This window comes from Candidatus Methylacidiphilales bacterium (assembly GCA_033875315.1).
Taxonomy (GTDB): domain Bacteria; phylum Verrucomicrobiota; class Verrucomicrobiia; order Methylacidiphilales; family CAZTYG01; genus JANRJG01.
Genome location: JANRJG010000004.1, coordinates 1 through 56,649 on the forward strand (window position 1 = coordinate 1; position 56,649 = coordinate 56,649).

Sequence of the window (56,649 nt, forward strand, 5' to 3'; positions counted from 1 at the left end):
TTACGCCGGGCTTGTGCAAGAACCTACGAAGAACTCATGCGGGCGGTCGCAGACTGCTTGTCACTGTTCACTCCACAAGAATGTATCAACTACTTCACTCATGCACATTATGTGTCTATATGATCCGGAAATGCTCTAGCCGATGTCGAGGGGAATGGGTGGTGATAGCGAATAGCGAATAGCGGATGGCGAAAAGCTCCCCGTGAGGGCGTTGCCCAACGGGGCCTTCGGGAAACTTGAATGGGGATGGAGAGAACGAGAGGGAATGGGGGGCAGTGGACGGATGACGGATGACGGATGACGTCCGCCTTCGTCCGGCTGCCGGACTTGGGCCTACGCTCTGAAGCTTCGTCCCCACAAGCTAGCGCGACCTTCGCTGCGCTACGGGTGGACGGTGGCCGGTGGACGGTGGACGGTGGACGGTGGACGGTGACTGCCGACTGCCGACTGACAGCCAATAGCCAATAGCCAATAGCTAATAGCCGATAGCTGATAGCCACGGGGAAGGGATTGCCCGTCTACAAAGGGGCGTTTTACTTCCAGTACATTTCCCGGAGGGGGTGTTCGTCGAGGAGGTTGCCCTCGATGCCGCCCAGTTTGCCGGCGTCGTAGAACATGATGCCGGTGAAGTAGTAGACGGGGGCAATCGGGCTTTCTTGGCGGACGAGGATTTCCTCGGCCTGGCCGAGCAGGGCGAAGCGGCGGACGGGGTCGGCTTCGTAGTTGGATTTTTCTATCAAACGGTCATACGCGGCATGGCTCCAGCCGGTGCGGTTGTTGCCGCGGCCGGTGACGAAGCAGTCCAGGAAAGTCAGGGGATCGGGGTAGTCGCCGACCCAACTGGAACGGGCGATGTCGTAGTCCAATTCGTCGAGCGACTTGAAGTAGGTGGCCCATTCCTGGCGTCGCAGGCCGACGTCCACGCCGAGAATCTCTTTCCACATGGCCTGGATTTCGACGGCGACCTGTTCGTTGAGGTCGGTGTGGTTGTAGAGCAATTCGGTGCGGGGGAAGCCACGGCCGCCCGGGTATCCGGCATCGGCGAGTTCTTGGCGGGCCTTTTCGGGCGAATACGTGAGCCCGGCGACGGCGGCATAGCCGGTCAAGCCGGGGGGGACGAAGGATGTGGCGGGGAGTTCGCCGGCCTTGGTGATGCGCTGGACGATGCGATCGCGGTCGATGGCGGCACTGAAGGCCCGGCGGACGCGGGGGTCGTGGAAGGGTTTGCGGGTGGTGTTGAAGCGGTAGAAGTAATTGGCCAGGAAGGTGAAGGCGTGGAAATCAGGCCGGGGGCGGAGTTTTTCGATGAGGACGGCGGGGATGAGGCTTTTGTCGATGATGAGGTCGGCCTGGCCGGTGAGGTAGAGGTTGAGGGCGGTGTTGGCCTTGGTGACGGAGAGGGCATCGATGCGGCGCAACCGGACCTGGTCTTTGCGCCAGTAGCGTTCGTTGCGGAGGAGTTCGATGCGGTCGTTGAATTTCCAGTTTTTCAGGAGGTAGGGGCCGTTGGAAACGATGTGGGCCGGGCGGGACCAGGACTCTCCGAATCGCTCCACGCTGGGGAGGTGGACGGGTTGGTAGGTGACGAAGGCGGCGACCTGGGGAAAGAACGGGGTGGGGGCGCGGAGTTCGACCCGGAGGGTGCGGTCATCGAGGACCTGGATGCCGACCTGGGACCAGTCCTTGAGTTCTCCTTTTTGGTAGGCTTCGGCACCCCGGATGAAGAAGAGGATTTCGGCGTAAGGGCAGGCGGTGGCGGGTTCGAGGATGCGGCGCCAGGACCCGGCGAAGTCGGCCGCGGTGACGGGGTCGCCATTGCTCCACTGGGCCTGGCGGAGGTGGAAGGTGTAGACCCTGTGGGAGCCGTCGTGTTCCCAGCGTTCGGCCATGCCGGGGATGATTTCGCCGGCGGCGTTTCGGGTGGTCAGGCCTTCGAAGAGGGAGGAGGAGATGCGGCCGTCGGGCTGGCCGGTGAGGACGGCGGGGTCGATGGACTGGGGTTCGGGGCCGTTGATGAAAATGAGGTCGACGTCTTTGGGCCGGCCGGTGCAGGCGTTGAGGACCAAGAGGAGTGTAAGAGAGAGGACACCCGCCTTCGCCAGGGCTTCGGCGTGGCCTTTGCTTCGCTTCGGTAGCCCGCCTTCGCTGGGGGCTACGGTGCGGCCTTCGCTGCGCTTCGGGATGACGGAGGAAAGACGGTGGGTGATGGGACTGGGAGGCATGGAAAAAAGCTGCCTACCGTCTGCGGTCCACTGTCTACTTGGCTGGCGTAGTCGCCGGAGTCGGCGCGGCAGGGGCTTCCGGAGCAGGGGCCGGAGCAGCCGGAGGGGTGGGCGCTTTTTCGACCGCAGCGGCGGGTTCGGGTTTGAGGAGATCGGAGACCTTGAACTCACTGCGGGAACGGTAGGAGTGTAGGAAGGCCAGGGCAAGTGTGCAGGAGAGGAAGATGGCGCCGAGCCAGACGGTGGCTTTGACGAGGACGTCGGAGGTTTGGGCCCCGAAGAGGGAATCGGTCATGCCGCCACCGAAAGCGGCGCCCAGACCCTCGGAACGGGGTCGCTGCATCAGGACGGCCAGGATGAGCAGGATGCTGCAAATGATGAAAACTGTGGTGACGAAATAGATCAGAATCGTGATCATGAGCGGAAGAGATTGCCGCAAGGGCAAAAGGCTGGAAAGAAGAAAATCCGGTCCGGGCGGGGGGCGTTTACAGGCCCCGGGCGAGGGTTTTGACCCGGAGGAGGAGGTTGGTGGCGGTGATGTAGAGGGTGTCGCGTTCGGGACCACCGAAGGCGCAATTGGCGGCGGTTTTGCCGGTGAGGATGGTGCCGAGGTGTTTGCCTTGGGGGCTGAGGATGAGGACCCCGCCGGGGCCGGTGGCCCAGAGGTTTCCCGCCCGGTCGATTTTCAATCCATCGCATCCGCCTTTGCGTTCGGGCGATTTGAGGCTTTGGGCGGCAAAGAATTCCCGGCCATCCACGGCCCTTCCTTCGGCATCCAGATGATATGCCATGATGCGGGAGTTGGCCGGATCGGATACGGCCACGTAGAGGGTTTTTTCATCGGGGCTGAGGGCGATGCCGTTGGGGAATCGCAGGTCGCGGATGAGCAGGCGCAGGGAGCCGGAGGTACTGAGGGCATAGACCCCGTGGAAATCGAGTTCCGGCGGGGTGGCTTTGCCGAGGCCGTAGGGGGGGTCGGTGAAAAAGAGGGTGCCATCGCGGGCCAGGGTCAGGTCGTTGGGGCTGTTGAAGCGTTTGCCCTCGAAGTGGGTGGCGAGCGCGGTGAAGGTGCCGTCGGGTTCCAAGCGGGCCACTTGGCGTTCTCCATGTTGGCAAAGCAGCAGCCGACCGGAAGCCTCCAAGGCCAGTCCATTGGATCCCTGGCTGCCGCCGTGGAAATCGCCGCTGGGTTTGAGGGCGATGGAGGCTTCGGGGTCGCCTTCCTTCCACTGGTAGACGGTGTTGGCGGGAACATCCGAGAACCAGACGGAGCCTTGCTTCCAAAGCGGTCCTTCGGCCCATTTGAAACCGGAGGCCAGATTTTCCACCCCGGCATCCGGGGCCAGGAGGGAGTCCAAGGCGGGGTCGAGTCGCTCGATGCCAAATCCGGGCGCAGGCGTGGGACCGGGAGCCTGGGCATACGAACCAGCCAGGGAACAGGCAAAAGCCGCCAGGCATAAGGATAATGCGCGGGGGAGAAGCGGGAAGGCGAGGTCCATGGGTTGCATGCGGAAACCGTGATTCAACGCTCGTCGGCACCGATACCGACGGCTCCGCCCTGAATACGGGCATCACCGAAGAAGTCTTCCTCACCGGAACCAATGATGAATCCCGGCTGGCCGAGATCCCTGACGGCGGACGCGGACCCGAGTTTGTATTGGTCGGCGTCGTTTTCGATGTCACTGGCGCTGGGGTCGGCCGGTGCGTCCACCGGGACAGGGGTGGCAAACCCCGGGTCGCCGAAGGTGGAGTTGGCGTCGGCAAGCAGTCCGGTGGCATCCGCCTGCCAGGCGGCCAGCGTGGTGTAGTTCCGGCGCAGGTTCCTTGTCACCAGCGTGAAAACGGCCGAACTATCGCCACCGTCATGATAGTATCGGTTGTAATTGAAGGCCACGCCCGCGCCGAGGTTCATCTTTTTGTAATTGGGCCTGGGCAGGTAGGGGTCGTGAACGATCATCTGCTTGAGGGTGGGATCGGCCCAGAGGATGTTGTGGGTGAAGGAACAATTGCTGACATACCATTGCAGGCTGATTTGTCCGGTGCCGGTTTGCAGCGTGTCGTTACGGTAAAAGGTGTTGTGGGTGATGGTGCAATTGCGGGTGGACCCGCGCTTGGAGTCGTATCCGCCGATGGCCAGTCCGGCCGACATGTTGTGGTGGATGAGGTTGTCGCGCATCGTGATCTGGTCGGTGGATCCCTTGGCGGCTTCGCTGGCCAGCTCGATACCGAAGTTGCAGTGAAAGACGTGGTTGCGCTCGATGATGATGTTGGTCCCGCCGTCCACATAGATCCCGGCGGCGCTGCGGTCCCCGCCGCCGGTGTCGGGATGGCCTCCGTAGGCGGGGTTTTTGTCGGTGTCGATGTTGTAGACGGTGTTTTCGCGGACAACACCCTTGCGGGCACGGTCGAGGGTTTTGCTTTTGGAGGTTTTCTCGTAGCCGATCAGGTCGATGCCGATGTTGTTGCAATCGTGGATGGTGTTGTTTTCGATGGTGAAGTTTTCGACGTTTCCGTTGAGCACGAGGGCCTCGCTGGAGCCGAGAAGGCAATCGGCGATTTCATTTCCGGCAATGGTGATATCGGAGAGGGGGATGGCTTTTGCATTGCCGTAAAAGGCGATGGCATGGGCATCGACGCCGGAGAGGGCGTTCCGGGTCTGGCGGATGTGGTGGATGAAGTTGTCGCGCAAAGTAATGCCCTTGCCACTGCCCTCGACGAGGATGCCGACGGGGACGGCGCCGGGGGCAGCGGAGGATAGATTGGCGATTTCCAGGCCCTCGATGCGGATGTAGGACGAGTTGTAAATGTAGACCAACGCACGGCCGGTGTTTGCCGGTACCGTCAGGGTGCTGCCATCCAGGAGGACGGATTCACCGGATTCCGGCTTGAGGGTGATGGGTTGGCCCTCCGAGCCCGAGCGGAAGTCGAAAGTGACGAATTCCGCGTAGGTGCCGCCACGAAGGGAGATCGTGTCGCCCGCGAGGGCGGAATTGACCGCGCGTTGGATGGTGCGCCAAGGTTCGGCCTTGGATCCGGAAGCGGTGTCATTCCCCGTGGTGGCCACCCAGTATTCGGCGGCCGGCGCGGGGGAGAGGCCGGCCAGGATGATCCCGGCGAAAAGGAGGCAACCAAGGATGGGGGTCGGCTTCATGACCCCATGATGGCCCCTGCCGGATGAAAGGCAAATTACCCTTTTTTAATCTTCGGTGAACGGGGCGGTGATGATGGTGACAAACGATTCGGCATCCAGGCTGGCACCGCCGACGAGGGCGCCGTCGATGTCTTCCTGGGTCAGGAGTTCCTGGGCATTGTCGGCCTTGACGCTGCCGCCGTACTGGATGCGGACCTTGGAGGCGACTTTGTCTCCGGCCATGTCCTGGAGAACCTTGCGGATGTGGGCGTGGACTTCCTGGGCCTGGGCGGGGGAGGCGGTCTTTCCGGTGCCGATGGCCCAGACGGGTTCGTAGGCGATGACGGCGTCGTCCCATTGTTCCTCGGTGATGTTGGCGCAGGAGCCGCGGACCTGGGTTTCGACCACGGTGCTGGTCTGGCCGGCCTCGCGCTGCTCGAGGGTTTCGCCGACGCAGATGATGGGGCGGAGGTGGTTTTGCAGGGCGGCGAGGGCCTTGGTGTTGATGAGGGCGTCGGTTTCACCGAAGAACTGGCGGCGTTCCGAGTGGCCGAGGATGACGTAACGGACAAAGAGGTCGCGCAGCATGGCGGCGGAGATTTCCCCGGTGTAGGCGCCGGAGGCCTTTTCGTGCATGTTCTGGGCGCCGAGGGCGATGGCGGTGTGGTTGCCGACGATCTCGTGGGTGACGGCGATGGCGGTGAAGGGCGGGCAGAGGACGACGTCGGCTTTGGCGAACTTGCCGAGTTTCTCGATGATGTCCGAGACCAACTGGCGGGCCTCGGTGGCGGTTTTGTTCATTTTCCAGTTGCCGGCGATGATTTTTTTACGGGCGAAGGCCATGGTTATTCCAAGGGGTGAGGGTGAATGGGGGAATTAAAATGTGAAATGTGAAATGGGGAATAGGGAATGCGGAATGGATGGGTCAGGCGTCGATGAGGTTGGCGACGCCGGGGAGGATTTTGCCCTCGAGGAGTTCGAGGGAGGCGCCGCCGCCGGTGGAGCAGTGGGTGACCTTGGAGGCGACGCCGAATTTTTTGGCCGCGGTGGCGGTATCGCCGCCGCCGACGACCGTGGTGGCGCCGCTGGCGGTGGCTTCGGCGATGGCGGCGGCCATGGCCTTGGTGCCACCGGCGAACTTGTCGAATTCAAAGACCCCGGCCGGGCCGTTCCAGATGATGGTTTTGGCGCGGGCAATGGCGGCGCAGAAGAGGGCGCCTGTTTTGGGCCCGCAGTCCAGGCCCTGCCAGCCATCGGGGATACCGGTGGTGTCGTCGGCGGGGCGGGTGTTGGCGTTGGGGTCGAATTTGTCGGCGCAGAGGAAGTCGACGGGCAGGTGGATCTGGACGTCCTTGGCTTTGGCCTTGTCGACGAGTTCCTGGACGATCTTGGCGCCCTCGGGGTCGAAGAGACTTTCGCCGATGGGCATTTGGTTGAGGACCTTCTTGAAAGTGAAGGCCATGCCGCCGCCGATGATGATTTCGTCGGCCTTGTCGATGAGGCTGCTGATGAGGGGGATTTTGTCGGCCACCTTGGCGCCGCCAAGGATGGCGAGGAGCGGGCGGCGGGGGTGGTCGATGACGGCGGCGAAGGCGTTGAGTTCCTTTTCCATGAGGAAGCCGGAGACGCGGTCGGCGAGGCAGACGCCGACGACCGAGGAGTGGGCGCGGTGGGCGGTGCCGAAGGCGTCATTGACGTAAACATCGCCGAGTTTGGTCAGGCTTTCGCGGAAGGCCCGGACTTTCTCCGGGTCGGCCTTGGTCGAGGTCCCGTCCTCATTCTTGACCTTGCCTTCTTCCTCGATGTGGAAGCGGAGGTTTTCCAGGAGGATGACCGTGCCGGGGGCGGGGGCGGCGCAGGCTTTTTCGACCTCGGGGCCGACGCAGTCGTGGAGGAAGGTGACGGGGCGGCCGAGGAGTTCCTGGAATTTGGAGGCGACCGGCTTGAGGGAGAATTTTTCGACGACCTTGCCATCGGGGCGGCCGAGGTGGCTCATGAGGACGAGGGAAGACGCGCCCTGTTCGAGGATGTATTGGATGGTGGGGAGGGCGGCCTGGATGCGGGCGGTGTTGGTGATTTCGCCGGTTTTCTTGTCCTGCGGGACGTTGAAGTCGACGCGCATGATGACGCGTTTGCCTTTGAGGTGGATGTCTCGAACGGTTTTTTTCATATAAATTTGAAATTGGGAATGGTGAATTAAGATTTTCCTGCGGTGGTTTTGGTGATGGCGGCTGGAATCTCCAGGGGAATCATCCGTTCCACCCACAGAAAAAGATGCAGGAAACAGTTCTGAACGCCCCTTGGTTGGTTATTCCCGCGCAATGGGGATGACTGAGCGGGCGAACCGGCAGGATTTCTCCAGGACGGCATCGGCTTTTTCAGTCATTCCCCATTCCGCATTTGGAATATCGAATTACTTCTTCGAAGCCATGTAGCGGACGAGGTCCACCACGCGGTTGGAGTAACCCCACTCGTTGTCGTACCAGGAAACAATCTTGAAGAAGCGTTTTTCGCCCTTGAGGTTGTTCTGGAGGGTGGCGAGGGAGTCGTAGATGGAGGAACGGCTGTCGTGGATGAAGTCGCTGGAGACCAGTTCTTCATCGGTGAAACCGAGGATTCCCTGCAGGTAGGAGGCCGATGCTTTTTTGAGGGCGGCGTCGATTTCCTCGATGGAGGTGTCTTTGACGGAGCGGAAGGTCAGGTCGACGACGGAAACATCGGCCACGGGAACGCGGAACGACATGCCGGTGAGTTTGCCCTTGGTGGAGGGGAGAACTTCGCCGACGGCCTTGGCGGCCCCGGTGGTGGAGGGGATGACGTTGATGGCCGCCGCGCGTCCGCCGCGCCAGTCCTTTTTGGAGGGACCATCGACGGTCTTCTGGGTGGCGGTGTAGGCGTGGATGGTGGTCATGAGGCCGGTTTCGATGCCGAAGCCCTCCTTGAGGAGAACGTGGACGAGCGGGGCGAGGCAGTTGGTGGTGCAGGAGGCGTTGGAGACGATGTGGTGCTTGGAAGCGTCGTACTCCTCGTGGTTGACCCCGATGACGAGGGTTTTGACATCGCCCTTGCCGGGTGCGCTGATGATGACTTTTTTGGCGCCAGCGGCAATGTGGCCCTGGGCTTTTTCAGAGTCGGTGAAGAGGCCGGTGGATTCGATGACGTAATCCACGCCGAGTTTGCCCCAGGGGAGTTCCGAGGGGTTGCGGGTGGCGGCGACGCATTTGATCTTGTGGCCGTTGACCACGAGGACGTCGGCTTCTTCGAGTCCGGGGGCGCTTTTCTCGGTGGTGACGGTGTGCTTGAATTTGCCGTGCACGGAGTCGTACTTCATCTGGTAGGCGAAGTAATCGGCGTCGGTGGCGACATCGACCACGGCGACGACGTCAATTTCTTTTCCGAGAAGGCCCTGGTCGCAAAGAGCCTGGAAAACCATGCGTCCGATGCGTCCGAAACCGTTGATACCGACTTTGATCATAAGAACTCCTGATAATGAATTGTTGGCGGGGTTGGGTTGGCTTGCCAAGGCCATGAAAAAACTAGGAAGGGCAGGGGGAAGCGTCAAACGGAAAACGGGCGGAGACGTGTGGAAAGCGGGAAAAGACGCGGATAGTAGTTCATTTACGGGTGCCATTAACCCGAATGGGCGCAACGTGCAAGGTGCGTGGAGGGGAATTCCCGGTTTGAAGGAGAAGAGGGCAGAGAGAACGGGGCTGGGAATCGCCGTCTGCGGGCTGCGGGGGCCGTTCAGTCGAGGGGAACTTGCTCGCCCGGCTTGGGGATGACGACGCGCATGGCGGGATGGCGGCGGTGCAATTCCGCCTCGAACCAAGCCAGTGCGGGGGCATCACCGTGGACCAGGAAGCAGAGGCGGGGTTGGAGGCGCCCGATGTATTCCAGGATGTCCTCGCGGTAGGCATGGGAAGTGAAGTCGAAGTGCCGGACGGGGCAGCGGACGGCCACATCATCCATGTCGATGTTGAGCCGGACGGATTCCCCCGGCGGGGTGCGGCGCAGGATGCCGGCGGGCGAATCGGGATCGCTGTAGCCGACGAAGAAGACGGCATGTTCGGGGCGGGTGAGGAATTTTTCCGCCACACGGTTGGAGGTGGTGTGTTCGGTCATCATGCCCGAGGGCAGGAGGTAGAGGTGACGGGGCTGGGGCTTGAAGCGGCCCGATTCCTTGAGGTCGAAGACCTCGGGGGAAATGTCGTCGAGGATCTGGAGGCGCGGCAACTGGCGCTGGGCGATATCGGCCAAACGGTCGTGGATCTGGGTGAAGACCTTGCCCAGGCCTCCGATCCAGAGTTTTTCGTAGGGCAGGAGGCCGCGGCGGTTGGCGTGGTGGAGCAAGGCGAGGAGTTCCTGGGTCTTGCCCATGGCGAAGATGGGCATGAGCACCGAACCGCCGCGATCGAAGACTTCGCGGATGGCTTGGAGGAGGTTGTCGGTCGATTGCTCGCGGGAAAAGCCATCGGGTTTGGGTTGGGCGCCGCGGGTGGTTTCTATGATGAGGGTATCGATCCCGGAGGCGGGCAACTGGGCACGGCCCATGAGGGTCTGGTCGTGTAGACAAATGTCGCCGGTGTAGAGGATGCGGCGCCGGCCGAGGGTCAGGTCGATGGCGGTGGAGCCGAGGATGTGGCCGGCATGGTGCATCTGGAAGGTGTGGGGATCCGGGTCGTCCGCATCGATGGGGAAGCCCTGGATGGACCAGCGGCGGTTGAGTTGGCAGGCCTGCCAGCGGGTGGAGCAGTCGTCGATGTCGCGGTGGGTGAAAAGGGGGTATTCGACGATGCGTTTCTCCTCCCGCTGGCGCTTCATGACGTTGACGGAATTGTGGAGCAGGGGGCCGGCCAGATGGTAGGTCGGCTCGCTCATGAAGACCGAGGTTTCCGGGTAGTGGTCCTGGAGGAGCGGAAGGGCGCCGACGTGGTCGTGGTGGGCGTGGGAAAGAAACAGGGCGTCGACGTTGCGACGTTTCAGAAGGTCGAGGTTGGGCAGGGCGAGGGAGCCTTCGGCCTTGGGGTGCATGCCGGCATCAAAAACCACGCCCCGGCCATCCGCCTCGAGGTAGTAGCTATTGGCCCCGATCTCGTTGCCGCGGGTGAGGTTGAGGAAAAAAGACACGGCGGGTCAATTACCGCCGAACAAATTGCCGGGGAATTGGGTTCCTTTGGCCTCGATGAGGGAGGCAAAGTAGAGGTCGCGGGCCCGCCGGGAGTTTTCCTGGGCCAGTTCCGCGGTGACGCGGGGCAGGGCTTCGGCGCGCTTGGCCGCATCGGGTTCGCCGCGGGAAGCGAGGTGGAAAATGACCACTTTGCCCTCCAACGGGGTGGGGTCGGAGATTTGTCCGGGTTGGAGCTGGATCGAGCGGTAGCGGGCGGCGTTCAGCAGGGCCGTCTGGGCTGATTTCGGATCCGGGCTGGCGACGACGAAGGCGGGAAGTTTGGCCGGGGATTGACCGGCGGCCGCGGCGGCCTGGGCGAAGGTCTTGCCAGCGGCCAATTCCTGTTTGAGCTTGGCGGTCAGGGACTCGATGGCCGCCTGGGCACGGAGGTTGGTCTCATTCTCCAGGAAGGCCTTGCGGACGTCGTCTTTGACCGAGTCGAAGGGCCGGAGTGTTGGGGGCTGCACTTCCTTCAGGCGCAGGACGGCAAAGCCTTCGTTGATCTGGACATAATCGCTCACCGGTTTGGCCGGGGTGAGGGTGAAGGCCAACTGGGCCAGCGAGGTGCCGGAAGGCCCGGGGATGACAAAGCCCTCTTTGGCGAAGTAAGGCGAGGTTTGGACCTCGAGTCCGGCTCCCTTTGCCTGGGCGGCGAAGTCGGGAAGCGGGGCGTTGCTTTCCATGGCGTTGTAGAAAGGTTCGGTGAATTGATAGGCTTTTTCGCCGAGGGCGCGGCGGGTTTTGGCGGTTTCATCCGCGGATTGGTCCTTGGGGGCGGGCGGGAGCTTGAAGAGCACGTATTCGACCTTGCGCTGTTCCGGGAGGGCGAAGCGGTCGGAGTGTTTCTCGTAAAAGGCGCGCAGGATGCCGTCGTTGGTCTCGATTTTGCCGGCCAAAGACTCGGGTGAGAGCTGGAGGTACTCCATGTTGACCGGGGCGAAGTAGTTCTTGAAGGCGGCGTCTGCTTCGGAGGGGGGGACGACCACGGTGTCCTGGAGGGACTGCATCCAGGTTTCGATCAGCACCTGTTCCCGCATGATCTCAAAAAATCGTTCCAAGCCGACTCCTTGGGGGTTGAGGACGAAATCCTGGAATTTTTTGAAATTTTCCGGCGAGAAGGTCTTCTTTTCCGGGTCTTGAAAAAGGGGTGAGTTGCGGATGTTGAGTTGGACTTCCTCGGGCTTGATGGCCAGTCCGGCCTGGTGGATCTCTTCGAGCAACAACAGGCGGAGCCAGGCCTGTTGGGAGATTTCGCGGCCAGCTTCATCGCCCGAGCCGGGGATGCGGCCAGTGGAAAGGGTGTAGGCGATGCGGGAGGCGCGGATGGCATTCTGGTATTCGGTCAGGTTGACCGGGCGGCCCTTGATTTTGGCGGCGAAAGTGGCGCCGCCCCTGCGGCCGTTGCCGGACCAATTGCCGAAGAAAACGAAGGAGACGGCGATGATGACCAGGACGAAAACGAGGATGAATTTGAGTTTTTGACTGAGGAAGGTGAGCATGGGAAGGATTTTCTCTTGTTATTTCAGAGGTGCGGGGCACAAATGGTTCATGATCAAAGTCCAGCGCCGATGGACCTGGCCCGTGACGTTGGCGGCCTTCCTGATTGCCAGCCACGCCGCCCAGGCGCAAGATAAAATCGTATTGAAGGATGGTTCGCCATCCAACGGGGAAATCACAGCCTACGATCCAGCCAGTGGGGCAGTCACCTTCAAGAACGACAAGGGGACGGTCCCGTACCCGGCGGCCACGCTCTCCAAGGTTGAACTGGGGGAGCGTCCAGAATTCGCCAAAGGAGTCGCTGCGGTGTCGGAGGAGCGCTACGCCGAGGGGGTGGACCTGCTCAAGCCCCTGGTGGACAAGTTTCTCGGGATTGATTCGCCCTGGGTTCCCCAAGCGGCAGCCTACCTGGCGGATGCCCTGGCCAAGACGGGCAAGACCTTCGACAGCGAGCAGTTGGCCGACAAGATCGTGAAGTCCTATCCCAACAGCATCTTCCGTTACCAGGGGATGATCAGCAAGGCCGCCTCCCTTTCGGCGAAGAAGAATTACGATGAGGCACTGACCTTGTTGGCCGAAGTGGAGAAAGCCGTGCCACAGACGGCGGCACCCGATGCCCGGACGATGCAGATCCTGGGGGATTTGTTTTACAACCGGGCGATCATCTACAAAGCCAAGGGTGACAAGGCCAAGGCCTACGAGTCCTTTTTGACGGTTTCGTCCCTCTATCACAAACCGGCCAAGCGCGCCAAGCTGGCCTTGGCGGAAGCTGAAGCCCTGCGCAAAGAGAACAAAGATCTCTTTGTCAATTGACGCATCATGTTCCGATCCGTCAGGCGGTCGGCGGCTGCCGCCGCCTCGTTCATCCTGTTCCTGGCCCCTGTGACGGAGTCGCAGGCGGCGGAAAAGGGTCGCACCCTGGGAGAAGTCTTCCAGGCCGGCGGACCGGTGATGTGGTTGTTGTTGTTGCAGTCGATGCTCCTGGTGGCCGTGGTGGTCGAGGCCTGGCGGCGTTTCCGGGTGGGAGAGTTGGTTCCCGCTGAGACCCATCGCGAGTTGCACCGCTGGGTCGGGGAAGGGGATCTGGCGCGGGCCCATGGGGAAAGCCGCAGCCGGAAGGATCTTTTTGCCTCGGCCATGGATGCCGCCCTGGGCCGTTTTTCCAAGGGGCAGGAGGCGGCGCGGGATGCGGCATCCGATGTGCTGCATGTTCATGCAACCCGGATGCGCGGGTGGTTGAATTACCTGTCCGCCATCGGGGTGACCGCGCCGATGCTGGGTCTGTTGGGCACGGTCATGGGGATGATCAAGGCTTTTGAAAATCTGGGCCACTCCGGCGTGGCGGACATGACCGGACTTTCCGCCGCCATCTCCGAGGTGTTGGTCACCACGGCGGGGGGATTGGTGGTCGGCATTCCCGCCTTTGTGGCCTACTACATCCTCAAGAATCACCTGGCAGATTCACTGGCCACGGCGGAAAAGGAAGTTTTCGACCTGGTGGACGCACTGCCATACGGGGCGCCGGTGGCCCCGGAACACGCGGAACCCGCCGCGCCCGCGGCATGAGGTCGCGCCGGGCGGTGGTTGACGAGCCGGGCGACGCCCCGGAATTCCAAGTATCCGCCATGGTCGACATCCTCATGACCATGCTGGTTTTTTTTGTCGCGACCGCCACGTTTGAGTATGCCCGCCAACCGGCCGACCTGGCCCTGCCCCGGGCCCGCCGGGAGGGTCCGGGGGATTCCCGGGTGGCGGGATTGGTCTTGCAACTGGAACGGGAAGGCGGGCGGATTCTGGCCGACCAGGTGCCGGTGGCCCGTGCCCGCGACCTGGTTCCTTTGATCCGGGAACGGATGCGCACCGCCAACCGGCTACGCGGACAGGGGGCGGAATTCCGTGTCCTGATCCGTGCCGACCGGACGACGCCTTACTGGCGGGTGGAGGAAATCATGCGGGCGGCGGGCGAAGCCGGGGTGGTCGATGTGTTGTTTGCCATGGAACGGCCCGGCAAGAAGGAGAAGGGGGGCGGGTCATGAGCAGGAGTAGGATTGGGCACAGGCGGATTTTGGCGGATGACGATGCGGCGCCCACGCCCCAGATCGCCCCGATGATCAACGTCATCATCGTGATGGTGGCTTTCTTTGCCGGGGGTTCCGCTCTGGGGACCTTCGAGCAGCACCTGGGCCTCAAGCTCCCGACGTTTCTCTTCGAGCGCGCCTCCACTGTGGACCGTCCACTGGTGGTTGATTTGCTGGTCAACGGCAGGTGCCGCCTGGGCGGCAGGGAATTGACGTCGGCGGAACTGGGGGAGCGCCTTGCCTCCCTGAAGCCCGCCCTGGTGCTGATCCGGCCGGAACCAGCCACGCCCCATGAGACGGTCATGGGCGCCCTGGAGTCGTGCTCCGAGGCGGGGGTGGGGCGGGTCCAGTTCGCGCCTTTGCGCTGAACACTAGTTAGGAATTTTCTCCGCCATCCCCCAGCGTCCTGCGCCGTGGTCTTGTCGGGGTGCTGCCGATCGGGATCAGGCCCGGCTGAGGTATTTTCCGGTGCGGGTGTCGATCTTGACCATCTCGCCTTCCTTGATGAAGAGCGGCACCTGGATGCTCAGCCCGGTTTCGACCAGGGCCGGCTTCTGGACGTTGTTGGCGGAATCCCCGCGGACGCCCTCGGCCGATTCGGTGACCTTGAGCAGGACCGTGGGGGGAAGCTCGATTTCCGCCACCCGGCCCTCGACAAAGACGACGTCCACGCGGCAATTCTCGGTCAGGTAATTCTTGGCATCGCCGACGATTTCATTCGTGAGGGTGATGTTCTCGTAGGTTTCCGGATTCATGAAGACCCAGTCGGCCTGGTCCTTGTAGGAGAAGTCCCATTTTTCGCGCCGGACGTCGACGATTTCGACCTTGTCGGTGGAGCCGAGGCGTTCGTCGGAGGACCGCCCGGTGTTGATCGAGCGGAGGGAGGCCTGGACGAAGGCACGGAGGTTGCCGGGAGTGCGGTGTTGGGTGTCGAGCACGATGCAGATGTCGCCCTTGTGGCGGATCGCCATGCCCTTTTTGAGGTCGTTTGCGTTGCAGCTGGCCATGTGGTTCTTTCTTTCTGGGGGTTGGAAGATTACAAAAGCTTCACTTTGGTGAGGTCCTGGACATCGATCAGACCGACGGGATGGTTGCGCCGGTCGACGACGGGAAGGTCGTTGATCTTGTGACGGGAGAGGATATTGAGCACGTCGACTGCGAGCTTGTCAACCTGAACGCGGATGGGTTTGGCGGTCATGACCTTGCCGACGGCGAGGCGTCCGACATCCTCGCTTTTTTGGTAGCCGCGGGTGAAGTCGCCCTGGGTGTAGATGCCGGCGAGTGTGCCCCGTGAATTGATGATGATGGCGGCGCCACATCGCTTGCGGGTGATTTCCGCCAGGGCGTCGCGCACCGGGGTGTTTTCCCGGCAAACGGCCACCTGCTCAATCGGACGCATGACATCGCGGATACCGAGGAGCAGATTTCGTCCGAGCGAGCCTCCGGGGTGGAAGCGGGCGAATTCCTCTTTCTTGAAACCACGGGCCTCGAGCAGAACCATGGCCAGGGCATCGCCCAATACGAGCATGGCGGTGGTGCTGGTGGTCGGGGCCAGGTTGAGCGGGCAGGCTTCCCTGCTGACAGGGACATGGAGATGGATGTCGGCATTGCGGGCCAGGGAGGAACGCGCATTGCCCGTGATGCCCACCAAGGAGGAGGCTGCGCGTTTGAGACTGGGCAGGATCCGGAGCAATTCTTCGGTTTCGCCACTGAAGCTCAAAGCCAGGATGACATCGGCCTTGCCGACTACACCGAGGTCGCCGTGGGTGGCGTTGAGGGCGTTGAGCACCACGGCGGGACACCCGGTGCTGGTCAGGGTGGCCGCGATTTTGTCGCCGATGTGGCCCGACTTGCCGACCCCCACCACGATGACTTTTCCCCCGCGACGGCAGGTCTCCATGAGGCAGGTGACGGCAAGATCAAAGGAGGGGTCGAGCTTGGCGCGAAGGGCGCGGAGTCCGGCGATTTCCAGATCGATGACTTTCCGGGCCCGGGTTCGCATACGCATGGGGGACCATGAAATCGAAGGATGCCCCCCTATGCAATGGCGATTTTTACTGAAAGTGCGAAATGAGCCTTTTTTCTCTTGCCACGGGAGCTTTTGTCACGATTCACCAGCCCCCTGCTGGCAAATGTTGGATTATCGTTGACACCACAACATGTGGTAGTATGGTCATTCCCTGCTTATACATATAGTATGGTTTAAGTCAGATTCTAAACAATTTCCGATAAAATAATTAACCCTTGGAAATCAACGACTAAAGGAGATTCCGCCATGATTCAACCCACCACCGCCGTCGACGTAAGTGCCCCATCGCAAAATCGTTTGGCCCGATTGGGTCTCAAAGGAGTCGGCGAGGGCATGAAGTTCGAACGTTGCTTCAGCCGGGCCGGGTTGCATCCCTTTGACGAGATCGAATGGGAACTCCGCACGGCCGAGATCACGGACGACTCCGGCAAGGTGATCTTCAAGCAGGAGAATGTGGAAGTGCCGAAGTCCTGGAGCATCCTGGCGACCAAGATCGCGGTTTCGAAGTATTTTTACGGAGACATCTCGCAGGGAACGGATCCGGCCCACGGTGGGCGGGAAAATTCCATCCGCCAATTGGTGCACCGCGTTTGCCGCACCATCGCGGACTGGGGATTGGCGGACGGTTATTTTGCCTCGGACGCGGATGCGGAGGTCTTTTACGAGGAGTTGCTCTGGCTGTGCGTCAACCAACACGCCGCCTTCAACTCACCGGTTTGGTTCAACGTCGGCCTCTTCCACCAATACGGCATCGGCAAAAACAGCAGCCGCGGCAATTTCTATTTCAACCGCGAAACCGGCCAAGCGGAGCGTGCTCCCACCCAATACGAATACCCCCAGTGCAGTGCCTGTTTCATCCAGAGCGTGGACGACAACATGGAATCGATCATGGAACTGGCCCGCAGCGAGGCCATGTTGTTCAAGTTCGGCTCCGGCACCGGCAGCGACCTGTCCACCCTGCGTTCCACGCGTGAGAAAATGAGCGGGGGTGGGCGCCCCAGCGGTCCTCTGTCCTTCCTCAAGGTCTATGACCAGATCGCCAACGTGGTCAAATCCGGCGGCAAAACTCGCCGCGCCGCCAAGATGAACACCCTCAAGGACTGGCACCCCGACATCGAGGAATTCATCGATTGCAAGCAGAAGGAAGAAAAGAAGGCCTGGGCCCTCATCGAACAGGGTTACAACGGCAGCTTCAACGGCGAGGCCTACGGTTCGGTCATGTACCAGAACGAAAACCTCTCCGTGCGGGCCAGCGATGCCTTCATGGAAGCGGCCATCCACGACGGCGAGTGGTGGACCAAGGCGGTGCGCGACGGCGCGCCGGTCGAGAAAAAGAAGGCCCGTGAACTCCTGCGCAAAATCGCCGAGGGCACCTGGATCTGCGGCGACCCGGGGATGCAGTTCGACGACACCATCCACAAGTGGCACACCTGCAAGGGTACCGACCGGCAGCACTCGACCAACCCCTGCTCCGAGTACCTTTTCCTCAACGACACGGCCTGCAACCTGGCCTCGATGAACTTGATGAAGTTCAAGCGGCCTGATGGATCGTTCGACACAGTCCGTTTCCGCGCGTCGGTGCGATTGCTCATCACGGCGCAGGAAATCCTGGTCGACCGGGCCAGCTATCCGACCGACCCCATCGCCGTGAACTCGCACATCTACCGCACGCTCGGCCTTGGTTACGCCAATCTGGGTTCGCTCATCATGAGTTACGGTCACAGCTACGATTCCAATGAGGGGCGCGGACTGGCCGGCGCCATCACCGCCCTCATGACCGGCACCGCCTATGCCGTCAGTGCCGAACTCGCCGCGCAGGTGGGGCCTTTCCCCGGGTACCACGATGCGGCCATCCCCTCGATCCCGAAGCCGCTGGCCCCGGACAATGTTGAATCCATGCTCGAGGTGATTTCCCTGCACCGCCAGGCCGTCCTCGAAATCGACCCCAGCTGCCCGGATGAACTCCGGCTGGCCGCCGCGCACGCATGGGACCGCGCCCTGGACCTCGGTCGCGAACATGGTTACCGCAACGCCCAGGTCACCGTGCTTGCCCCCACCGGAACCATCGGCTTCCTGATGGATTGCGACACCACCGGGATCGAGCCCGACATCGCCCTGGTCAAGTACAAGCTCCTGGCCGGCGGCGGGATGCTCAAGATCGTCAACAACACCGTTCCGGCAGCCTTGAGGAACCTGGGCTACTCGGAAGAGGAAATTCAGGGCGTGGTCGCCCACATCGAAAAATTTGATACTATCGAAGATGTGGAGGAAAATGGCGCCTGGGTGCGTTCCGGCCTCAAGCCCGCCCATGTGGGTGTCTTCGACTGCGCCTTCAAGCCCGCTCGCGGCAAGCGTTCACTCGGCTTCCAGGCCCACATCGGCATGATGGCCGCGGCCCAGCCCTTCCTCTCCGGGGCAATCTCGAAAACGGTCAACCTGCCGCACGAAGCCACCGTCGAGGACATCATGGACACCTACATCCAGGGTTGGAAGATGGGCCTCAAGGCCATCGCCATTTACCGCGACGGTTCCAAGCGCTCCGCACCCTTGAACGTCAAAAAGACCAAGGACATGGGTTCGAAGGAAGAGACGGTCGCGGTCGAGTTGGCCAAGGAAGCCGGCATCCCGCTTCCGGTGCGCCGCCGCATGAGCGACACCCGCATCTCCATCACCCACAAGTTCGACATCGCCGGCCACGAGGGCTACCTCACCGTCGGCCTTTTTGACGACAAACAACCCGGGGAGCTCTTCGTCACCATGGCCAAGGAGGGCAGCACCATCGGCGGCCTGATGGATTCCATCGGCACGCTGACTTCGCTTTCACTGCAATACGGTGTCCCCCTCGAAGCCATGGTCAAGAAATTCGCCCATGCGCGCTTTGAACCCAGCGGCTTCACCAAAAACCCCGACATCCCGATCGCCAAATCGATCATCGACTACATCTTCCGGTGGCTGGGCAACCAGTTCATCGAGGGTTACCGCGAAGCCAATTCCCCCAACGCCCACCAGCAGGAACTTCCTTTGAAGGAAGTGGCCGAGGCGGAGAAAAAAGCCCTCAACAAACCCGTGGCCGACCTGGCCATCGAGGGCGACCCCCAGGTCCAGCACCACCGCACGGTCATGCTCAAGTCCGCTTCGGCCTCGTCCAAAGGCGAGGAAGGCGACGAACTGACCATCCGCTTCCGCGATGGCATCACCTGTCCGGAATGCGGCAGCAGCAAGATCAAGCACACCGGATCCTGCGCCACCTGCCTCAATTGCGGCGCCAGTCTCGGCTGCAGCTAATCCTGCGGCCGGCCCTGCCCCGCATGTAAACCATCCCGTCTCCGCATGACCGATGCGGAGACGGGGGACTGGCGGCGTTGGCGCATTTTCCCGGTTTCCTTCCTGCGTGTAGGGGTTTTCCAAGCGCCCACTGCGGTTGAAAACCCGTGGATCCCAGCGGGGCGGATGAAGTTGGATCGCCCATTTCTAAACCCTTGTTGGAAAAGGCCTTAAAATGGACCAAAACCCCAAAAAACCGTTGCAGACACGTCCCCGATTTGTGACAATTGACCCTTATGGCAGATGCGGACAAGCGACCTAACACCGGCGTATCAAATGTGAATTATGACGCCTCGAAACTGGGCAAGTTGGAAGGCTTGGAGGCGGTCCGGAAAAAGCCCGGGATGTACATCGGGGGCACGGACGAGCGGGCGCTCCATCATTGCGTTTCCGAAGTGTTAGACAACTCGGTCGACGAGCACCTGGCCGGTTTTTGCTCGCGCATCGAGGTCACCATCCACGTCGACGGTTCGATTTCCATCCGTGACAACGGCCGCGGTATCCCGGTCGACATCCACCCGCAGTACAAGATTCCCGGGGTGGAAATGGTCCTGACCACGCTCCACTCCGGCGGCAAATACGGCCAGGGAGGTTACAAGTTCTCCGGCGGCACCCATGGCGTCGGCGCCAAGTGCGTCAACGCCGTTTCCGAATGGTTCGAGGTCGAGGTCTCCCGCGATGGCAAGGTCCACCACATGGAATTCGAGCGCGGGAAGACGATCAAAAAACTCGAGGTCATCGGCAAGTCCAAGCAGACCGGTACACTCATCACCTTCAAGCCCGACGCGGAGATCTTCCGCGAGACGGTGGAATTCAAGTCCGAGCGGATCGCCCAGCGCCTGCGCGAACTGGCCTTCCTCAATTCCGGGTTGGAAATCGTCTTCAAGGACGAACGGGGCACCGACGCTGAGGAACGATTCCTCTACAAGGACGGGGTGGAAGAGTTCGTCAAACAACTCAACAAATCCAAGGCCGTCGTCAATGCCAAGCCGATTTCCATCCGCCGCGAAGCCGAGGTGGCGATGGATGAGAAGAAGGTCGAGATCCATCTGGAGGCCGTGCTCCAATACAACGACGGCTACAACGATCTGGTGTTTTGTTACACCAACACCGTCCACAACCCCGACGGTGGCACCCATCTGGTCGGTTTCCGCACCGCCTTGACCCGCTCGATCAACCAATACGCCAAATCGAACAATCTCCTCAAGGAAAAGGACCCGAGCATTTCCGGTGATGACGTCCGCGAGGGCCTGACCGCGGTCATTTCCATCAAGCACACCGACCCCAAGTTCGAATCGCAGACCAAGGTGAAGCTGCTTTCGCCGGAAGTGGAGAGCATGGTGTCCTCCGCCACTTACGAGGCCTTGATGATGTTTTTCGACGCCAACCCCGGCGTGGCCAAGAAGGTCATCGACAAGTCACTGACGGCGGCGCGCGCACGCGAGGCCGCGCGCAAGGCCCGCGAAGCCGTGCGCAAGACGGCCATGTCCGGCGGCGGACTCCCCGGCAAGCTGGCCGACTGTTCTTCCCGCAATCCGGAGGATTCCGAGTTGTTCATCGTCGAGGGCGACTCCGCCGGCGGCTCGGCCAAGCAGGGCCGCGACCGCCAGCACCAGGCCATCCTTCCCATCCGCGGCAAGCTGATCAACGTCGAGAAGGCCCGTCTGGACAAGGTGCTGGAAAACAATGAAATCCGCACCATGATCACCGCCGTCGGCACCGGCATCGGCGACGGCGAGAGCGAGGGGGCCTTCAAAATCGACCGCCTGCGTTACCACAAGATCGTCATCATGACCGACGCCGACGTCGACGGCTCCCACATCCGCACCCTTCTCCTCACCTTCTTCTATCGCCAGATGCCCGAACTGGTGAAGCGCGGCTTCATCTACATCGCCCAACCCCCGCTCTATTCCGTCCTCCGGCGCAAACGGCTGGAATACGTCGACGACGACAACGCCCTGAACAAGATCCTCATCCAACTGGGCTGCGAGGATGTGCGGTTGCGCAATCTGGCCGACAAGAAGGAACTGAACTCCAAGCAGCTCATGGAGATCCTCGAACTGCTCAACAGCCTGGACAAGTTCAGCAAGGCCATGGCCGGGCACGGCGGGGACTTTGCCCAATACTTGGAACACCGCGACCCCAAGAGCCACGAACTTCCCCGCCACCTGGTCAAGATCCGCGAGGGGAACAACGAGTCGGTGCACTACTTCGTCACCGACGCCCAATTGAGCAAGTTCGCCGAGGCCAATCCCGATTTGCCCATCTTCGAACAACCTTCCGAGAAGGAGGAGGAACCTGCGGCCAAATCCAAGGATGCCAAAGACGCCAAGGACAAGCCCCGCCGCCGATTCAAGCTGGTCGAACTCCACGAAACCAAAGCCATCAGCGAGTTGTTGGGCAAACTGGCCAAGAAGGGACTGGAAATCGAACATTACAGCGCCGCGGACAAGCCGCTCTTCGAAATGATCGAAGGGGAGGGGGACAACGCCAAGGTGAAGCCGCTCTTCGCCATCCCCGAGATCCTCAGTTCGGTCAAAGAAATCGGCAAGGGCGGGGTCCAAATCAAGCGGTTCAAAGGTCTTGGTGAAATGAACGCCAAGGAGCTTTTCGAGACCACCATGGACCCGAACAAGCGCAAGCTGCTGAGGGTTTCCATCGATGATGCCGTCGAAGCCGAGGAAATGTTCAGCAAGCTCATGGGCGATGAAGTTGAGCCACGCAGACAATTTATCGAAGATAACGCCCTCAATGTCAGGAACTTGGATGTGTAGTCACGCTGAAATAAATTTAGTCTTGAGATGTGACCACGCTGGACTACATTAGACCCATGAAAAGCAAGTCGCTCTACAGGGAAGGTAAAAGGGAGGTGCGCAGCAGCCGTATCCAGGAATCTGCCGTGATGCTGCCCGGCGTGGGCCGCACATTCAACGTGCGCGTGGCCAAAGCCCAGTTGTCCGGTTTGCTGGACTTGGTTGCCAGCGGGGAAGAAGTGGTGCTGACGGCGGATGGCAAGCCCAAGGCACGCCTCATACCCTACAAGCCCAAAAGCAAACCCTTCAAGGTGGACTGGGAGCACCTCCGCTCCATGCCCATGAACACGGGGCCCAGCGCCACTGAAATCGTGCGTGCCGACCGGGACGCCAGGGGCTGGTGATGTATCTGGACAGCAGCGTCATCGTCAAACTCCTGGTCCCGGAAGGCGACACGGACCATTATGCCGCCTTGGTCGAAGGCCATGATCTGCATTCTTCCGATCTGGCCTTCACCGAGGTCTTCTCCGCCCTTTGCGGCCAGGAACGCGGGGGCCATCTCCGCCCGGAGAACCGCAAGCGCGCCTGGGATCTCTTCTCGACTTGGGTGCGCGAGGGTGACCTCACCCTCCACGCCTTCCAACCCTCCGTATTCCAAAAGGCCCAACAAATGATCGCCCTCTGCCATCCGCCGGTCGGAATCCACGCATTGGATGCGCTCCACCTCGCCGTCTGCGACCTCCACCAGGACTTCCCCCTCGTGAGCAATGACCAGCGCATGCTCGCCGCCGCTGCCCGCCTCGGGATCCCCACCGCATAATCATTCAGCATTCAGAAATCAGTAATCAGAAATTTACCTATGGCCAATCAAGATCCCCCCAGCTCCCTGTTTTCGCAGGGTGAACGCATCGACCGCATCAACGTTGCCGACGAGATCAAGAACTCGTTCCTCGACTATTCCATGTCGGTCATCATCTCCCGCGCCCTGCCCGATGTACGCGACGGACTCAAGCCCTCACAGCGGCGAGTCCTGCTGGCCATGCACGACCTCAACCTTTACCCCGGACGCCAACACCGGAAATGCGCCAAGATCTGCGGGGACACCTCGGGCAACTACCATCCCCACGGCGAGGCTGTCATTTATCCCACTTTGGTCCACATGGCCCAGCACTGGGCCATGCGCGACACCCTCATCGACGGCCAGGGCAACTTTGGTTCGGTCGAGGGCGACCCCCCGGCCGCCATGCGTTACACCGAGGCCCGCCTGACCCACCTCGGCGCCCTCCTCATGGAGGACATGGACAAGGACACGGTCAATTTCGTCCCCAACTACGACGAAACCCGGGAAGAGCCCGTCGTTTTCCCCGCCGCCTTTCCCAATCTCCTGGTCAACGGCGGCACCGGCATCGCGGTCGGCATGGCCACCAACATCCCGCCCCACAATCTGGGCGAGATCGTGGACGGCATCTGCGCCCAGATCGACGATCCCGAGATCACCATCAAGGCCCTGATGAAGCACATCAAGGGCCCGGATTTCCCGACCGGTTGCACCGTGCTCGGCCTGGAAGGAGTGCGCAATTACTTCAACGGCGGCAAGGGCAGCATCAAGGTCCGCGGCCGCATGCACACCGAGGAACACAAGGGGGGCAAGGAAGTCATCGTCATCACCGAGATCCCGTTCAACGTCAACCGCGCCGAATTGGTCAAACGCATCGCCGAACTCACCAACGACAAGGTCCTCGCCGAGGTCAGCGATGTGCGCGATGAATCGGACGAAAACACCCGCGTGGTCGTCGAACTGAAACGTGACGCCGTGACCAAGGTGGTCATCAACAAGCTCTACCAGCACACCGCGCTGGAATCCTCCTTCTCGGCCAACGTCCTGGCCATCGATGGCGGCCGCCCGAAGACACTCAACCTCAAGGAACTGATCAACTGCTACATCGAGCACCGACGCGAGGTCATCCTGCGCCGGACCCGCTTCGAACTGAACAAGGCCGAAGCCCGCGCCGAGACGTTGGAGGGTTATCTCATCGCCCTGGCCAACCTCGACGACTTCATCGACATCATCCGGAAGAGCCGCAACCGCGACGAGGCCCGTCTCAAGCTCCTCGGCTACGAATTCCCCCGCAAAGTCGTGGAAAAGTTCGGTATCACCATCCGCAACGAGTCACGTCTGCAAAGCGGCCGCTACATCATCTCCGAGCAGCAGGTCGATTCCATCCTCGAGCTACGTCTTTACCAGCTCACCGGAATGGAACGGGAGAAGATCCAGGGTGAATACAAGGAACTGCTGGAGCGGATCGAGGATTTGATGGACATCCTGGCCAAGGAATCGCGCGTGCTCTCCATCATCAAGGAAGAGCTGCGCCGGGTGAAGGAGAAGTACGCCACCAAGCGCCGCACCGACTTCGCCGCCGACGAGGGCGACATGGCCATCGAGGACCTGATTGCCAACGAGGCCGTCCTTATCACCATGACCCACAACGGCCTGATCAAGCGCACCAATGTCTCCAGCTACCGCGCCCAGAAGCGTGGCGGCAAGGGGGTCATCGGCATGACCATGCGCGAATCCGAGAAACCCGAGGAATCGGATTTCATCGAGCACCTCTTCTCGGCCTCGACACACGACTACCTGATGTTCTTCACCAACCTCGGGCGGGCCTACGTCGAGCGCGTCCACTCCATTCCCGACATGGGCCGCAATGCCAAGGGCAAGTCGATCGCCAATGTGCTTTCGCTCAAGACCGGCGAAACCGTGGCCGCCCTCATCCGCATCCCATCCAAACGCGACGGCAAGGGCGAGGACATCACGTGGGAATCGGAAGAGTTCCTGTTCTTCGCCACCCAGCAGGGCACGGTCAAGAAAACCGCCCTCAAGGACTTCGCCAACACCCGGGCGGGGGGGATCATCGCCATCGGCATCGAGCAGGGCGACCTGCTCATTGATGTGAAACTCACCGACGGCAAGCAGGAGCCCGTGCTCATCACCGCCGAGGGCATGAGCATCCGCTTCGAGGAATCCGATGTCCGTTGCATGGGACGTCCCGCCGGGGGCGTCCGCGGCATCAGCCTCGACAAGGGTGACAAGGTTGTCGGTATCGCCATGGCCCAGAACGACGCCACCCTCCTGGTGGCGGGCGAGAACGGCATCGGCAAGCGCACCGGCTTCGATGAATACCGCACCCAGTCGCGCGGCGGTAAGGGCATCATCACCATGAAGACCGGAGACAAGACCGGTCGCGTGGTCGGGGTGCTGACCGTCCGTGACAGCGACGAGATGATGCTGACCACGCTCAAGGGCCAGATGGTCCGCATCAGCGTGGCCGGGGTGCGCGAGTGTGGACGCAACACCCAGGGCGTGAAGTTGGTCACCCTGGACAGTGGAGACAAACTCACCAGCATCGCCCCGGTGGTCTCAGTCGACCAGGAAGACGAAATCGAGGGCGAAGTTTAAGGCTTCCCGCCCCACACCACTTTGTGAATGAGATATGGAGGCCGCAGGCTGTCCTATCCTATCGCCCGGCCGTCATGCCAAATCCTATTGAGTGCGTGAAATAGTTCCTTAAGGGAGGACGAAGCTCCTGCTGAGCCGTCCTTGGAAGAATGACCCCGAACCGGCTCGGCGGGAGCCTCGCCTCCCGCTGATGCTGTCACTCGGTCATCGGCAATGGCTGCAAGGAAGCAGTGGAATTGTTCGGGATCAAGCAGCCGGGACGGCTTCTTGGGGCTGTGCCTGGACGGGGGGTGATTTTTTCTTTTGTGCCTGCTCGGCGGCCTTTTCGGCGGCTTGGCGCATTTGCGGGAGGACTTGCTCCGTCTTGGCTGTTGTCAAGGTGATGATGTCCGTCATCAATCCGGGTGTTTTGTCCAATACCTTCTGGCCTAACGGGCTTTTGTAAAACTGGCTCATGACGCGGAGATCCTCCTCGCTGAACGCATTCATGTAGGCACGGGCGTAGGGGACTTCCATGGCGGTCCAACTGAGGTCCTTCATCACGATTTCGTTCGTGGCCTTCAGGATTTCGTCCGCCACCCTCTGGGCGGTTTCGACATCCAGCGAAGTGGTGAGCTTTTGCACCAGTCTGCGCTGGGTGTCTTCGACCGGACCCAGGGATTGGGTCAAGAGCTGTTCGGCGCGGGTCACCTGGAGCAATTCGCGCGCGGCGGCCAGATGGCTGGTTTCATCCGCCCACCCGCACGTAGAGGTGGCGAGCAACAAAAAGAGGAGGGGAAGGGCACCGGGGTGGGTTTTCATGGGGATGGGTTGTTCGGTTCCACCATCCAGCCCGTCCGGGCCGGTCAGGTGTGGGTGTCGGGAAACGGGGGCGGATTGGGATGGAGATCCGGGGGGTGGTAACTGTGGTCTTGCGCGTGTCGGGCTTCGTGGGGTTGGTTGAATTTCTGGCTTTGTGAAGCCAGGAGCGAGGAGAGCAGTTCCTTCTGCCCGGTGGGGATGAGGGTGAGTTCGACATCGCCCGCGAGCATGTTCTGCGTTTCCAGGATTTCGAAGACCGCTTCCAGAATTTCCTTGTCCTGGCCAATTTCCTGGAGGGCTTTGCCGACGAGGAAAGGCCGCATGGCGGCGGCGCGGGCAAACTCCGAAGCGGCTTCTTTTTCGGCGGTGGATTTGATCACGGCCACCTGGTTGGCACCGACCTGGCGGATGGCCGAGGTGACCTGGCGCAGGCGGTTGACCACTTTCTGCTCGATCTGCTGGATCATGTTGGCATCGCGGAAGTGGACCTTGCGGATGTAGATCGAGCCGAGCTGGTAGCCCCAGGACTCCGATTTGGGTGAGACTTCTCCGCGCACGACGCGGCTCATTTTGTGGCGGTTCTCGAGAAGGGACTCCAGTGGCATGTTGGAAAGGCAGCGGACGGTGGCGTTGGCCACATTGGCACGCAGGGAGCCGCGCGGGTCGGTGTTGCGGAAGAGGAAATCGACCGGTTCGCCGACGCGCATTTCGTACCAGACCCCGATGCCCATGGGGGTGCCTTCCTCGGAATTGACCGGCTGGCTGCGCAGGTATTCCTGGTCGAGGCGGTGGTCGACATTGTGCACCGTGCCGAAAAGGTTCACGATCAGGGCCCTGGGACCGAGGCGAAGGAAGGGCGAATGCAGGCCCGGTTCGTTGAGGATCAGGACCACACTGCCGAAGAGCACGTAGACCTTGCTCTGCATCTCGTCGACCGTGGTGTAAAAGCCGAAGAGGCGCAGCAGGCCGAAGAAAATCGGCACGGCAATCCAGCAGACGATGAAGGTCACAAACGCGATGGGGAGGGCGATCATGGTTATTTCTTCAGGTCGAGGATGATGTGGCGGGCCTGGCGGTACAGGTCGAGCCGCACGTTGCGCAGGTAACCCGGGATGGCATCGGAACCGCTGGCCTTGAGCTGGCGCAATTGCTCGGAAAGCCAGCGCAACGGCTCGACCTCGGCCTGGGCCTTCATGGTTTGGATCTCCACGGCCTTCTTCGACTCGACGATGCGCTGGTCGGCTTGGGCCTGGGCGGAACTGATGTCGGCCGAAACCTCGTTGTTGGCGGTGTTGATCGCGGCCAGGGCGGAGTCGACCTGGGGTGGGGGATCCATGCCGGTGATGAGCGAGGCTTCCAGCACGATGCCGTAACGGGCCGCCGAGGAGGCGCATTCCGAATCCATGCGCAGGTTCAGATCGTTGAGGTTTTTCCGGAGGTCGTTGATCGAGATGCCTTCGAAGCGGATGCCGTCGTCGGCCACGGGCGTTCCGTCGGCTGACGGGGGGAGGTTGACCAGGTCATCGGCCCGTTTGGCGGCGAAGTTGGCGATGCGCTCGCGGAGGATGGAAACGAAATAGCCCATGATGTGGGCGACGGGGTTTTTGACCCCGAAGAGGTAAGCGTAGAGGTTGCGTTCGCTGATGTAGAAGCGGAGCTGGCCGGTGATACCGATGTTGAGCTGGTCCTTGGTCACGGCTTCGAGAACGCTGCCGCCATTATTGGCCATCGGGCTCTGGGGATCGAAGGCGATGCTGATGGTCTCGATGGCCACGGAAACCTTGCGGACTTTCTGCCACGGCCATTTGAAGTAGGGACCGCCGGGTCCGACCACCGCAACCTGGGGATAGATGTAGCGTTCGCGGTCCTCGGGAGGGAGCGTTTCACTGAGGGGGTCGTCGAGCGTGGTGAGTGTGCCGATGCGTTCGGCCTTGCCGAAGGAGGTGACGACGGCGCGCTCGTTTTGTTCGACGGTATACAAGCCACCGATGATGCAGCGGGCCAGGATGTAGGCGATCAAACCCAGCAGAAGCCCAAGAAGCCAGTCAACCCCCATGGCCACAAGCTAGGTCAGCCTCCGCCTTTCCGGCAATCCCAAAACCGGGCGGTGACGTGACATTCTGGTGTAGGAAACTGGAACGCTGGGAATGGCAGAGAAACCTTGCCCGCGGGGGGTGGTGATGGTTCACTCTTCTCCTGTGATCAAAGCTCGAGGACTGAATGCGTTTATCTGGGGGAATTCCATCGCACTGGCTTGGATGTGGGGCCTGGGTTTGTTTTTCAGCGTCCAGATGACCTACATGTTCGGCCTGAAAGGGCTGCTCACTTTTGCCGTTCCCAATGCCTTGGGATTGATGCTTTTTGGTTTTTTCACCCAGATCGTGGCCGACCGCCACCCCGGGGGGCAGGAATCGCTTTCACTGTTTTTCGAAAAATTCGCCAAGCCGTTCCGGCTGATCTTCTATCTATACCAAATTTTGGCCATCACGCTCTCGGTCTTTGCCCTGGTGCGTTACCTTTTCGTCCCCTTGGAACTGGCGACCGGTCCGCTCTTCGGCCTCTACCTTTGTCTGGTGGTTCTCGTCATTCTGGCTGCCGGATGCCTTTTTGGTGAGGAATTCGGTATCCAGAAAATCAAGTACAGCCACCTGGTGCAGGGGTTGATCCTGATTGTATGCGTGGGCACCATCCTTTTCCATCTGGACCCCTTCCTCCCCCGCGACCTCAAATGGGTGGAACCTTTCCGCGATGAGTGGCTGGCCCAGCGTTACTGGGGATATGCCATTCCGGTGACCGTGGGTTTATTGGTGGGCCCTTGGTTAGATTTGCAGCACTGGCAGCGTGCCATCCAGATCCACCGGGAGCGCACTTCCATCCGTCTGGGGTATTTCTTTGGGGGATCGATTTTTTTCCTCCTGCTGCTCTTCCATGGTTGCATGGCCTACTGGGTCATCCGCAACGGCACAGGTCTCTTTGAAGCCCACAAGGGACTCGACAGTTTTTACTATGCCCACGACCTCGTGACCCAGTACTTCTGCAATTTCTACGAGAAGGGGAACGACCTGCTGCCTCTGGCCTACTACGGGTTTCTCGGCATCTGCATCCTGACCACACTCGACAGTGGTTACGTCGCTCTGAAATGGTTCCTGGGTCACAATGCCGAGAAAAGCCAGAACATGCTCCTTTCCATCGTGCCCAAGCAGGTGGTCGGTTCTCCCATCCCCAGTTTCGCCTTCGCCGGATTGGCGACCCTGGTCGCCTACATCGTGAAATTGGAATTGGAATACTTCATGGTGTTCTATGCCTCGTTCTTCGTGGGCTACGCCTGCCTGGCCATCGCCCGCTGCTTTGTCCCCAATTCGCAACACCCCTTGCCCCAGATACGCATGTTTTCCATGGCCAGTATCTCCGTCGTGATTTTTTCCATGGGGTACTTCCGCAGCGAAAATGTCCTGCTCATCCTGGGCTCGATCATGCCCATTGGCTACGTGGTGTGGTTGGTTTTCAATACCGATCTTCTCCGCGTGGTGACCGAGCGCGCGGGTGAAGTCCTGGAGGCGGCGGCCTCGGAAATACCAGCCATCCGGGCCATCACCCGCACCGCCACCGCCGTCACCGGGAGCGATGTTTCGCCGCCCTCCCATGTCCATCCACTGGGGGGCCATTTCGAGGGCAAATGGTTCGTGTATTCGACCATCGCCACTTACGCCGACACCAATTCCGTCGGGAATGTTTACTTCGGCATGTATGCCATGTTCGTAGGAAAAACGCGCGAGCTGTTCTTCAATACCGTCATGCCGGACTTCGATCTCAAGACGACCAAATTCTTCATCCTGACCCGGTCTTTCGAGCACAAGTTTGTCCGGGAAGCCCGTGAGTTCGACACCATCACGGTCAAGATCCGGGTGTCCGAGACGAACCGGAAGTTCTGCACACTGGAACACCAGATCTTTGATTCTGCCAACAATGTTCTCGGCAAAGGCAAACAGGGTCTCCTCTTTGTCTCGTCCAAGGACTACAGCCTCATCGATATCCCCTCCGAAGTTTATACCGCCTTCATGAAGTATATCTGAGCCGCATGCCTTCTCGGTTTTTCTAAGCTATTGCTAACCAACAAATTAAGTGTCGTTTTGGACCTGGCCATACTGTCCGGTTTGTGACCTGGCTGTCATCTATTCGGCACATTTACTGCTGATCCTTTCCCGAGATGTTGCGTTTCCGGCCGCTCCTGATTGTGATCCCCTTTGTGGCCGCCTTGCTGCTTCCGCCGGGCCATCTCCAGGCCCAGTCAGCCGCGGATCTTCTCCAGACCGGCTCAGCCGCCTACCAGGCCGGTGATTTCACCAAGGCAGAACAGGCTTTTTCCCGATTCCTCGCCGACTATGGCAATTCGCCTGAAGCCGCCACCCAGCGCGAAAATGTCCTGCGGCTGACCGGGGTTTGCCAGATCCAGTTGGGCAAATTCGGGGAGGCCATGACCACGGTGGAGCGCTACCTCCGCGAATTTCCGCAGGGGAGCAGGGCCGAAGATTTTACTTTTTGGAGGGGAGTCGGCGCACTGAAACTCGACGATGGAAAAAAAGCTTATGAGGCTTTCGAACAATTCCTGAAGGCCTATCCGCACAGCAACCGCTCCGAAGATGCGCGTTTCAGCATGGGGTTGGCCCTGCTGCGGCAGGACAAGTTCAAAGAGACAGCCGAGTACTTCGCCAAACAAACCGAATGGAAGCCGGCCATTGCCTACCAAGTAGCTGTTATCCGTCTCCACGCCCTGATCCAGTCCGGCCAATTTGATGCCGCGGCCCAATTCCTCCCTTCCATCCACCCCGAGGATGAGGCTGCCTGGAAAATTGCCGCCTACCACCTGCTGGCCCTTGATCTGGGCAACCGACTCATGGAAGAGGACAAGTACCGCCCCGCCCTCGGCGTGCTCCAGCGGGTTTGGTCCAAACCGCGCATCTCGGCTCGCCAGTCCGGCCGCCTGGAAAATCTCCAGTCGCAGATCACCAAGCTTTCAGCCAACCCCCAGTCCGCGGGTTCATACGAACTGCTGCAACTCAAGGATCTTGCCGCCCAAGTCGGACAAGACCTGGCCCAGTTGGGTAAAATCCCGGATTACGACACCGCCCTGCAGTTCCGCATCGCCCGTTGCTTCTACGAACTTGAACGTCCGCGCGAGGCTTATCTGGCCCTTCATCACATGGTATCGAAGATGCCCGAAGGGCCGCTGCTGGCCCCGGCCGGTTACACCATGATGATCTGCCTGACCCGGATGGAACGGTGGGACGAGGCAGTGGCGGCGGCGGATGACTTTGCCAAGCGGTTCCCCAAGGACAAGCAGCTGCCGGCGGTCCTTTACCTGAAAGCCGAATCACTCCAGCGCATGCGTTCTTACGCCGAAGCCGGGCAAACGTTCCGCCAAGTGGCCGAACAATTCCCCGATTTCCCCGAGGCCGCGCGCTGCGATTTCCTCGCGGGTTACACCCTGTTGCTGCAGAACAAGAACACCGAAGCGGCGGCCCATCTGGCCGGGGTCCAGGAACGGCAGCGACGCAGTCCCTTTGCCGAACAGGCCCTTTACTGGGAGGCCATGGCCACCCATTTCAACAAGGATTACCCCAAGAGCCGGGAAGTTTTTGCGGAATACCTCAAGAAATTCCCCAAGGGCACGAACCAAGCCGACGCCACCTACCGCCGCGCACAGGCCCTCTTCAACCAAAAACTTTTCACCGAGGCATACAAGGAATTGGAGGCTTTTCTCAAATCCTATCCGGACAGCACGCCTTATGACGAGGCCTGCAACCTCCTGGGTGATTGTTATCTGGCACTGGGCGAAATCTCCCGGGGCCTGGCTTCCTACGCCAAAGTGAGCGGCCGCGATTCCAAACTATTGGAGTATGGCATCTTCCGCACCGCCCAGGCCTACAAGGCCGAGGAGAAGTACGACCAGATGCTGGCCCTTTTCATCCGATTCACCAAGGAGCGGCCGCAAAGTCCGCGTCTGAGCGAAGCTCTTTCCCAGCTTGCCTGGGTCTACCGTCGGCTGGAAAAACCTGACAAAGCGGTAGAAATTTACTGGGATGCGGTGGAGCGCTACGGGAACGACCCGGAAGCCCCGGCGGTCGAGACCATGTTCAAGACACTGGGCCGGATGAACCGCGCCCCGGAGCAAAAAACCGCGCTGCTGGCCCGCCTTTCCGACATGGCCGAGGACGCCCTGGCACAGAAGAAAAATACCCTCGCAGCACGCATCTGGTGGCTTCGCGCCTCGCTGCTTGAGAAGGAATCCCCGGAGGAAGCCTCCAAACTTCGCTTGAAGATTGCGGCCACCGTCCCGCCCCGGGAATTGAGTCCGCTGCTTCTGGCCGATGTGGCCGACGAATTGCGCAAGTCGGCCAAGACATCGGATGCCGCGCTTTTCTACCAGACCATCCTCAGTTGGTATCCACTCTGCGCCTTCAAGGACCGGGCCTATGCCGGCCTCGGTTTGCTGGCCATCCAGGAGGGCAACGAAAAGAAGGCCCTAGACCTCTTTGCCCAATTCGAGCGCGAAGCGGGCCGTTCCCCGCTGTTGGCCGAGGTCCTCCAGGCCCGGGCGGGACTGCTGGAAACCCGGGGCAAATCCGATGAGGCGGTCAACGATTTGGAAAAAGTCCTGCAGATTCCCGGTGCCAAAGGAAAACCCTGGGTGGACGCCCTCTATCGCATCGGTGAGATCCGGATGCGGCAGAACGACCCCAAACGGGCCATTCCCTATTTCCAGCGGATCTACGTGATGTACGGCCGGTGGTCCGATTATGTGGCCAAGGCCTATTGGCAAAGCGGGCAGGCCTTTGAAAAGCTCAACATGTCGGCGGAAGCCGTCAATACGTACAAGGAATTCGTCGCCCAGGAACATCTGGGCCAGACGCCCGAATACAGCAAGGCCAAGGAACGCCTCAAACTGAGCGGGGGTGGGGCATGAAACGTCCGATCCTGCTGGCTTTCGGATTCCTGTGTATTCTGCCGTTTGCCCTGCAAGCGGACGAAATCCTGTTGAAAAACGGCCAGAAATCCACCGGGCTGATCACGGGAACCGATGGCAAATCCGTCACCCTCCGCATGACCATTGGCGGCGGGGAGGCGGAAATTCCCTACCCGTTGGCCCAGGTGGAACGCGTGCAGTTTGCCAATGATGCCGGCCAACAGATCCTCTTGGCTTCCGACGATCCCGGCCGCTTGGCCGAAGTCACGGCTATCTGGGACAAACGCCGGGCTTTTCTCGCATTGGCCGACAGCGATGCCGGGGCCTGGGCCCTGCGTTGCGCCCGCCTGATGCTCGGTAAAAAGACCAAGAAGGCAGCCGCCGAGGCCGTCGAGCTTTGCCGTCTCGTCGAAAAAGAAGACTGGGATGCCGCCCGCAAGGCTGATGCCGCCCGCCTGCGCCTCACCGCGATGGCCGCATCGGGACAGATCGACGAGGCCATCAAGGAGGCGGAAAGCCTCCAGGATGCCTCGGGTGTTGACGAGCAGACACTTGCCGGTGCCCGGATCAAGGCCCGTTTCCTCCAGGCCCAATTGTCCTGGAACAAGCTGCTCGAATTGGAAAAAGATTGGCCGAAATGGGAACTGATGGCGGACAAGCGCCGGGAGCGCACCCGCCTGCTCAACGAGGCCCTCGATGGGTTCCTCTTCCCGGTGGTCTTCCAATCCAATCTGGTGAACAGTTGCGCCGAGGGACTTTTCCGTGCAGCGGAAATCGAGGCGCATGACGGCCATCCCGAGCGCGCCCTGTTGGCGCTCGATGAAATCCTGCGATACTTTCCCGATCCCGAGTTCCGTGGCAAAGCGGAACAATTGAAGAAGGAACTGGAAAAGCAAAACAAGCCCACAGCCGAGAAAAAATCATGAACCACCCCATCCGCCTCCCCATCCTCATCCTCCTGCTGGCCCTGGCCGGTTTTACCTGCCTGTCTCCGTCTGAATTGTCGGCAGAACCGGAGCCGACCACCCAGGAAAACATCAACAAAAAGGTCGCCGCCGGCCAGAAGGACAAATCGCTCCTCGACCTGTACCACGAGGGAGGCCCGGTCATGCACCTCATCGCCCTTTGTTCGGTGGGGATGATGGCTTTGTCCGGTTTCTGTGCCCTGAATTACAGCAAAGCCAAATTGATGCCACCCGCCCTCGTCTCCAGCCTCAGCCAGCTGATGAGCCAGCGTGATGTGGCTGCGGCCCACCAACTCTGCCAGCAACATCCCGGGCCCCTCTCCAATGCCCTCCAGTCCGCGCTGGTCAAGGCCAACTTCGAACGCGATATGTTCAACAAAACCGCGATGGAAAATGCCATTGCCGACGAATGTTTCCGTGAGGAGACCAAGATGATGGTGGTGATCAATTACCTCAACACCCTGGCCGTCATGGCCCCGATGATCGGATTGTTGGGCACCGTCATCGGGATGATCAGCAGCTTCTCCGCCCTGACCGCGGGCAAGGCCGAGGCCACCGAACTGGCCGGGGGTATTGGCGAGGCCCTGGTTGCCACCGCTGGCGGTCTCCTTCTGGCCATCCCTTCGATGTTCCTTTACTTCTACTTCCGCGGCCAGGCCCAGAGCGTCATGGCTGATGTGCACAAGGCGCTTTCCACTCTGCTCGACCTTTTCACCGGCGAGGTCACCGCACAAAGCCTGCAACACCCCAGTGGCCACTCCGGCTCCATACCCCGTCCCTGACCTCGTTCACCCCGCAGTTCATCCACAGCCATGAGTGAAATCCGCCGCAAAATGAGGCGTCCCCACGTCGAGGAGATCGGTCTCCAGATCGCGCCCATGATCGATGTGGTCATGCTGTTGCTGTTCTTCTTCATGCTCACCGGCAAACTCATGCAGGGCCAGAAAATGAGGACGCTCGACCTCCCCCGGGCCTCGGCCGCCGTCATTCCCAAGGACACCAGCGGCCGTGATATCATCAATGTCGACGAACAAGGCCGCATGTTTGCCGGGGACCAGCAGATGGACCTGAAGCAGCTCAAGGCCTATCTCAAACAGCGACTGATCGACTATCCGCCCCTGAAGATCTACGTCCGCGCCGATGCGAGAACACCGGCCCGCCAGATCAAGGACATCATGCAGGCTGCCGCCGAAGGCGGGGCCGTCGAGGTCATCATCGCCAGCAACAAGAACTGATCCACCATGGCCACACCGCGCAAAATCGAGCATCCACAGGTCGAACTCCAGATCGCCCCGATGATCGACGTCTGTTTCCTTCTCCTTTTCTTTTACATCATCACCTCCAAGCCGGTGAAGCCCGAGGCCGATCTCAGCATGACCCTGCCCGGCACCGTGGCCCAGGAGCAGGCCCTCGACATCCCGGACGAACAACGGGTGGAAATCCGCGCCAACGGCCAGATCATCCTCAACGATCTGCCTATCGACCGCCCCGAGAGCAGGGAACTCCCGCAATTGGTCGCCACGCTCAAGCGGTTCAAGGAAGCCTGTGATGCCAACAAGTCGGAAGCGCTCATCACCCTGGATGCCGAGGACACCGTACTCCACCAGCGCATCGCCGATGTCATGAACGCCTGTGCCTTTGCCGGCATCCAGGGGGTCAGCTTCGCCACCGGCGGCGAAGATGAGGAAACCTTTTGAACACGCCCATCCTGGATACGCCCCCCGGGCAGAAGTCCCGCCTGCGCCGCACCGTGGTCAGCGTGCTGGTGGTGAGTCTGGCGGTTCATGCGGTCATCGGTGTTGGAGCCGGGGTCTGGGTCATCGCCCGTTACTTCTCTCCTCCCCCGGCGGTTTTTGAATCCAAACGGGTCATCGCCATCCCGCCGCAGATCATCGACCCGGCCATGGCCTCCGCCGAACTTGAGGGGGCGGCACCCAGGCCGACCATGGATGAGAAAATCGCCAGCCTGCGCGAAACCGACTTCGCCCTGCCGGACCTTCCCAAAGTTCCGATGGACCAGGTGACGGATTTTGATCCTTCGGCCGTGGTCACGGACTCGGCCGGGCTGGGATCGGGTTTTGGTGGCAGCGGCACCGGTTCCGGAGGGGGTGGGGGAGGTGGGGGCGGCGATGGGTTGGGCACCGGGATCAGTTTTTTTGGCATCAAAGGCCAGGCCCGCAGCGTGGTCATCATGTTCGACGTTTCCAAGAGTGTGCAGACCAAAGCCGAGAAAGCCGGTGTGCCCATCACCGCCATCCGCGATGAGACCACCAGGCTCATCGAAGGCCTGTCCATCAACACGACCTTCAACCTCGTGCAGTTCAGCCGGATCTACCAACCCATGGCCCCGGAAATGCAGCCACCGAGCGATGCCGGAAAGGCCATGGCCAAAAAATGGCTGGAAACGGAATTCCGCACGGACGGGATGTTGCCCCGTTCGGTGAGGGGTTCGCGCGTTCCCGCGGCCGGTGGGGACAACGGCATTGCCTTCATCCTCGATGGCGTCCTGGCGATGAAACCCGATATGATTTTTCTGATCTCCGACGGCAGCTTCCAATCCGATCTCCATGCAGAGCAGGTGCCTTGGAAGGAGCTGGAGGAATTGGTCGACAAGCACCGCAAGCTCGGCACCCAGACCAAAATCAATTTCATCGGCTTCGAGATGAAACCCGAGGACAAGAAGGAAATGAGGTCCATTGTCCGTAAAACCGACGGCACCCTGAAGGAAATCGGACGGGATTGAGCCCTGCGCCCCCTTTCTCCATGCTTGCCACTTCGAAGAAATCACCTGTAATAGGCACGATGCCGTCGTCCGTTTCCACGGAACCCATGAAGATCTCGAAGGAGTTGCTTGTCGAGATCGGTGGCTGGCGTGCCATGAAAGAGGGCCGCGCCCTTTGGGAGTGCGGCAAGGTCAAGGAAGTCTCCTACGAGCCTCCCATGCTGGTTGGGATCGTGCAAACCGGCACCAGCACGGTCAATGCCCGTCTCAACCTCGGCCGCCGCCTCTCCGATGTCGAAAACCTCTGTTCCTGCCGCCAAGCCCGCGAGTACGGCACGGTTTGCGCCCACGTCATCGCCCTCGGACTGGAATACATCGAGTCCACGCCCTCTGCCAACGGGTCCTCAGCGGCGCCCAAGCCCGCCACCCGCATTTCCGTCCCTTCGGTCCATGGGCACAGCGCACCGGAAAAAGTGGCCCCCCGCCTCCACTACATCCAGCTTTCCGAGGTCGCCGACGACACCCAGGTCCTGCAATTGCATCTGACGCTCCCCATCCGCCTCATCGATTCCTGGAATACCGGCGAAATGAGGATCATCTGCCAGGGCAGCCAGCCGGGGCAAAACCCGCACCCCCTCGAACATTATTGCGGGGATGAACTCAAACCCTTTGCCGTTTCCGATGCCGACGCACAGGTGCTTGACCTGATCCGCCGACTGAACAACGGGGGGACCCCCGGCATTTGGCAGCTTTCGTCCAAGTATTTCGGCGAATTCCTCACCGCCCTGGTTGGCCACCCCCGTGTCTTCCACGGTAAAAAAGAACCCCTGGAGATCGCCCGCGCCGGGGAACGCTCCCGGTTGCACCTCGACCTGCTCGAAAACGGCGAATTGCTCATCCATCTGGAGGAACCGACGGGAACCGACGGGGATTTCCTCCAATCGACCCACGGACAGTGGCGGCTCAACCTGAACCGGCTGGAGAAAGTCAACGGCCTGCCGGTCAGCTACCTCAGTGTCCGGCAGCGCGATGTCACCGTACCCCGGACCCAGTTGGCCCATTTCTTCCAGTACGAAATCCCGCATTTGGAGCGGCAGGCCGACCTGGTCCTCTCGCCACGCTGCAAGGAAATCCAATTCACCAAGATTGTGCCCAAGATCCGGGCCACGCTGGACGGCTTGCTGTCTGGATTAAGTTGTAAGGTCGAGGCGGTTTACGGCGACAAGACCTACGTGCTTCAGGGCAATGGCCCCGTGTCTTCCTCGGAGATCGACCAGTGGCGGCCCGACCCGGCCGATCCGCTGAAGTATTTCATCCGCGACCGCGAGCATGAACACCGTGCACGCCTGGAGGTGCAGATGGCGGGCTTCGCCGCGGGCACCCGCAATCCCGAGTTGTACACCTTGGCCGGGGAAAGCCGGGTCGGAGATTTCCTGGCCAACATCCTGCCCCGTTGGCAGCGCTCCTGGGCACTGGAATACACCCCGCGACTGCGCCAGCTCCTGGACAAGTGCGACCACATCGAACCCGAGATCACCATCAATCCGTCCCAGCAGGAATGGCTGGCGGTCGATATCCAATTCAAGGAGGCCAAGGGGGCCTCATCCCTGACCCATTCCGACGTCCAACGTCTTCTGCAGATGGGGGCCAGCCACCAGCGGATGAACAACGGTCGGATCGCCCTCGTGCCCATCCATTCGGTGCGCGAGTTCCAGGAAGTCATCCGCGACTGCGAGGCGCACCAGAACGGCGAGGGGATGAAGATCGCCCAGCGTTACGCCCGTTACCTGGGTGAGGCTTTGGAAGTCAACGGGTGGTCTCTGACGGGACGATCCGCTTGGAAGCCACCGCAGGCCTTGACGGATTTCACCGAGGTTCCGCTGGCCGATCATTTGCGTGAACTCGTCCGCCCCTACCAGCAAACAGGGGTCAACTGGATCCATCATCTGGAAACCAACGGGATGTGCGGGATTCTGGCCGATGAAATGGGTCTGGGCAAAACCCTCCAGACGCTGGCCTACCTCAAAATGCGCAAGGATTCCGGCCAGGCCAAAGGACCCTTCCTCGTCGTCTGCCCGACCAGCCTGGTCTTCAATTGGCGAGACGAGGCCCAGCGCTTCACCCCCGACCTCAAGGTGCTTTCCCTCCATGGCGCCAAACGCTCCGCCCTTTTCGACAAGATTACCGGCCACGACATCATCGTCACTTCCTACGCGCTGGTGCGTCGCGACATCGAACACCACAAAAACATCGAGTTCGATACCATCATCCTCGACGAGGCCCAGCACATCAAAAACAAGAGCAGCCAGAACGCCCAGTGCGTCAAGCAACTCAAGGCGGGTTACCGACTCGTCCTCACCGGCACACCGATCGAGAATTCCCTCCTCGATCTCTGGTCCATTTTCGACTTCCTCATGCCCGGGTATCTGGGCGGGGCCACGGACTTCAAAAACCGCTACGAAATCCCCATTGCCCGCAACAACGACACCGCAGCCCAGGAACGGTTGAAGCGCCGAGTCCGCCCCTTCATCCTGCGCCGGACCAAGGCCGAGGTTGCTTCGGACCTCCCGGCCAAATTGGAACAACTCGCCTACTGCGAACTCACGGAAGAACAGAAACAGGTCTACCAATCGATCCTCGAGGCCAGCCGCCGCAACATCCTGGACCTCTCCGGAAGGAAGAATCCCGACCAGAGCCGCATGGCCATCCTCACCGCCCTCATGCGTCTTCGCCAGGTATGTTGTCACCTCGAGATGCTGCCGTTCGACGAAACCCGCGAGTGGAAGGAACCTTCAGCCAAGATCGACTACTTCGTCGAACTTCTCAATCAGGCCATCGACGGCGGCCACCGCATCCTCGTCTTCAGCCAGTTTGTCAGCATGCTCAAACTGGTCGCCCGCACCTTGCAGCAGAAGGAACTGAAATTCTGCTACCTCGATGGTAGCACGATCGACCGTCGCAGCGAGGTGAAGAAGTTCCAGGAAAACGACAACATCCCGGTCTTCCTCATCAGCCTCAAGGCCGGGGGCACCGGCATGAACCTGACCGGGGCCGACATGGTGGTGCACTTCGATCCGTGGTGGAATCCGGCGGTCGAGGACCAGGCCACCGCCCGAGCCCACCGCATCGGCCAGAACCGCATCGTACATTCCTACAAACTCATCGCCCGTGGCACAGTCGAGGAAAAGATCGTCAACCTCCAACAGAAGAAGAAAGACCTGGTGGCCAACACCCTGGTCAGTGAGGAAGCCTTCATCCGCAATCTCACCTGGGAAGAGTTGCAGGGCCTCTTGGAGTAGAGCGTTTCCTCTCCGTTCTCGCTTCGTCTCTGCAAAGATTCAAAGACGGTTTATTACGTCACTGCAGGAACGGGAGGTTGAAAAAAAGCCGATGAATCCTCACGAGTTTTGCGCCACGCTCTCTTCCGGGCAACCGCCCACTGGATTGGACTTTCCCCTCCAAGCCCTCTGGTGGGAGGCGAAGGGGAATTGGCACAAAGCCCATGAACTCTGCCAAGAAGCGGGATCAAAAGAGGGCGACCGCATCCATGCCTACCTGCACCGGGTGGAGGGGGACGATGGTAACGCTGGATACTGGTATGCGAGGGCCGGTGAAGCGGTTTTTCTTGGCACGCTCCAGGAGGAACGGGAGCTTCTGCTCAGGCGTTTTCTTCCGTAGGACAGACTGGAATGAAAGTGCTACGTTGCTTTTTATGATCCGAATCGCCGCAGTCTTGGGGTTTCTGGCCGTGGCCCTTGGGGCCTTCGGCGCCCATGGTTTGAGGCACCAGCTTGAAGCCCAGGAACGGCTCGGAACATGGGAAACCGCCGTTCTTTACCACTTGGTTCACGTTGTGGTGATCCTGGTCATCGCGCTGGCCCGTCCGCAGGCGGTTTGGGCATCCCGTTTTTTCACGGCGGGCATCCTGATTTTCAGCGGCACGCTCTATGTGCTTTGCCTGACCGGTCAAACCTGGCTGGGGGCGGTGACCCCGCTTGGCGGCCTGCTCCTCCTCGCCGGATGGGGATGTTTGCTGTTCAACAAAAGACAACGAAGTTAACCAAGCATCTCATCCGGGGGTTTGAATTCCCCAATTTGAATTACTTCGTTTTCTTTGTTACCTTCTGTTCAATCTACTCACCACTTCAACGCCACCAGACGGCGGGCAACTTCTTCCGCGTTGGCCCGGCTGTTGAATGCCGAGATGCGGAAATAACCTTCCCCGGCACTGCCGAACCCGGAGCCCGGTGTGATGACCACGTGGGCCTCGTTCAGGACGCGGTCGAAGATTTCCCAGCTGGTGACACCCTTCGGACCCGCCACCCAGATGTAAGGGGCATGTTCACCACCGTAAACCTTGAGGCCGGCACTGCCCGCCGCTTCGCGGAGAATCCTGGCGTTGCCCATGTAGTGATGGATCAGGTCGTGGACCTGTTTTTTCCCCTCGGGCGAATAAAGGGCTTCGGCGGCACGCTGCACGGGATAACTGACGCCGTTGAACTTGGTGGTGTGGCGACGCGACCAAAGCGGGTGGATGGGGTGTTTCGTTCCCTCGGGCGTGGACCCATGGAGGCTCTTGGGCACGACGGTCCAGGCGCAACGCACTCCGGTGAAGCCGCCACTCTTGGAAAAGCTGCGGAACTCGAGGGCACAATCGCGGGCCCCGGGAATTTCATATATGCTGCGCGGAATCCCCGGGTCCTGGATATAGTCGCCGTAGGCGGCGTCGTAGAGCAGGATGCTGCCGTGTTGGAGGGCGTAGGCCACCCAGGTTTCCAGCTGCTTGCGCGTGGCCACGGCCCCGGTCGGGTTATTGGGATAACAGAGGTAGATCAGATCGACCTTCTCTTTCGGAACTTCCGGAACAAAGCCGTTCTCCGGGCCGCATTTCAAATAAACCAGTCCGGCGTAGGCCCCGGTTTCGTCGGCTGCTCCGGTGTGCCCGGCCATGACATTGGTGTCCACATAGACCGGATAAACCGGGTCGGTGATGGCGATGGTGTTGCCGTCGCCGAAGATATCCAGGATGTTGCCGGTGTCGCACTTCGATCCGTCGGAGATGAAGATTTCGTCGTCAGCCACCTCTAGGCCGCGGGCGCGGTATTCGTTTTCCGCGATGGCTTTGCGGAGGAAGTCGTAGCCCTGCTCGGGTCCGTAGCCGCGGAAGGTCGAGCGGTGGCCAAGTTCATCGACCGCCTGTTTCATGGCGGTGCGGGCGGCCTCGGGGAGCGCTTCCGTGACATCACCAATGCCGCAGCGGATCAGTCGCTTGGTTGCTTCGGGGTTGGCATCGGTGAAGGCTTTCACCCTCCGTCCGATTTCAGGAAAAAGGTAACCGGCTTTGAGCTTGAGGTAGTTTGCGTTGATCTGGGCCATAGAAGGGAAGGATTGAACAGAAGTTAACAAAGGGAACCAAGTGGAAAAAAATGTATTTCCCGGATCTCTGGCTTGCTTCGTTATCTTTGTTGCCTCCTGTTCAAATACTCAGGCCGCCTCGGTGTGGATATCAATGACCTCACCGGGTTCGCACTCGACGTGCACGGTCATCGGACGACAGCAGACGTAGCAGTCATCGATGGTGTCGTAACTGCCCTGGGAGGTATCGATGGCCATGGTCCACGATTCGCCGCAGTGGGGGCAGGAGATAGAGGCTTCGACGAGCATGGAGAAGTGGCGGGTTTAACGGGGGGTTCGGAAGCGCCAGATGCCGGCCAATAAGCTGCCAATGACCGAGTGGAAGACACTGGAAATGGCACAGGGAACCGCGGTGAGCGGATCGGCGAAGTGCTGACGGGCCAGGACCACGCCCAGTCCGGAATTCTGCATGCCCACTTCGATGGAAATCGTGCGGTGGGTGGTGACATGGCCACCAAAGATTCGAGAGAACAGGTAGCCGAGGGCGAATCCGCCGGCGTGGAGCAGAAATACGGAAAGAAGCAGGGCGGGCCCGGAGCTTTTGACGGCGTCGGCGCTGGCAGCGATGATGCTGGCGCAAATCAGGGTGATGGTCAGCACGGCCACCAAGGGGGCGACGGGCGTGACCCAGCGCACCGCCCGGGGGGTGAAATGATTCAACAGCAGCCCCAGAACCAGCGGCAACAAGACCACTTGGACCGTTGACCAGAACAGTCCGGCGGCATCCACCGGCACGTAGGTTCCGGCCAACATTCGGGTCAGCAGCGGCGTCAGGATGACGGCGAGAAAAGTGGAGCACATGGTCATGAGCACCGAGAGGGCGACGTTCGCACGGGCGAGGTAGGTGACCACGTTCGAGGCGGTCCCTCCGGGACAGCAGGCGACCAGGATGAGTCCCACCGCGAAGGGGACCGGAAGATGCATCAGGTGGGCCACAGCCCATCCCAGGAACGGCATGATGAGGTATTGGGCGGCCACGCCGATGCCGATGTTTTTGGGCATCCGCACGACCTGCTTGAAATCCTCCACCGAGAGCGTGATGCCCATGCCAAGCATGATGATGCCCAGGCCCCAGACCACGAGGGATTGCCCGGCGGGCTTCCATTCAGAAAACCACCGGAACCACTCCGGGTGGACCAGCGCCAGGATGCCACCGGTGGTCACCCAGAGGGGGAAGGTATTGGCGAGCAGGGTGAATAGTCGGGTCGTCATGGTTGCGTCAGGAAACAACACTTCAGCAGGATAGCCTCCGGATGGGAACAAGTGCCGAGCCCTCTCTGGTCTCCAGGGCCTGCAAATCCACCCGGAAGACACGGTTCAGGAGGTCGGTCTGGAGAAGTGCCTCCGGGGCCCCGGTCCAAAGCCTCCTGCCGGCATCCAGAAGGGTGAGGGTGGTGCAATACCGCAGGGCCAGGGAGAGGTCGTGCATGACCACGGTGACGAGACGACCCGGCTCGGTCGCGATCGCCCGGAGCAACTCCATCACCTGTAATTGGTGATAAAGGTCGAGCCCGGCCAGGGGTTCGTCGATGAGGAGCACCCGGGGTTGACCGGCGAGGACCCGGGCGAGAAAAACCCGGGCGCGTTCACCGCCCGAGAGTTCGGTCACGGGGCGGGTGCGCAGGGACCGGGTGTCGGTCTCCTCCAGGGCGCGTTCCACCGCCGCATGGTCATGAGAAAGCAGGGCGCTGGAGCTACCCTGATGGGGAATACGGCCGAGTTCGACCAGGCGTTCCACCGTGAGGGGCCAGTGGCAGGTGCCATTTTGCGGAAGGTAGCCAGCGGTGCGGGCGCGGGTGGCGCGGTCGATCCGGGTCCAGTCGGTGCCATCGAGGGACAGGTTTCCCTCTTGTGGCGGCACCAAGCCGGCCAGAACACGGAGGAGGGTGGTTTTTCCCGCGCCGTTGGGGCCGATCAAACCGTGGAGGCCTCCCGGTGCCAGATGGAAATCGACTTCATGGAGTACGGCCAGCTTTCCAAAGCGGACGGTGAGTCCGGTGGTTTGAAATCCGGTGTTCACGGCAGGGTTTTCCTGAGTTTGAAGATGAGGGCAAAGAAAAAAGGTGCGCCGATGAGCGCGGTCAACACCCCGAGTTTGATCTCCACGTTGGAGGGGGTGGGGATGAGCCGCGAGACGATATCGGCAGCGAGAACCAGAATGGCTCCGCCGAGCGTTGAGGGAAAAAGGAGGCGTCCGGGGTCGTTTTTGGTGAAGGGCCGCAGGAGGTGGGGCACAACGAGTCCGACAAAGGCGATGCTGCCCGCAGCGGCGCAAACCGGCCCGACCGCCAGGGCGGTGCCGAGGATAACACGGAGACGCAGATTGGCGAGACCGATGCCGAGAGTGGCCGCCGTATCGTCACCCAAGGCCAGCGCCTGGAGCCCGCGCCGTGTGCCAAGCAGGAGGAAAAAACCCACGGCGCAGAACGGGGCGGCCAGAGTGATTTGGTTCCAGCCGGTGTCTTTGACCGAACCGAGGAGCCAGAAAACGATTTCCATCACCGCATAAGGATTGGGGGCCAGGTTGAGGGCCAGCGAGGTCAGGGCTGCCGTGAGCGCGGCGATGGCCGACCCGGCGAGCACGAGGGTTTGCACGTCGCCCCCGCGTCCCGCCAACCAGACCACGAGCAGGGTGGTGACGGTGCCGCCCACCAGCGCGGCCACGGGAAGCCCCCAAGGCCAGGCGAGGGTGAATCCGGAATAGATGGCGAGGACCGCGGCCAGCGTGGCTCCTCCAGTGATGCCGAGGATGCCGGCATCGGCCAGGGGATTGCGCGTATATCCCTGCAGCACGGCTCCCGCCAATCCGAGCATGGCCCCGGCCAACAGGGCCAGTGCGGTGCGGGGGGCGCGGATCTCCCAAAGAATGGATTGATAGGCCCCGGCTTCCGGGCCGGAAAGCAGGACGGGCCAGCGCCAGGGGGGAAAAAACACTTCGCCGATTCCGATGGAAAGAACCACCAATCCGGCCAGAAGACCTGTCAGGCCCAGCAAGAGCGTCCGGTTGTGGTGATGGGTGGGCGGATTCATGGCTTGGTCTGCCGCCGGAGATTTTCCGAGACGGATGGCATGAGATGAGTGGCGGAAAGCAGGTCGGCCAGCCGCACCACGTGGATTTCCGCGGCAAGCGAACGCAACGCGGGATGATCGCGCAGTCGCGATGCCAACGTGGGCCGGTCGGTGAGGTAGCGGGTTTCAATGACCGCATCCGGGGGATGGAGGACAAGCGACTCCAGCGAAATGGAACCCGAACCGGAAGGAATCCATCCGGCATCACGGAGTATTTCGCGCATGAGGTGGTCATCGCCATGGTGAAAACCCTGTTGGCCGAGCCAGACGGCGGTGCCGCGCGGAGGGAGATTCGGATCGCGCAGGGCGGCCAATCGGGCATTCATGCGCTCGATGAGGGCTTCTCCTTTTTCAGATTCGCCCACGGCCCGGGCCAGATCGCGGACGGCGGATTCGATTTCGGCGTAACGTTGGGCCAGGAGCACACGGTGGGTGCGGATTCCAGTGCGTTCGATCAATTGCAAGGTGCGATCCTGGCCCCAAGCGGTGCCGACAACGAGGTCGGGTTTGAGGGGCAGAATTTCCTCGGCATGTCCCCGTGTTTTGGGGAATGCCCTGGCTCTCTCGGCGACCGGGGAGGTATCCGGGTCGGAGGCCAGCCAAGAGAGGGCGGTGATTCGTTCAGGTTCAACCAGATCGAGCAGGATGATGTCGGAGACCAGATTGATCGAGACGATATGCCGGGGGCTGGCGGGAGAACCGTGGACGTAAGGCGGTGGACAGAGAACGGTGAGCCAAGTCAGCGGGCAAAGGAATAAACTGCACAGACGTCGCACCCTTGAAGGGTAGAAGTTCGGTCATGGGGATTCAACGCGGGAATTAGGCCCATGGGGGGACAACCTTTCCGCCGAGCCTCCCGGTGGCATAGGGCCCGTTTCTCCAAGAAAATGTAGCGTTCAATCATCAAAGCACACTCATGGGGCCCGATAGGTCAGGCAGCGATTGGTCCAACCGGGCAGCCAACGTTTTTCACCACGCTCCGGGGGGCTGAGAGCGACGCGTTGGGTGAGGACATGAATGGCGGACGCTGAGAATTCATCCAGGGCCGGAGGTCCGGGTTCAGTGCCTTTCATGTTCTGAAGGACTTGCAACAGTCCCCATCCTTTCCCTTGATATCTTTCGCTCGGCTTCACGCCTTCGCCTTTGAAATTGACGTAATCCACCAAAACATAGGCCCCATGGGGATGGGCGGCCACGCGGTTGAACTGCTTCTCCACGGACGCGCGTTCGTTGTCAGGAAGCGAGGCCAGCATCAAGGGGAGGGCGTTTTTCAGACGTTGGGCGGCAAAGCGGGCCTGGAGGCCGACGGTATCCTTGAGGAAGATGCGCAGGCTGGTCATTTTCTCGGAATGTCTGTCGGCTTCAAAGGCCTCGCGCGTCATCCAGGGGCAATCCGGGGTGTCGAGCACCCACTGGGGGATTTTGGCCCCCGACTGGGCGACGAAGGCCAGCAGCTTGGGGAAGCTTTCCTCGAAGGGCCCATCCTGACCGGGTGGATACCAGATGAAATGACCGATGCCGAGGGAGGCGAAGGTTTCCCCCTTGTTCCAGGAAGTGAGGCCCTCGATGGTGCCGCCGCATTCATTCTGCCAGAGCAGGCGGCCGACACGGTCGGCTTCGGCGGAACTCAACTCAAACGCGTGGAGGCCAAAAGAAAGGGGAAGCAGGCACAAGCCCAGGAGCAAGTGGAGGCGATGATTCATGAGAGGGATTGGTTGATGAGTTGGTATTCTTCTGGCGTGCCAAGGTCGTGCCAGCGGCCTTCGTTGATGACCACACCCCGGGGTGGATGACCGTCGCGGATGCATTGCTGCCAGATCGGGATGATGGAGACGATCTCTCCCGGTGGGATGCGGTCGAGCAGCGAGGGTTCGATGAGGTAAATGCCGGTGAACAGGCAAAGGCGCTCGCCGGGTGTGGGTTCGGTGCGGCGAAAATCCGTGATCTTCCCTGCGGTATCGAGGGAGACCTTGCGGGGTTCTCCACTTTGGCGCAGGACGAGGGTGGATTCAGCCGGGTGGGCGGCATGGTGTTCGATCAACTTCGCCAGGGGCAAATCGGTGAGGATGTCGCCGTTGTAAATGAGGAGGGGTTCATCGGGTTCGAGCAGATCCTGGATGTTCTTGATACCGCCGCCGGTTTCGAGGAGCACGGGTTCGTGACGGAAGACGAGGGGAATGCCGCGGTATGTGGCATCGGGGAAGGCTTCCGGCCAGCGCTGGGCTGCGTGGTGGGTGTTGACGAGGATGCGACGGATTCCAGCCTCGATGAGATGATCGAACGCCCGGGTGACCATCGGGCGGCCTCCCAGGGGCAGGAGCGGTTTGGGGCAGTCGGCGGTCCACGGGCGGAGGCGGGTGCCGAGGCCGGCGCCGAGGACAAAGGCGGTGGTGGGTGGTTTCAACATTCCCATCCAACCCATGCACGATGGTTTTGCAAAGCAAACTTCCTTGCGCCATGGTGGACCGCCATGACCCACAGCGAGGAGCAATTGATTGGATGGACGCGGAGCCGGCTGAACTGGGGCGAAAACCGTCCGGTCGACCTGGTGCCCATTTTCAAGGGCGGCTCGGATCGGCGCTTTTTTCGTGTTTTGGCGGGTGAGGACAGTTGCATCCTGATGGCCTATGGTCCCGACAAGGAGGAAAACCAGTATTACGCCCGCATCGGGCAGTTCCTCCACGGCCTCGGGGTGCGTGTTCCGCGGGTCCTGGCCCACGACGCGCCGGAGCGCCTGGCCTGGATGGAAGATTTGGGGCCGGTGGATCTCTTCGCTTTCCGCGAAAAGACCTGGGATGAGCGTCGGGGCCTTTATCTCGACACCCTGCAACAAGTGGCCCGCCTCCATGAACTCGGTCATGCGGCGGCCCGGGACGAAGGTTTGCCCATGATGCCGGGATTCGACGAAAAGCTGTATGCGTGGGAACGGGATTATTTTTACAACGAATTCGTCGGTGGGGCCTGTGGCATCGATCTGACCGCCGCCGACCGCGCGGCCTTGGAGGCGGAATTGCGTCCATTGGCCGAAGCCCTCATCCGCCAGCCGGTGGAATTGGTCCACCGCGATTTCCAATCGCAGAATGTCATGGTCCGGGACCGGCAATGCCACCTGATTGATTTCCAGGGCATGCGCACCGGGACGGGTTTCTACGATCTGGCTTCGCTGCTCTACGACCCCTACGTGGCATTGGCGAAAAACGAACGTGAGGATCTGCTGGCCGATTACCGCGGCATGCGTTCCGGCCTTCCCTCGGGGGATGACTGTCTTCGTCTCCTGCGGGCTGCCGCACTGCAGCGGTTGATGCAGGCCCTGGGGGCCTATGGGTTTCTGGGATTGAAGAAAGAGCGCGCGGTATTTTTGGCGCACATCGCTCCCGCCCTGGCCCGGCTGGGCGAAGTGGTGGGGGGACTCGATGGATTGAAACGCATGCCCGCCTTGCTGGAGCAATGCCGTGAAGCCCGGGGTCTAGCCAACGAGTGATTTTTTAAGGGCTTCCAGTTCTTCCCAGCGGGCGTATTGCCTGGCGATTTCTTCCTGGAGCTTCTTCAATTCCTCCTCGATACGGGGCAGGCTATCGGGGGCTTCCTGGTAGGTTTTGGGGTCGGCCAGTTTTTCTGACAGGGCGTGTTCTTGGTCCTCGAGCTTTTCCAGCAGTTCCTGCATGCCATCGAGTTCCTTCTGTTCGCGGTTGAGGAACTTGCGGGGTTTCTCGCTTTTGCCCTTGGGCTTTTCCGGTTCGGGGGTGCCTGAGGAGGGGGCGGATGTGGCGGGGCCAACGGCATCGCCTGCGGGTAATGCGGCCCGGCGGATCTTCATCTTTTCCCAGTCGGAGTAGCCGCCCGTGACTTCGGTGATGACGCCATCGCCCTCCAGTACCAATGTGCTGGTGACGACTTCGTCAAGGAAGCTGCGGTCGTGCGAGACGAGCAGGAGTGTGCCGCTGAATTCCACCAGGAGGGATTCGAGCAGTTCGAGGGTTTCGGCATCGAGGTCGTTGGTCGGTTCGTCGAGGACGAGCACGTTGGCGGGTTGGAGGAAGAGGCGGGCCAGGAGGAGGCGGTTGCGTTCGCCGCCGGACAGCATTTTGGCGGGCATGCGGGCGCGGTCGGGCGGAAAGAGGAAATCCTGGAGGTAACCATGGATGTGCTTGGACCGGCCCTGGAAGTTGACCATTTCCGCCGAGCCGGCGACGTTCTGGATGACGGTCTTGTTGTCGTCGATCTGGTCGCGGAGCTGGTCGAGGTAAACGACCTGGAGGTTGGTGCCGAGCTTGACCGTGCCGGACTGGGGTTCGAGGCGGCCCAGGAGAATCTGGAGGAGGGTGGTCTTGCCGCTGCCGTTGGCGCCGATGATGCCAATTTTGTCACCTCGCCAGAGGGTGGTGGAAAAGTTTTTCAGGACGGTTTTGGTGGGCCAGGCGAAGGAGACATTCTGGAGGTCGATGACCTTCTGGCCGGAGTTGGGGCCTTCCTGGACCTCCATGCGGGCGGTGCCGGAGCGTTCACGGCGCTGGCTGCGTTCGCGGCGCAGTTGCTCCAGGGCACGGACACGGCCCTCGTTGCGGGTGCGGCGGGCTTTGACCCCTTGGCGGATCCAGGCTTCTTCTTGGGCGAGTTTTTTGTCAAAGAGGGCCCACTGCTTTTCTTCCGCCTCCAGCCAGGCGGCTTTGCGGACGAGGTAGGTGTCGTAGTCGCAGTCCCAGCTTTGCAAGCGCCCGCGGTCGAGTTCGATGATACGGGTGGCGAGCTTGCGCAGGAAGGCGCGGTCGTGGGTGACGAAGAATAGCGTGGTGCGCTGGGCCACGAGGTATTCTTCCAACCAGAGGATGGAGGAAAGGTCGAGGTGGTTGGTGGGTTCGTCGAGCAGGAGCATGTCCGGCTGGCCGGCCAGGGCGCGGGCCAGGAGGGTGCGGCGCTTGAGTCCGCCGGAGAGGGAGGAGAACTCGTCGTAGGCCGGGAGTTGCATCACGTCCATGAGTTGGCCGATGCGGTGGTCGCTTTCCCATTCTTCCTCGTGGCGGTCGGGGCGGAGGCCGGATTGGATGACTGATTCAACGCTGCCGGTGATGTGGTCGGGCACTTCCTGGTCGAGCCGGGTCATGTGCATGGCTGGGGGGCGGATGATTTCGCCCGAATTGGGGGCTTCCTCGCCGGTCAGAATGCGCATGAGGCTGGTTTTGCCCGCGCCATTGCGGCCGAGCAGGCAGACGCGCTCGCCTTCCTGGATACCGAAGTCGACGGCATCGAGGAGGGGCACTGTGCCGTATTGCAGCGTCACGCCTTTGAGTTGGAGGAGGGCCATGGGAGAACCAAACTAGGAGGCGGAGGGCAAACGTCACGGGGAAAGTGCAAGGGTGACAGAGAACGGAAGGCAGAGGGCAGAGGGCGGACCAAATATCACAAAACCCCAAGTGCCAGGAGCGAGAAAGCAGTGACCAATCCTTGCTTGCCGGATGGGGGCTTCGGGGTTACTTTTTTGCCTTCTCGGGACAGATGGCTGAGTGGTCTAAGGCACTCGACTCGAAATCGAGAGACGGGAAACCGTCCGTGGGTTCGACTCCCACTCTGTCCGCGTTTTGCGCGGCCGCCGCAAAGCGGCATCTGCCAAAGAGTCGAACGTAGTCGTTTGCCATTCGCGCAGCGATCGCTCCAAAGGCCGGAGGCCAATCTGCAACGGGGCGGGAGCCCCAGTCCCACTCTGTCCGCCCTCCTTCGCCAAGGCTATGGAGGGTAGGCCTCCTCTTTCCAACAAGGACTCGAACGTAGTCGAGCGCAGGTCACGCCGTGACTGTCTACCAAGGCCGGGCGCCAACCCGCACCGGGGCGGCCCTCCGAAAGAGCGCAGTGCTGATTTCCGATGGCCTTGTGGGATGGGGTGGGTTAGAAAGACCGCATGTTGCAGTTCGGCCTTTTCGGCATACCAGTGCAAATCCAACCGATGTTCTGGCTTTCGGCTTTTCTGCTCGGGGGAGGTCTTTCGATGCAGGGTCCCAAGGGATGGATTCCGGTATTCATCTGGACGGTGGCCATGCTGGTTTCGGTTCTGGTCCATGAAATGGGCCATGCCGGCGCTTCGCGGATGTTCGGCGGCCGCCCGGCGGTGGTCTTGCATGGGTTGGGTGGGGTGACCTCGTTGGGGTTGGGGGAAGTGGGTCGTTGGCGGCATCTCTGGATCAGTGCCGCGGGTCCGGCCGCCGGCCTGGGCTTGGCGGCAGGGGTTGCTTTGCTGGCCTGGATGACCCATGGGCGTTCCCCGGTACTGGATGCATGGGTGGTGGACATGCTCTGGATCAATGTGGTCTGGAGTCTTTTCAACCTCCTGCCCATTCTTCCGATGGACGGCGGCCAGATCTTGCGCGATCTTGTCGGCATGAAGCACCACCGGGCTTGCTGCATCTTGGGCGGCGTGTTGGCCGTCCTGCTCGGGGTTTGGGCGGTGCTGAGCGGGCAGTACGTTCTGGCCATCATCACCTTGCTGCTGGCCATGGGAAATTTCAAGGGCTCGACCCAATTGGAGGGCGGTGTCCACCGTTGAATGAGGAATCCAACATCATGAACGCATCCGACCAAGACCCCGTGCAGAAACGATTGATGGAACTGGAAGCGGAAATCGCCCGCTTGAAGTCCGCTCCCGCCGCTGCTGTTTCCGCTGCCCCCCCGCCTTTGCCCCCCATACCGGTGCCCTCATCGCCCCAGTCCACTTCGGCGGTTCCGCCACCATTGCCCAACTCGAACGGCGGGCAAAAGGAGTCGGGTCCGGCGGACCGGTTCTCCACTCTTTTGAGCCTGGAAAACATCCTCAGCAAGCTGGGCATTGCCCTGCTCATTGTGGGGGTCATTTATCTGTTGAAGATTTCCATCGACCGGGGCTGGTTCACGCCCGAGGTGCGACTGGCACTGGGTTTGGGCCTGGCCACGGGGTTGATCATCGGCGGGCTCCGGCTCCTGGGTCGCCGGGCGGTCCTGGGCCAGGTCTTCTGTGGGGGGGCGCTGGCGATCTACTACGCCTGCTTCTACTCAGCCGAGCAGTTCTACCACCTGATCAAGCCGACCCCGGCCTTCCTCGCCATGTTGGCGGTGACCGTCGGGGGTTATGTGCTTTCGCTCTATCGCAAAGTACCCTCGCCTGCGGTGATCGCCCTCCTGGGCGGCTTGGCTTCACCGTTCCTCCTCGGCAACCACGATCTCGCGGTGGTGCCGGTGGGGGTTTACACCCTGGTCTTGCTTGTCGGCGCGGCGGCAGTTTTTTGGTCACTGGGATGGGCCAGCGTCTGGTGGTCCGGTCTCCTGGGCGGGGCATTCATCCTCCACTCCCTAACAAATCATTTCTCAACTTCTTCACCCGGACGCCAGATCGACCAGGTCGTTCTTTCAGCGGCATTTCTGCTTTGGTGGGCGATGTTCGCCGTAACGGGGCTGGCCCGTTTGATTTGGAAGGGGGACCAGTCCCCCGGGTTGCGCAGTGGCCTGCTGGTGGCGGCCTTCCTCATTCCGGTCCTCGGCTTGACCGGGTTGATTGAAACGTGGGATTTGCCCAAGGCCCAGGCCGGTCTTGTGGTTTTGCTTGCCGCTCTGGCCTACGCCCTCCTGTCGGTTTCGCTTGCCGCGCATCCATTGCACCAGCGCGCGCACCGGCTGGCGTCGCTGCTGCTGGGCGTATTGGGACTGATCCTCGTCCTGCAAGGGGATGCCGGCTTCTTGGTGGTGACTGCGCTCTCGGTGGTATTGCTGGAAGCCTACCGCCGCACCAAGGAAACGATTCTGCAAGTCTTTGGACATCTGGCTTCGGCGATCATGGCGGTGTGGTTGCTGGTGCGGTTGTGTGAAGATGCCACTCGTCCGATGATGGTGCGTCCGGAGGCCTTGGCCGACATCGCCGCGGTGGCCGCCCTCTTCTCCGTCTGGTTCCGGCATCCCGCCGCGGCTTGGCGTGGGGTGTATTGGATTGCGGCGACGGTCTTCGCGCTGTGTTGGTTCGGACGCGAGGCGAGTGTCCTGGACAACCGGCTGGCATGGATCACGCTCTTCTGGGGTCTTTACGCTCTGGTGTTGATCGTCGCCTCGGTGGTGCGGTGGAATGTCTGGGTGCGGCGCACGGGCCTGGCCATGTTGCTGGTGGTGGTGGTGAAGATGGTTTTGGTGGACCTCGGCCAGCTCCCTTCGGAGTGGCGGGTGGTGCTGTTCATCGGCTTCGGATTGTTGATGCTGGCCATCAGCTACCTGTTGCCGCGGATCGCACCCGATTGGAACAAGGGGGCCCCGGGCGAAGGTCCGTCTCCCATGAAGGAGAAGGAGACGGAGACCACGCCCCCTGCGGCTCCCGGCAACACCCAGGAACCGCCGCCTCTACCCTAGGCCCAAACTCCAGGCCCTAACACCCAAGCCACGACCTGGGGCCTGGGGCGGGTTCAAATACCCGCCCAGTGCCGGCCTTCGCGCCAGTCCGGTTCCCCATAGGCATTGAGAGCCACCAGAGCCCAGTAAAACAAAGGCAGCACCAGGCCGATGCCGAAGGTGGCGAAACTGACCAAGGCGGTCGCCCAAAGGACGAGGGGAACTCCGACAAAGCACAACGCCAGACCGACGCGGTAATGTCCCTTGTAGATGTGGCCCAAGCCGGGGATGATGCTGAGCACGGCTGCCAGACGATTGCGCCCGCCACGATGAAAGAATTCCGTCGTGCGAGAGGGGATCGGGGTTTCGTTCGTTTTCATACGATTTTCACCTCCTTTCCGCGCTTGATGGGGAAATGCTCTGGTTGATGACACCCGTGCACAACCCCGGAACGCCTGAGGCCTTTATAACATGTTCCTTTTGCCATGAACAGTATTTTCGCGGACTATTCCGGCCCATCGGTAAAGCTTCCGCATTGATTTTGACACCGGATGGCCGGTCAGCACAATGCCCTCTCCATGAAGACCTACGAAGACCTCCTCCGCCATGTTTGGGAGAATGGTTCCGTCCGGCGAGACCGCACCGGCGTCGGCACCCGTTCGGTCTTTGGAGCCCAGTTGCGCTTCGACCTGCGGGAGTCGTTTCCCCTGGTCACGACGAAAAAAGTTCATCTCAAGTCGATCATTTACGAATTGCTCTGGTTCCTGCGCGGCGACACCAATGTGCGCTGGTTGCAGGAAAAGGGTGTCAGCATTTGGGACGAATGGGCGGATGAGAACGGGGATCTCGGCCCGGTTTACGGCAAACAATGGGTTCGCTGGGAAAAATCCGACGGCACTAGCATCAACCAGATCCGCGAGGTCGTGGAGACGCTCCAGAAAGACCCATGGAGTCGCCGTCTCTTGGTATGTGCCTGGAATCCGGGCGAATTGAAACAGATGGCCCTGACCCCGTGCCATGCCCTTTTCCAGTTTTATGCCGATCCCGCACGGGGCGAGTTGAGCTGCCAGTTGTACCAACGCAGTGCGGATGTTTTCCTGGGCGTCCCTTTCAACATCGCCTCTTACGCCCTGCTGACGCTCATGGTGGCCCAAGTGACCGGCCTCAAGCCCGGCGAGTTCGTCCACAGCTTCGGGGATGCCCACATCTACCTCAACCACGAGGAAGCCGTGCGGACCCAGCTGGCCCGCGAGCCCCGGCCTTTCCCGCGCATGAACTTGAATCCCGCGGTGAAAGACCTCTTTGCCTTCCAATACGAGGACTTCCAACTCCTCGATTACGACCCGCACCCGGGCATCAAGGCCCCCATCGCCGTCTGACGTGAAACCGCGCCTCATCGCCATCGCCGCCATGGATGAAGCCAGAGGCATCGGCAAGGACGGGGTCCTGCCCTGGAAGATTCCCGGGGAATTGAAATTCTTCAAAGAGACCACCACCGGACACGCCATACTTTTTGGCAGGACCACCTACGAGGGCATCGGACGCCCGCTGCCCAACCGGGAAAATCTCGTCCTCAGCCGCAGCCTGAAGCCGGTGGAAGGCATCCGCATCCTGCGGCGTCTGGAAGATCTTGAGGATTGCGGGCTTCCGCTGGTCTATGTCTGCGGTGGCACCGAGGTTTACCGCCAGTTGCTGCCGCGTTGTGAGGCCCTGTACCTGACCCGGGTGGCGGGCACATACCCGGCCGATGCCTGGTTTCCGCCTTTTGAAAACGATTTTGAGTTTGTCACCGTGCAGGAGGAAACCCCGGCCTATCGCCGTGAAAAATACCTGCGCCGTGTTTTTGTATAGCGACTTGTCCCGCTGATCGGTGTCATCGCGGTTGGTTGCTGCCCCTTCCGGTTTGAGGAGGAACAGCCGGTTACCTCCGCCATGGACTGGAGAAGTCCGCAGCGGAAATGAACCCGGATCGATGATCAACGGCAGGGAGGTTATTTGCGGTGTTCGATGGCATTTCCGGCCACGACACCCACGGCACCACCCGCGGCGGCTCCGGCGGCGGCCCCAGCCACGGCACCGATCGGACCCGCAACCATGGCCCCTGCGGCACCCAGCGCGGCCGCTCCAACCATGGCCCCCGTGGTCATGCCCAGGACATCCTGCCGCATGTTGCGTGAACCGTTGGGATTGAAGGTGGCGTGGAACTGGTTGAAAACATCAATGACCGGACCGGAATCTTCAACTTCATAGACCGCGACAAACACGTTGCCCTCGCGCACCACCTTGTTGTGATAAAGGGCCTGGCATTCCGAAATCCCACGGGCAAGCAGCAGGCTGGTGTAGGTGTCCTCGGCTTCTTCATCGTTCAGTTTGACGATGATCTGGATGTTGCTGGGTGAAATGTTCAAGTCGTGGAGCGCCGCCACGGCTTTGTCGGCTTGTTCCTGGCTGGAAAAGATGCCGCCGATGATCTGGGAAGTGTTGGTTTGATTGATGGTTTCAGGCATAGATTTTAGGGGTCGTTGGATGGTTTGAGTTTCGTGGGTGGTTCCATGTGGACAAACCATCCCGTTCAATGGGGATGATGGATGGTGCCGATCAATCCACCATGGGGTGATCACCTAACCGATATAACCCGAAAGCCCCCGCAGGAAGGTAGGGCAACACCTTATATCAGGACGCTGCCGGCCGGTCATCATGGTCGGATGAAGACTCAACTTTC

Annotated in this window: 49 protein-coding genes and 1 tRNA gene; 25 read left to right on the forward strand and 25 right to left on the reverse strand. The window is 60.9% G+C overall.

The features are described from left to right. Positions 1 to 533: 533 nt before the first annotated feature. From SFU85_01250 to SFU85_01290, 9 genes are all read right to left on the reverse strand, one after another. Positions 534 to 2,222, reverse strand: coding sequence for a peptide ABC transporter substrate-binding protein (locus SFU85_01250; GenBank protein ID MDX6765395.1), 1,689 nt, complete (start codon positions 2,220 to 2,222; stop codon positions 534 to 536). A 34-nt stretch (positions 2,223 to 2,256) separates the two neighbouring features. Next, entirely contained in the window at positions 2,257 to 2,640 is a 384-nt protein-coding gene (secG, locus tag SFU85_01255) for a preprotein translocase subunit SecG (protein ID MDX6765396.1), read from the reverse strand. 67 nt (positions 2,641 to 2,707) lie between these two features. Continuing rightward, positions 2,708 to 3,730 (reverse strand): SMP-30/gluconolactonase/LRE family protein, encoded by a 1,023-nt coding sequence (locus SFU85_01260; GenBank protein ID MDX6765397.1) that lies wholly within the window; start codon positions 3,728 to 3,730, stop codon positions 2,708 to 2,710. A 14-nt stretch (positions 3,731 to 3,744) separates the two neighbouring features. Beyond that, positions 3,745 to 5,373, reverse strand: a complete 1,629-nt coding sequence (locus tag SFU85_01265) for a right-handed parallel beta-helix repeat-containing protein (protein MDX6765398.1) — start codon at positions 5,371 to 5,373, stop codon at positions 3,745 to 3,747. 45 nt (positions 5,374 to 5,418) lie between these two features. Further along, a complete protein-coding gene (gene tpiA / locus SFU85_01270) occupies positions 5,419 to 6,195 on the reverse strand; it encodes a triose-phosphate isomerase (protein ID MDX6765399.1) in 777 nt (258 codons plus the stop codon). 82 nt (positions 6,196 to 6,277) lie between these two features. Next, a complete protein-coding gene (pgk, locus tag SFU85_01275) occupies positions 6,278 to 7,522 on the reverse strand; it encodes a phosphoglycerate kinase (GenBank protein MDX6765400.1) in 1,245 nt (414 codons plus the stop codon). A gap of 243 nt (positions 7,523 to 7,765) precedes the next feature. Then, on the reverse strand, positions 7,766 to 8,827 hold the full coding sequence (gene gap, locus SFU85_01280) for a type I glyceraldehyde-3-phosphate dehydrogenase (GenBank protein MDX6765401.1): 1,062 nt from the start codon (positions 8,825 to 8,827) through the stop codon (positions 7,766 to 7,768). Positions 8,828 to 9,096: 269 nt separating this feature from the next. Continuing rightward, a complete protein-coding gene (locus SFU85_01285) occupies positions 9,097 to 10,479 on the reverse strand; it encodes an MBL fold metallo-hydrolase (protein MDX6765402.1) in 1,383 nt (460 codons plus the stop codon). A gap of 6 nt (positions 10,480 to 10,485) precedes the next feature. Further along, positions 10,486 to 12,018: a peptidyl-prolyl cis-trans isomerase gene (locus SFU85_01290; GenBank protein ID MDX6765403.1), complete on the reverse strand. Its 1,533-nt coding sequence runs from the start codon at positions 12,016 to 12,018 to the stop codon at positions 10,486 to 10,488. 49 nt (positions 12,019 to 12,067) lie between these two features. On the opposite strand from SFU85_01290, the gene SFU85_01295 reads away from it, so the two are divergent. The 4 genes from SFU85_01295 to SFU85_01310 are packed head-to-tail and all read left to right on the forward strand — an operon-like array spanning position 12,068 to position 14,462. Further along, on the forward strand, positions 12,068 to 12,829 hold the full coding sequence (locus SFU85_01295) for a tetratricopeptide repeat protein (protein ID MDX6765404.1): 762 nt from the start codon (positions 12,068 to 12,070) through the stop codon (positions 12,827 to 12,829). 6 nt (positions 12,830 to 12,835) lie between these two features. Next, on the forward strand, positions 12,836 to 13,582 hold the full coding sequence (locus SFU85_01300; protein MDX6765405.1) for a MotA/TolQ/ExbB proton channel family protein: 747 nt from the start codon (positions 12,836 to 12,838) through the stop codon (positions 13,580 to 13,582). After that, positions 13,579 to 14,052, forward strand: a complete 474-nt coding sequence (locus SFU85_01305) for a biopolymer transporter ExbD (GenBank protein MDX6765406.1) — start codon at positions 13,579 to 13,581, stop codon at positions 14,050 to 14,052. Before SFU85_01300 ends, SFU85_01305 begins: the two co-directional genes overlap by 4 nt. Next, positions 14,049 to 14,462 (forward strand): biopolymer transporter ExbD, encoded by a 414-nt coding sequence (locus tag SFU85_01310; protein ID MDX6765407.1) that lies wholly within the window; start codon positions 14,049 to 14,051, stop codon positions 14,460 to 14,462. Before SFU85_01305 ends, SFU85_01310 begins: the two co-directional genes overlap by 4 nt. A 75-nt stretch (positions 14,463 to 14,537) precedes the next feature. Here SFU85_01310 and efp read toward each other — a convergent pair whose 3' ends face one another. Beyond that, positions 14,538 to 15,101, reverse strand: a complete 564-nt coding sequence (efp, locus tag SFU85_01315; protein ID MDX6765408.1) for an elongation factor P — start codon at positions 15,099 to 15,101, stop codon at positions 14,538 to 14,540. A 29-nt stretch (positions 15,102 to 15,130) separates the two neighbouring features. Next, positions 15,131 to 16,102 carry a KpsF/GutQ family sugar-phosphate isomerase gene (locus SFU85_01320; GenBank protein MDX6765409.1) on the reverse strand — a complete coding sequence of 324 codons (972 nt, stop codon included), beginning with the start codon at positions 16,100 to 16,102 and terminating at the stop codon, positions 15,131 to 15,133. A gap of 267 nt (positions 16,103 to 16,369) precedes the next feature. On the opposite strand from SFU85_01320, the gene SFU85_01325 reads away from it, so the two are divergent. The 5 genes from SFU85_01325 to gyrA all read left to right on the forward strand — a co-directional run bounded on the left by SFU85_01325 (position 16,370) and on the right by gyrA (position 25,657). Then, complete coding sequence (locus SFU85_01325) at positions 16,370 to 19,408, forward strand: vitamin B12-dependent ribonucleotide reductase (protein MDX6765410.1); 3,039 nt, start codon at positions 16,370 to 16,372, stop codon at positions 19,406 to 19,408. A 275-nt stretch (positions 19,409 to 19,683) separates the two neighbouring features. Further along, on the forward strand, positions 19,684 to 22,221 hold the full coding sequence (gene gyrB, locus SFU85_01330) for a DNA topoisomerase (ATP-hydrolyzing) subunit B (GenBank protein MDX6765411.1): 2,538 nt from the start codon (positions 19,684 to 19,686) through the stop codon (positions 22,219 to 22,221). 56 nt (positions 22,222 to 22,277) lie between these two features. After that, positions 22,278 to 22,604, forward strand: a complete 327-nt coding sequence (locus SFU85_01335; protein MDX6765412.1) for a type II toxin-antitoxin system prevent-host-death family antitoxin — start codon at positions 22,278 to 22,280, stop codon at positions 22,602 to 22,604. Further along, positions 22,604 to 23,020, forward strand: a complete 417-nt coding sequence (locus SFU85_01340) for a type II toxin-antitoxin system VapC family toxin (GenBank protein ID MDX6765413.1) — start codon at positions 22,604 to 22,606, stop codon at positions 23,018 to 23,020. Before SFU85_01335 ends, SFU85_01340 begins: the two co-directional genes overlap by 1 nt. Before the next feature lie 39 nt (positions 23,021 to 23,059). Next, positions 23,060 to 25,657 (forward strand): DNA gyrase subunit A, encoded by a 2,598-nt coding sequence (gene gyrA, locus SFU85_01345; GenBank protein ID MDX6765414.1) that lies wholly within the window; start codon positions 23,060 to 23,062, stop codon positions 25,655 to 25,657. Positions 25,658 to 25,903: 246 nt separating this feature from the next. Here gyrA and SFU85_01350 read toward each other — a convergent pair whose 3' ends face one another. The 3 genes from SFU85_01350 to SFU85_01360 are packed head-to-tail and all read right to left on the reverse strand — an operon-like array spanning position 25,904 to position 28,514. Continuing rightward, positions 25,904 to 26,458, reverse strand: coding sequence for a DUF2059 domain-containing protein (locus SFU85_01350; GenBank protein MDX6765415.1), 555 nt, complete (start codon positions 26,456 to 26,458; stop codon positions 25,904 to 25,906). 44 nt (positions 26,459 to 26,502) lie between these two features. Then, on the reverse strand, positions 26,503 to 27,492 hold the full coding sequence (locus SFU85_01355) for an SPFH domain-containing protein (protein ID MDX6765416.1): 990 nt from the start codon (positions 27,490 to 27,492) through the stop codon (positions 26,503 to 26,505). A 2-nt stretch (positions 27,493 to 27,494) separates the two neighbouring features. Then, the gene (locus SFU85_01360; protein MDX6765417.1) at positions 27,495 to 28,514 is read right to left on the reverse strand and encodes an SPFH domain-containing protein; all 1,020 of its coding nucleotides are present in this window, start codon (positions 28,512 to 28,514) and stop codon (positions 27,495 to 27,497) included. 142 nt (positions 28,515 to 28,656) lie between these two features. Here SFU85_01360 and SFU85_01365 point away from each other — a divergent pair, with 142 nt between their 5' ends. From SFU85_01365 to SFU85_01410, 10 genes are all read left to right on the forward strand, one after another. Further along, a complete protein-coding gene (locus tag SFU85_01365) occupies positions 28,657 to 30,531 on the forward strand; it encodes an acyl-CoA thioesterase (protein MDX6765418.1) in 1,875 nt (624 codons plus the stop codon). A gap of 134 nt (positions 30,532 to 30,665) precedes the next feature. After that, entirely contained in the window at positions 30,666 to 33,422 is a 2,757-nt protein-coding gene (locus tag SFU85_01370) for a tetratricopeptide repeat protein (GenBank protein MDX6765419.1), read from the forward strand. Beyond that, complete coding sequence (locus SFU85_01375) at positions 33,419 to 34,348, forward strand: hypothetical protein (GenBank protein MDX6765420.1); 930 nt, start codon at positions 33,419 to 33,421, stop codon at positions 34,346 to 34,348. The genes SFU85_01370 and SFU85_01375 overlap by 4 nt, the downstream gene beginning before the upstream one ends. After that, positions 34,345 to 35,169: a MotA/TolQ/ExbB proton channel family protein gene (locus tag SFU85_01380; protein ID MDX6765421.1), complete on the forward strand. Its 825-nt coding sequence runs from the start codon at positions 34,345 to 34,347 to the stop codon at positions 35,167 to 35,169. Before SFU85_01375 ends, SFU85_01380 begins: the two co-directional genes overlap by 4 nt. Positions 35,170 to 35,199: 30 nt before the next feature. Then, positions 35,200 to 35,622 carry a biopolymer transporter ExbD gene (locus tag SFU85_01385; protein ID MDX6765422.1) on the forward strand — a complete coding sequence of 141 codons (423 nt, stop codon included), beginning with the start codon at positions 35,200 to 35,202 and terminating at the stop codon, positions 35,620 to 35,622. Between the two features lie 6 nt (positions 35,623 to 35,628). Then, positions 35,629 to 36,084 (forward strand): biopolymer transporter ExbD, encoded by a 456-nt coding sequence (locus SFU85_01390; GenBank protein ID MDX6765423.1) that lies wholly within the window; start codon positions 35,629 to 35,631, stop codon positions 36,082 to 36,084. Then, positions 36,081 to 37,130 carry a hypothetical protein gene (locus SFU85_01395; GenBank protein MDX6765424.1) on the forward strand — a complete coding sequence of 350 codons (1,050 nt, stop codon included), beginning with the start codon at positions 36,081 to 36,083 and terminating at the stop codon, positions 37,128 to 37,130. The genes SFU85_01390 and SFU85_01395 overlap by 4 nt, the downstream gene beginning before the upstream one ends. Positions 37,131 to 37,216: 86 nt before the next feature. Continuing rightward, positions 37,217 to 40,408, forward strand: coding sequence for an SNF2-related protein (locus tag SFU85_01400; GenBank protein MDX6765425.1), 3,192 nt, complete (start codon positions 37,217 to 37,219; stop codon positions 40,406 to 40,408). A 91-nt stretch (positions 40,409 to 40,499) separates the two neighbouring features. Continuing rightward, complete coding sequence (locus tag SFU85_01405) at positions 40,500 to 40,787, forward strand: hypothetical protein (GenBank protein ID MDX6765426.1); 288 nt, start codon at positions 40,500 to 40,502, stop codon at positions 40,785 to 40,787. Positions 40,788 to 40,821: 34 nt separating this feature from the next. Next, entirely contained in the window at positions 40,822 to 41,169 is a 348-nt protein-coding gene (locus SFU85_01410; GenBank protein MDX6765427.1) for a DUF423 domain-containing protein, read from the forward strand. A 77-nt stretch (positions 41,170 to 41,246) separates the two neighbouring features. Here the strand turns inward: SFU85_01410 and SFU85_01415 are convergent, their stop codons facing one another. From SFU85_01415 to SFU85_01450, 8 genes are all read right to left on the reverse strand, one after another. Next, on the reverse strand, positions 41,247 to 42,485 hold the full coding sequence (locus SFU85_01415) for an LL-diaminopimelate aminotransferase (GenBank protein MDX6765428.1): 1,239 nt from the start codon (positions 42,483 to 42,485) through the stop codon (positions 41,247 to 41,249). 108 nt (positions 42,486 to 42,593) lie between these two features. Then, the gene (locus tag SFU85_01420; protein ID MDX6765429.1) at positions 42,594 to 42,773 is read right to left on the reverse strand and encodes a CPXCG motif-containing cysteine-rich protein; all 180 of its coding nucleotides are present in this window, start codon (positions 42,771 to 42,773) and stop codon (positions 42,594 to 42,596) included. 15 nt (positions 42,774 to 42,788) lie between these two features. Further along, entirely contained in the window at positions 42,789 to 43,736 is a 948-nt protein-coding gene (locus SFU85_01425) for a bile acid:sodium symporter family protein (protein ID MDX6765430.1), read from the reverse strand. A gap of 22 nt (positions 43,737 to 43,758) precedes the next feature. Beyond that, positions 43,759 to 44,544: an ABC transporter ATP-binding protein gene (locus SFU85_01430; protein MDX6765431.1), complete on the reverse strand. Its 786-nt coding sequence runs from the start codon at positions 44,542 to 44,544 to the stop codon at positions 43,759 to 43,761. Then, positions 44,541 to 45,554, reverse strand: a complete 1,014-nt coding sequence (locus SFU85_01435; GenBank protein ID MDX6765432.1) for an iron ABC transporter permease — start codon at positions 45,552 to 45,554, stop codon at positions 44,541 to 44,543. Before SFU85_01435 ends, SFU85_01430 begins: the two co-directional genes overlap by 4 nt. Then, the gene (locus SFU85_01440) at positions 45,551 to 46,369 is read right to left on the reverse strand and encodes an ABC transporter substrate-binding protein (protein ID MDX6765433.1); all 819 of its coding nucleotides are present in this window, start codon (positions 46,367 to 46,369) and stop codon (positions 45,551 to 45,553) included. Before SFU85_01440 ends, SFU85_01435 begins: the two co-directional genes overlap by 4 nt. Before the next feature lie 138 nt (positions 46,370 to 46,507). After that, entirely contained in the window at positions 46,508 to 47,296 is a 789-nt protein-coding gene (locus tag SFU85_01445) for a hypothetical protein (protein MDX6765434.1), read from the reverse strand. Further along, the gene (locus SFU85_01450; GenBank protein ID MDX6765435.1) at positions 47,293 to 48,000 is read right to left on the reverse strand and encodes a nucleotidyltransferase family protein; all 708 of its coding nucleotides are present in this window, start codon (positions 47,998 to 48,000) and stop codon (positions 47,293 to 47,295) included. The genes SFU85_01445 and SFU85_01450 overlap by 4 nt, the downstream gene beginning before the upstream one ends. A gap of 63 nt (positions 48,001 to 48,063) precedes the next feature. On the opposite strand from SFU85_01450, the gene SFU85_01455 reads away from it, so the two are divergent. Beyond that, the gene (locus SFU85_01455; protein MDX6765436.1) at positions 48,064 to 49,074 is read left to right on the forward strand and encodes a phosphotransferase; all 1,011 of its coding nucleotides are present in this window, start codon (positions 48,064 to 48,066) and stop codon (positions 49,072 to 49,074) included. On the opposite strand, the gene SFU85_01460 is transcribed toward SFU85_01455, so the two are convergent. Continuing rightward, positions 49,060 to 50,895 (reverse strand): ATP-binding cassette domain-containing protein, encoded by a 1,836-nt coding sequence (locus SFU85_01460; GenBank protein ID MDX6765437.1) that lies wholly within the window; start codon positions 50,893 to 50,895, stop codon positions 49,060 to 49,062. The genes SFU85_01455 and SFU85_01460 overlap by 15 nt on opposite strands. A gap of 185 nt (positions 50,896 to 51,080) precedes the next feature. On the opposite strand from SFU85_01460, the gene SFU85_01465 reads away from it, so the two are divergent. The 3 genes from SFU85_01465 (at position 51,081) to SFU85_01475 (ending at position 53,948) form a co-directional block, all read left to right on the forward strand. Next, positions 51,081 to 51,165 (forward strand) — tRNA-Ser (locus SFU85_01465). A 321-nt stretch (positions 51,166 to 51,486) separates the two neighbouring features. Next, the gene (locus tag SFU85_01470; protein ID MDX6765438.1) at positions 51,487 to 52,128 is read left to right on the forward strand and encodes a site-2 protease family protein; all 642 of its coding nucleotides are present in this window, start codon (positions 51,487 to 51,489) and stop codon (positions 52,126 to 52,128) included. Between the two features lie 17 nt (positions 52,129 to 52,145). Further along, positions 52,146 to 53,948 (forward strand): DUF2339 domain-containing protein, encoded by a 1,803-nt coding sequence (locus SFU85_01475; GenBank protein MDX6765439.1) that lies wholly within the window; start codon positions 52,146 to 52,148, stop codon positions 53,946 to 53,948. A 53-nt stretch (positions 53,949 to 54,001) separates the two neighbouring features. On the opposite strand, the gene SFU85_01480 is transcribed toward SFU85_01475, so the two are convergent. Continuing rightward, positions 54,002 to 54,307 (reverse strand): hypothetical protein, encoded by a 306-nt coding sequence (locus SFU85_01480; GenBank protein ID MDX6765440.1) that lies wholly within the window; start codon positions 54,305 to 54,307, stop codon positions 54,002 to 54,004. 198 nt (positions 54,308 to 54,505) lie between these two features. On the opposite strand from SFU85_01480, the gene SFU85_01485 reads away from it, so the two are divergent. Then, entirely contained in the window at positions 54,506 to 55,306 is an 801-nt protein-coding gene (locus SFU85_01485) for a thymidylate synthase (protein ID MDX6765441.1), read from the forward strand. Position 55,307: 1 nt separating this feature from the next. Beyond that, a complete protein-coding gene (locus SFU85_01490) occupies positions 55,308 to 55,778 on the forward strand; it encodes a dihydrofolate reductase (GenBank protein MDX6765442.1) in 471 nt (156 codons plus the stop codon). A gap of 140 nt (positions 55,779 to 55,918) precedes the next feature. Here the strand turns inward: SFU85_01490 and SFU85_01495 are convergent, their stop codons facing one another. Further along, the gene (locus tag SFU85_01495; GenBank protein MDX6765443.1) at positions 55,919 to 56,434 is read right to left on the reverse strand and encodes a hypothetical protein; all 516 of its coding nucleotides are present in this window, start codon (positions 56,432 to 56,434) and stop codon (positions 55,919 to 55,921) included. Between the last annotated feature and the right edge of the window lie 215 nt (positions 56,435 to 56,649).

What these genes read in the sequence shown, in the direction of transcription:
- SFU85_01405 (MDX6765426.1), top strand. Translation starts at nt 40,500, where the DNA reads ATGAATCCTCACGAGTTTTGCGCCACGCTCTCTTCCGGGCAACCGCCC.
- gyrA (MDX6765414.1), top strand. Translation starts at nt 23,060, where the DNA reads ATGGCCAATCAAGATCCCCCCAGCTCCCTGTTTTCGCAGGGTGAACGC.
- SFU85_01435 (MDX6765432.1), bottom strand. Translation starts at nt 45,554, where the DNA reads ATGAATCCGCCCACCCATCACCACAACCGGACGCTCTTGCTGGGCCTG.
- SFU85_01445 (MDX6765434.1), bottom strand. Translation starts at nt 47,296, where the DNA reads ATGAATCATCGCCTCCACTTGCTCCTGGGCTTGTGCCTGCTTCCCCTT.
- SFU85_01250 (MDX6765395.1), bottom strand. Translation starts at nt 2,222, where the DNA reads ATGCCTCCCAGTCCCATCACCCACCGTCTTTCCTCCGTCATCCCGAAG.
- gyrB (MDX6765411.1), top strand. Translation starts at nt 19,684, where the DNA reads ATGGCAGATGCGGACAAGCGACCTAACACCGGCGTATCAAATGTGAAT.
- SFU85_01425 (MDX6765430.1), bottom strand. Translation starts at nt 43,736, where the DNA reads ATGACGACCCGACTATTCACCCTGCTCGCCAATACCTTCCCCCTCTGG.
- SFU85_01470 (MDX6765438.1), top strand. Translation starts at nt 51,487, where the DNA reads ATGTTGCAGTTCGGCCTTTTCGGCATACCAGTGCAAATCCAACCGATG.
- SFU85_01410 (MDX6765427.1), top strand. Translation starts at nt 40,822, where the DNA reads ATGATCCGAATCGCCGCAGTCTTGGGGTTTCTGGCCGTGGCCCTTGGG.
- pgk (MDX6765400.1), bottom strand. Translation starts at nt 7,522, where the DNA reads ATGAAAAAAACCGTTCGAGACATCCACCTCAAAGGCAAACGCGTCATC.
- SFU85_01305 (MDX6765406.1), top strand. Translation starts at nt 13,579, where the DNA reads ATGAGGTCGCGCCGGGCGGTGGTTGACGAGCCGGGCGACGCCCCGGAA.
- SFU85_01260 (MDX6765397.1), bottom strand. Translation starts at nt 3,730, where the DNA reads ATGCAACCCATGGACCTCGCCTTCCCGCTTCTCCCCCGCGCATTATCC.
- SFU85_01295 (MDX6765404.1), top strand. Translation starts at nt 12,068, where the DNA reads ATGATCAAAGTCCAGCGCCGATGGACCTGGCCCGTGACGTTGGCGGCC.
- SFU85_01450 (MDX6765435.1), bottom strand. Translation starts at nt 48,000, where the DNA reads ATGTTGAAACCACCCACCACCGCCTTTGTCCTCGGCGCCGGCCTCGGC.
- efp (MDX6765408.1), bottom strand. Translation starts at nt 15,101, where the DNA reads ATGGCCAGCTGCAACGCAAACGACCTCAAAAAGGGCATGGCGATCCGC.
- SFU85_01360 (MDX6765417.1), bottom strand. Translation starts at nt 28,514, where the DNA reads ATGGGGGTTGACTGGCTTCTTGGGCTTCTGCTGGGTTTGATCGCCTAC.
- SFU85_01480 (MDX6765440.1), bottom strand. Translation starts at nt 54,307, where the DNA reads ATGAAAACGAACGAAACCCCGATCCCCTCTCGCACGACGGAATTCTTT.
- SFU85_01475 (MDX6765439.1), top strand. Translation starts at nt 52,146, where the DNA reads ATGAACGCATCCGACCAAGACCCCGTGCAGAAACGATTGATGGAACTG.
- SFU85_01385 (MDX6765422.1), top strand. Translation starts at nt 35,200, where the DNA reads ATGAGTGAAATCCGCCGCAAAATGAGGCGTCCCCACGTCGAGGAGATC.
- SFU85_01265 (MDX6765398.1), bottom strand. Translation starts at nt 5,373, where the DNA reads ATGAAGCCGACCCCCATCCTTGGTTGCCTCCTTTTCGCCGGGATCATC.
- SFU85_01370 (MDX6765419.1), top strand. Translation starts at nt 30,666, where the DNA reads ATGTTGCGTTTCCGGCCGCTCCTGATTGTGATCCCCTTTGTGGCCGCC.
- SFU85_01335 (MDX6765412.1), top strand. Translation starts at nt 22,278, where the DNA reads ATGAAAAGCAAGTCGCTCTACAGGGAAGGTAAAAGGGAGGTGCGCAGC.
- SFU85_01460 (MDX6765437.1), bottom strand. Translation starts at nt 50,895, where the DNA reads ATGGCCCTCCTCCAACTCAAAGGCGTGACGCTGCAATACGGCACAGTG.
- SFU85_01355 (MDX6765416.1), bottom strand. Translation starts at nt 27,492, where the DNA reads ATGATCGCCCTCCCCATCGCGTTTGTGACCTTCATCGTCTGCTGGATT.
- SFU85_01390 (MDX6765423.1), top strand. Translation starts at nt 35,629, where the DNA reads ATGGCCACACCGCGCAAAATCGAGCATCCACAGGTCGAACTCCAGATC.
- SFU85_01415 (MDX6765428.1), bottom strand. Translation starts at nt 42,485, where the DNA reads ATGGCCCAGATCAACGCAAACTACCTCAAGCTCAAAGCCGGTTACCTT.
- SFU85_01375 (MDX6765420.1), top strand. Translation starts at nt 33,419, where the DNA reads ATGAAACGTCCGATCCTGCTGGCTTTCGGATTCCTGTGTATTCTGCCG.
- SFU85_01320 (MDX6765409.1), bottom strand. Translation starts at nt 16,102, where the DNA reads ATGCGTATGCGAACCCGGGCCCGGAAAGTCATCGATCTGGAAATCGCC.
- SFU85_01400 (MDX6765425.1), top strand. Translation starts at nt 37,217, where the DNA reads ATGAAGATCTCGAAGGAGTTGCTTGTCGAGATCGGTGGCTGGCGTGCC.
- SFU85_01300 (MDX6765405.1), top strand. Translation starts at nt 12,836, where the DNA reads ATGTTCCGATCCGTCAGGCGGTCGGCGGCTGCCGCCGCCTCGTTCATC.
- SFU85_01485 (MDX6765441.1), top strand. Translation starts at nt 54,506, where the DNA reads ATGAAGACCTACGAAGACCTCCTCCGCCATGTTTGGGAGAATGGTTCC.
- SFU85_01290 (MDX6765403.1), bottom strand. Translation starts at nt 12,018, where the DNA reads ATGCTCACCTTCCTCAGTCAAAAACTCAAATTCATCCTCGTTTTCGTC.
- SFU85_01495 (MDX6765443.1), bottom strand. Translation starts at nt 56,434, where the DNA reads ATGCCTGAAACCATCAATCAAACCAACACTTCCCAGATCATCGGCGGC.
- SFU85_01340 (MDX6765413.1), top strand. Translation starts at nt 22,604, where the DNA reads ATGTATCTGGACAGCAGCGTCATCGTCAAACTCCTGGTCCCGGAAGGC.
- SFU85_01420 (MDX6765429.1), bottom strand. Translation starts at nt 42,773, where the DNA reads ATGCTCGTCGAAGCCTCTATCTCCTGCCCCCACTGCGGCGAATCGTGG.
- tpiA (MDX6765399.1), bottom strand. Translation starts at nt 6,195, where the DNA reads ATGGCCTTCGCCCGTAAAAAAATCATCGCCGGCAACTGGAAAATGAAC.
- SFU85_01325 (MDX6765410.1), top strand. Translation starts at nt 16,370, where the DNA reads ATGATTCAACCCACCACCGCCGTCGACGTAAGTGCCCCATCGCAAAAT.
- gap (MDX6765401.1), bottom strand. Translation starts at nt 8,827, where the DNA reads ATGATCAAAGTCGGTATCAACGGTTTCGGACGCATCGGACGCATGGTT.
- SFU85_01350 (MDX6765415.1), bottom strand. Translation starts at nt 26,458, where the DNA reads ATGAAAACCCACCCCGGTGCCCTTCCCCTCCTCTTTTTGTTGCTCGCC.
- secG (MDX6765396.1), bottom strand. Translation starts at nt 2,640, where the DNA reads ATGATCACGATTCTGATCTATTTCGTCACCACAGTTTTCATCATTTGC.
- SFU85_01310 (MDX6765407.1), top strand. Translation starts at nt 14,049, where the DNA reads ATGAGCAGGAGTAGGATTGGGCACAGGCGGATTTTGGCGGATGACGAT.
- SFU85_01455 (MDX6765436.1), top strand. Translation starts at nt 48,064, where the DNA reads ATGACCCACAGCGAGGAGCAATTGATTGGATGGACGCGGAGCCGGCTG.
- SFU85_01380 (MDX6765421.1), top strand. Translation starts at nt 34,345, where the DNA reads ATGAACCACCCCATCCGCCTCCCCATCCTCATCCTCCTGCTGGCCCTG.